This window comes from Psychrobacter sp. PL15 (genome assembly GCF_035984995.1).
GTDB lineage: Bacteria > Pseudomonadota > Gammaproteobacteria > Pseudomonadales > Moraxellaceae > Psychrobacter.
The window spans coordinates 115,343-173,013 of the sequence record NZ_JAXCIB010000007.1; the positions used below are offsets into that span (position 1 = coordinate 115,343).

Below are 57,671 nucleotides of genomic sequence, written 5' to 3' on the forward strand. Positions count from 1 at the left end.
ACCTGTTTAGTATACTGACTATAGACCTAAATGAAACAAATACACTAAAAAGCTATGTAAAAAATAAACTTACACGAAGAGCTTTATGACCCAACCTATTATTCTACTCATATTAAAAGCGCTAGAAGGCCGCGGCGCTGAACGCATGGTCACTACGTTGGCGCGCGCTTACTTAGCAATGGATTATCGTGTTCATGTGCTGTGTCTGGAAGATACGCAGGATATGTCGTTAGATCCCCGCGTGCAGCATCACGTAGTGGCATATAGTCAGCCGCATAATAATGACAGCTCAGAATTTGAGCAAGAGTCTGGACAAGCAGTAGCCTATAGAAGGCTTGCTAAGCAGATAGATGATTATGTACTTGCAAATATAGGCGTGCCAGATTTGATACTGGTTAATATTTACAAACTCAATTGGATCATGGCTTACAGTCAACTGCCAAATATCGTCAACGTATTACATACTGCGTTGTCCAGACAATTCCAAGACCAACTGGCAACCATGCCTACGCAGACTATTGCTCATTTACAAAGGGTTTATGGTGCTCATCCTTGTAGTTGCGTCAGTGAAGGCGCTCGTCAGGATTTGCTAGCACTTATAGGTAACCATGAACATAGAGCCAATAATGAGGCTAACAATGAAGTTAACCTTCATAAAACCACCACCATTTATAACCCATGTGATGTCTATGAGATCAAAAGAGCAGCAGTATTGCCGCCGACTATCGATCAATTTGGTTTAACCGTCAAAGGCTATCTGATTCATGTGGCATCGTTTGATATTATGAAAGGTCATCGAGACTTATTGCAAGCCTATGCCCAAGCTAAACCAAAGCTACCTCTGGTATTGGTGGGTAAAGGCAAGCTTGAAGATGAGATTAAACAGTTGGCTGTGGAACTGGGTATTGCTGATAGCGTTAAGTTTTTGGGGTTTCAGGCCAATCCTTATCCATTAATTGCTGGCGCAGCATTACTAGTACTGACCTCCAAATTTGAAGGGTTTGGGTATGTGATTGTCGAGGCCCAAGCATTAGATGTTTCAGTGATTAGTACGGATTGTCCATTTGGCCCAAGAGAGTTGTTACCTAAACAGAACTTAGTACCAGTAGGGGACATCGACGCATTAGCACAGCTAATAAGTCAGGCAGTAGAGAATATAACGCACTATAAAGTACCCTTCAATCAGCAGCTATTACCCAAGCATGTCGCTCGGCAATATTTAGAGTTTGGTGAGGTGTTAGAGAGAAAGAAATGACAGGATTAATCCAAACCGTCGAATAAGAATTTAGAAACAGGCGAGTGATTAATCACTGATACGCCGTGCTTTTTGTAGGCCTTACCCAATAAATTAAACGACGGCACAATACGCTCGCTGATGACTTGGTTGAGCTTAGTTGGCGCGGTATTATCTTCGTTCTCGTAAAACCGCGGCTTATTGCTATTAAGCAAGTCTATGCCATACAGATGAATGGTCGAAGCATGGCGTGAGAATGCTAATTGGGTGGCCACATAAGCAACAGTTCCCGCTTCTACAAAGCCATAAGTAACATTAAGGGAGACGCCAATAGCAGCAGACTTATGGATACCATTAATAATAAAGTTTGGATGATCTGTAAAGTAGGACAACGGCTTTTTTTTATTAAGTAGTTTTTTTCTAAATACTAATTTACTAAATAACAGCCGATTTGACTTGACGCCCCAAGGTCGATCGACAGGGTATAACACCCGCATAGAATCGTGATAGGCGCGCATGATCTCAGGATGGGTTACTGCCATTGCCTCTAAGACAGCCAAGGTTGTATACAAAGGCTGGCCGGTATAATGTTTTCGTAAGATTTCAGGCTGATGGTGAATAAAGCGCGCATCACTAATCACATAACCAACGACTTCGGTGAACTTATACTGATCAATGAGGCTAATACTACCGTTGACAAAAATAGTAGGGTCATCTAGCATTTCTGAGAACGCTAAGCTGGCAACAGAAGGGCCAGAGGCGATAATATTGACTGCTTGTTTATGCAGGCTTTGTTGTGCGTCATTGGCATCAAAAGCACGGATGGTAATCAGTTGGTTGTCAATATTAAATCTAGCGGTAGAAGGCAGTAGCTTCCAAGTTGACACCCTATTATTTTCCACTCGTCGCTCTCGACCATGTTGTGCAATTGTCTGTTTTCATAGCTAGCATGCTCATCAATTAGAATTTGTTCAAAGTGGATAAAAGATAATAAGCGATCAAACTTAGCTTATTGCCAGTATGCTTTTAGCCACGGACTGGGCTTGACATGACGATACCATTTACCACCGCCGCCACTAATAGCGTCTGGTGGGTTGATCTCACCATGGAAGACAACGATTTTTGCGCCCTCAGGTAGGTTTGGTGCGCGTAATAAGTTAAAAGGGATCGGTGCAACACATTGATACTTAAAGCTGACACACCAGGTTTTATCCCAATACTCTAGATGGTGGTGCTCACGCAAGTAGTTAGAGAGATAAGCTTGTTCATGGCGAACTTGCAGACGAATAGTCTCAAAATTACGCTCAAAGCTATCGAGTAGGTCAGGGTAGGTGTTCATGCCCACATTAAAACGATAGACAGAGCTGTTACCAATCATTCGCCATGGCTTTTTCCAGTCACGAATGATGACCACGCTATCCTCATACTCAGCTTTGTGGGTAAAGAAGCCGTCTATATTATCAACGATCACAATATCAATATCTAAAAACAGGGCGGTACCTTTAAGATCATACAGATCGTGCTTAAAGGTAGTTAGTTTTTTCCAACCGCGTTCAGGACCTGGCGGTAAATTAAGCTCAGGTATCGGATAGCATTGTATAGCAGGATCAATGCCAGTACTGTCGTCGGTCAAGCAGACCATCTGAAAGTCTAGCGTTAGATGTCGATTGACCATATTATATAGGCGGTTGACGTACTCAGGTCCATACTTGTCACCCCATTTCATACAGATAATATAGCGCTGCTCAGGCGCACTCGCATCAGCATTTGTTGGCGCTGCCGAAACATCTTTGCTTGACTCTATAACCATGAATTACTCGTAGTGATCGGATTAAAAGCTAAAAAATATCTGTTGGTATGTATGCGTTAGCTTACAGTTATAAAGGATAAAGAGTTAGGATTCTTACTCTCGATACTGGTATTGGCTTTATTATTAATTGGCTTTATTACTATAGTTGGTTTTATTATTAATTGGCTTTATTATTAAAGGTATCGTTATTAACCTGAATAAAATCTGCCAACTCACCTTCAGTGGCATTGTAAGGATTATTTAAGCCAGGTATATGCTTAAAACGCCGATAACCCCACATATAATGACTGAGTCTGTCCTCGATCATCTGCTCCATGGCTTGATTTAAGGCATGGGTAGAAGTCGCCGCGTCACGATCATACAGCGCAGGGTTATCGAGTTTATAGCAAAATATATCGAAACCACAGCCATCATTACGGCGAATACAAGACACACCGACTAAGGCGCATTTAGTTTTGCTAGCCAGTTTCGAGGCCAAGGTACTGGTCAAGGTTTCAACCCCAAAGAAGGGCACGATCACGCCGCCTGAAGGGTCAGGGACATGGTCAGGTAGGACAATGCTAAAGCCGCCTTGCTTAAGAGTCTTAAAAATAGCTTTGACGCCGCTACCGTCGGTCGGTACTAAGGTTGCGTTAAGTCGCGCTCGGCCCTGTAGTATAAAGTCGTTGATGACCTTACCTTTAACGGGCTTATACATGATGGTAGGTGAGCCAAACTGATTGAGCCACGCATTCATCATCTCCCAGGTACCTAGGTGCGGCACGATGGCGAGCATGCCATTGGGATTGGCCAATCCTTCTAGCAAAATGTCTTTATTATGCACCTCACGAATTTGTGCGATGCTCCATTTAGGCGGCATGGCCCAGCTTTTCATGGACTCGACGCTACTCAGACACTGATGCCTGACGATGTCTTTCATTATGGTTTGTTTTTGGGCAGCAGATAAGGCGGGGGTGATTAGCGCTAAATTAATATCAATAGTACGCACGATACTGAGATTGGGTAGTAACACCATTATCCAAGCAACAAAACGTGCCAATATCTGTAACACAGACAGTGGCACGACTTTAAAAATATGAAACGGATTCATGGCTGCTCACATGACAATGAGTCATATGGTGATAGGACACAGTGCCGTTCTTTATATTGCAAAAATCTGCAATACAAAGAACTTTGGTTTAAGGTGTTCCATTGTAGATTTTGATTACACCATAACAAATATCTGTGCATAACTAGACCATTTATTGGGCAGGTTTGTTAGTGTCAGCCTGCACTTTTTCACGTACACGGATACCAAGCTCACGTAGCTGTCTGCTGTCAACTTCAGCCGGTGCTTGGGTTAATGGACACTCTGCTGTCTTGGTTTTTGGAAATGCTATCACATCACGAATGGAGCTGGCATCGACCATAAGCATAATCAAGCGATCCAAACCAAACGCCAAACCACCATGCGGCGGCGCACCAAATTTCAAGGCGTCCAACAAGAAGCCGAATTTGTCTTCGGCCTCGACCGCACCGATACCCAGGGCTTCAAATACTGCTTTCTGCATCTCAAGCGTATTGATACGCAAGCTACCGCCACCGACTTCAGTACCGTTTAGTACCATATCATAGGCAACAGAAAGTGCTGTTGCTGGATTGTCTTTTAATTCTTCAACTGAGCCTTTAGGCTTGGTAAAGGGATGATGCATCGCGGTCCAATTGCCATCGTCAGTTTCTTCAAACATCGGAAAGTCAGTCACCCACAGTGGTGCCCACTGACAAGTGGTCATCTCAAGATCAAGACCGATTTTTTGACGAAGCGCACCCATTGCATCATTCACAACCTTGGCTTTATCCGCACCAAAGAAGATAATATCGCCATCTTCAGCGCCAGTGCGTTCAATGAGGCTAGCAAGCACGTCATCAGTCATATTTTTGATAATTGGTGATTGTAAGCCCGACTCTTTATCCACGCCATTGTTGATGTTACTGGCATCGTTGACTTTAATATAAGCCAAACCACGTGCGCCATAGATACCAACAAACTTAGTATATTCATCAATTTGCTTACGGCTAATGGAACTACCATTCGGAATACGTAGCGCTGCCACACGGCCTTTAGGATCGTTAGCAGGGCCGGCAAATACTTTAAAGTCAACGCTTTGCATAAGATCTGCGACATCGACCAACTTCAATGGAATACGTAAGTCAGGTTTGTCTGACGCATAGTCACGCATGGCCTCGAAGTAAGTCATACGTGGGAACTGCTCAAATTCAACGTCCAACATGGTCTTAAATACGTGTTTAATGAGACCTTCGTTGATATTCATGATCTCTTCTTCGTTAAGAAAAGAAGTCTCAATATCCACTTGGGTAAATTCAGGCTGACGATCGGCACGCAAGTCTTCATCGCGGAAGCACTTGGCAATCTGATAATAACGATCAAAACCTGCCACCATCAATAGTTGCTTAAATAACTGGGGCGACTGCGGCAAAGCAAAGAAGCTACCCGGACGCGTACGTGAAGGTACGAGATAATCTCGAGCGCCCTCAGGAGTGGCCTTGGTCAGAATAGGGGTCTCAACATCCAAGAAGCCGTGATCGTCTAAATAACGGCGAATCGATGAAGTGGCTTTGGCACGAAAGACCATGCGATCTTGCATTTGCGGGCGGCGCATATCAAGATAACGATACTTCAGGCGTAGTTCTTCTGAAACCGTGGTGTTCTCATCATTTAGCGGGAACGGCGGGGTTTCAGATTTAGCCAGGACTTCAATTTCTTTGCCTAATAGCTCAACTTGACCACTGGTCATATTGGCGTTTTCGGTACCCTCGTAACGGCGACGAACGCGGCCCGTAATTTTAAGTACATATTCAGGACGCACAACATCAGCAATAGCAAAGGCTTCTGGGGTATCGGGATCCACAACTACCTGTAAGATACCAGCGCGATCACGCATGTCTAAGAAAATTACCCCACCGTGATCACGGCGACGATGTACCCAGCCGACGATACTAATGGTTTGCTCTAACAAGCTTTCGGTTACAGCCCCGCAATATTCGTCCCGGTATTCGCTGTGCATCATCATTTCGCTTTGCGTCATAATATAATTTTCCAGTTATCAGCCCAATTCAAAGTACAATAATGCTGCCATCGTTATCTGTTTTCAACCAAAACTATCTGCTTTCGGCCAATTTAGCGACAGTCGGCAGGGCCTATGAGCACCAAAAATTTCAGCGCTCATTCAGTACTCATTCAGTGTTAATTCAGTACTAAAAAATAAGGCCCGCTTGGTTAATAGTGCAATCTCATTGGCTATGGGCGTTGCTACTTTAAGGAGTACTAGCATTCATTAATATCCTTAATCAATGCCCTCAAAAAATAGCATATACAACGCATTCAAGACAAACAGTCATCACGTTGGCGGCATAAAAATAGATGTAAACGCATATTATGCCTAAACTGCCTTTGTTATACAACTATACCAATAGATTCAAAACCTAGAAATACGATGTCAGCAAGCTATCTTTCAGCAAAGTTAGTCACTGATTAAATATTATCTCCATGCTTGAAAACCCGCGTTACTGCGCGCATATCAAGATGACGTCTATAACATTATTTACAAAAACCATTGATAAAAGACGGCCATCATTTTAATTATTAAAGGAATTATTTTTATGCTATTTCATCCTCCTAAAAATCCTGTTGAACTCAAAGTTATGCATCTTAACAAGACCCAAGCGCAACGCCGCCAAGATGTAATGGAAGCCACGCAAGGTAAAGCGGCACTGAAACAGCTCAAAAAAAGTATGGCCAAACAAGCCAAGCAAGCGTCAAAAAATAAAGCCAAAGGCAAACACGACAACCAGCAAGTCTTTGTACTCGACTTTGATGGTGATATTAAAGCGACAGCGGTCAAGCACCTACGCGAAGAGATTAGTACGCTAATCAGTACCGCTAATAAAGGCGATGAAGTGGTCGTTCGCCTCGAATCAGGCGGTGGTTTGGTACATGGTTATGGACTAGCAGCAGCGCAGTTGGCTCGCCTAAAAGAGGCGGGTTTCAAACTGACAGTATGTGTCGATAAAGTCGCTGCCAGTGGTGGCTATATGATGGCTTGTGTGGCGGACAATATCGTTGCCGCGCCATTTGCAATTATTGGTTCTATCGGTGTGGTGTCGCAATTACCCAATTTTCATAAATGGCTCAAAAATCACGATGTTGATTATGAAATGTTTACCGCAGGCGATTATAAGCGCACCGTGACCGTGTTCGGTGAAAATGATGATGAAGACCGTGCCAAGTACCAAGAAGAGCTGGAACAGACCCATCAATTATTTAAGCATTTCGTGAATACTTATCGTCCAACTCTTGATATAGATAAAGTCGCTACCGGTGAGCATTGGTATGGTGAAGATGCATTGGCTCTTAACTTGATCGATAGCCTGCAAACGTCTGACAGCTACATTTTAAATTTGATGGACAATAATGAAGTCTATGCGTTACATTCACGCCAAAAGCCAACCTTGGCAGAGAAGTTAGGGCTGTCGCAAGCGGCTGAAGCCACACTCAGTATGGCAATCGATAAATTACCTGATGCTTTAATGCGTTTTGACTTCAATAGTCGCTTAAACATCTTAAAGTAATAAGTTTAAGCATTAAGCATTAAGCATTAAGCATTAAGCATTAAGCGCTATTCTCGTGGTTAAGATGTGATTATAAATATTGATTTATGTCATTATCTTCAGTAAGTTAATCAGAACTCTTAAAGGCGTGGCCTAGCCGGTCGCGCCTTTTTGCTGCTTCATAATAGTGAGTATGCTATAAATAGACAGCTTTGAAGCGATTAGACCCGTATTAAGAAGACAGGATGTCGGCGTTATGTATGATAAAAATTGGCGGCAGACCAAAAGGACGGCTGATTGAACGACATAATATGTCTTTTGGCGTCGGGGAGTAGGCTGCTATTAAGCAGGCAAAAAAGTCTGGTTTTTATCAGCAATATAGCTTTAATAATTAAGATATCTCATTTAAAAATCAGCAACTAAAAATATCCAACAAGGAAGAGGAAGTTCACTATGTCTACAGCATCCACCCTAATGTTTACCGCCACCCCACATGGTCAAGCCATGCATGCACAAGTCAAAGACTTTATTGCCACTTATATTGAGCCGATTGAAGCCCAATTTTGGCAAGACTGCCATGAACAAAATCCTGATGGCAATTGGCGCAATTGGCAGTGGCCAGAAAAATATGAGGCACTGCGTACGCAAGCGCGCGAGGCGGGGCTTTGGAATTTATTCTTGCCAGACGATGAGCTAGGTGCTGGGCTATCAGTGACGGATTACGCGCCCATTGCAGAGCTGACAGGACGCAGCTTATTGGCGCCGTATGTCTTTAACTGTAATGCACCGGACAGTGGCAATATGGAACTGTTGTGGCGCTATGGCACTCAACAGCAGCAAGATCAGTGGTTAACACCGTTATTGGCTGGTAAGACTCGCTCGGTATTTTGTATGACTGAGCCTGATGTGGCGTCCAGTGATGCCACCAATATGCAGGCAACTGCTGTGGTTGCAGGTGATGAAATCGTTATCAACGGTAGTAAATGGTGGTCCTCTGGTCTTGGTGATCCGGCGGTTAATCTACTGATTGTGATGGCTTATACGCCTGATGACAGTAAAGACCGCCATCATCAACACTCCATGGTATTAGTACCTGCTAACACTGCTGGGGTTAAGATTGAACGCATGCTAAAAGTATTTGGTGATTATGATGCCCCGCATGGTCATGGCGAGGTCAGCTTTACCGATGTGCGTGTGCCGGTTACCCGTTTTATTGGTGGGGCGGGGATGGGCTTTGAGATTGCCCAAGGCCGTTTAGGGCCAGGCCGGATTCATCATTGTATGCGCTGTGTTGGCGCGGCCGAAAAGTCATTAGAGCTTGCCATTCATCGGGGCATGAGTCGTACTGCCTTTGGCAAACCTCTACTACAACTAGGGGGCAATCTAGAACGCATTGCTGAAGCCCGTATTAAGATTGACCAAGCCCGTCTACTAACACTATATGCGGCGCAAAAAATGGACAGCCAGGGGACTAAAGCGGCATTGACTGAAATATCAGCGATTAAAGTAGTGGCACCTACCGTATTACAAGAAGTGGTCGATATGGCAATTCAAATCTATGGCGGTATGGGTGTCTGCCAAGATACCATGCTACCGAGCTTTTTTGCGCAGGCAAGGGCGCTACGCTTAGCGGATGGCCCTGATGAAGTGCATAAAACCATGATTGCCAAACTAGAGCTAAAGCGTCAAGGCTTCAGTCGTCCTTCTAAGCCTAAAGCGTAATGAACCAGCAATTAAAATAGCCTAAGTAAAAAATAATATGCTAAATGATAAATATGCTAAATGATAAGGAATATCACATGGCAAATGATAGTGACACTAAAAACAATGCTATCAACGATAGTGACAATGGCAACAGCAATAACGACACTGATATTAATACTGATATTAATACTGATAAAAAAGTCACAGTAGGTGACCAAGTACAAGGTGACCAGGTACAAGATCAGCAAGCACCAAACAAGTCCTTGAATGAGTTATTAGATAAAGGGGGCGCTATTCGTGATGGCGAAGAACTCGATGCCCAAGCTGTCAGCCATTGGCTGCGTGGCCAAGGTGTTGAGGTAGTTGACGAACCTACCGTTACCCAGTTCTCAGGTGGCGCATCAAATTGGACATATCGTTTACAGTATGACAGTCAACATGAGGGCCAAGACCTAATATTGCGTCGCCCACCCAAGGGTACCAAGGCCAAATCTGCTCATGATATGGTGCGCGAATATACCGTCCAAAAAGCACTTGCCGATGCCTATCCTTATGTACCAAAAATGCTTGCACTGTGTACTGATGAAGCGATTATTGGCGCTGATTTTTATGTTATGGAACGTATGGCCGGTATTATTCCACGTGCTAATTTGCCTAAAGGTATTAATTTTGACCCCGCACAAACCCGCGAATTATGTACTAATGTTATCGATGCCTTAGTTGAGCTACATCAGGTCGATTACCGAGATCATCCCGATTTAGTAGCGCTAGGTCGTGGTGATGGTTACTGCGAGCGGCAAGTAAGTGGCTGGGATAAACGCTATGTCAAAGCAAAAACCCCTAATGTACCAAGCTTTGCACTGGTACGCCAATGGCTCACTAAGCATACGCCTGCTGATAGTAGTACCTGCGTTATTCATAATGACTGGCGCTTTGACAATGTAATTTTGGATGCTGATAACCCGACTAAGGTGATTGGGGTGTTAGATTGGGAAATGGCAACCATTGGCGATCCTTTAATGGATTTAGGCAGTGCCTTGGCTTATTGGATTGAAGCGGATGATAATAGCATTATGCAGCAATCTCGTCGTCAGCCGACCCATCTAGAAGGGATGATGACCCGCGATGAAGTGGTCGACTATTACCTTGAGAAGACTGGCTTACAGATTGATAACTGGACCTTTTATGAAGTGTTTGGCTTGTTCCGTTTAGCCGGTATTGTGCAGCAAATCTACTATCGCTACTATCATAAGCAAACCACTAATCCGGCCTTTAAAAACTTTTGGATTATCGTTCACGTCTTACACGCCAAATGTTTGAAGCTGATTGCCAAGTATGAAGGGGATGCGTTGTTTACCAGTCATGTGCAGCCCCACTTGCAAGATATGGGTGTTGATGCGGCGACTATTGAAAAGTTACCAAGCCCGGTACAGTCAGTCATTAAAGGTATTTTGCCAAAAAGCTATTTTGATGCGACACCTAAATAGTGTCAGCATTTTACGGGATAATTTACGAGGCAATACTCTTGCGCTTAAGGTCTTAGACTATAAGCATTATGACAGTAGCTAGCATTCTAGCTACCAATAGACGTTTTACAAATAAGTAAATCAAGAATAGCTAACCTAAAACTAGGCAGTATCACTATGACAACCATACTTTTAGCCCGCCATGGTCAAGCATCATTTGGACAAGAAAATTACGATCAACTTTCAGAGTTGGGTGGAACACAAGCGCGTCTGCTCGGTCAGCATTACGCGACTACCCAGCGCCGAATCGATGCTATTTTTACCGGTAGCTTGGTACGGCAACAGGATTCCGCCCGCTGTTTTTGGGAGGCTTATCAGCCATCAGTAGCTGGTGGTGCTGAGTCATCGATCATAAATATTGAAGCGCCTGACAGCTATGTGTTGCCGGTTTTTGATGAGTTTAATCATAAAGATGTGTTTATCAAGTCTGACCCCGCCTTTATCAGTCGGGCTGCGGTTGCAGCTGAGCTGGCCAAAGCTGATGCCCCAAACACCCGCCTAGCTGAGCTGTTTGATCGTGCTATGCAGCGCTGGCATGCAGGTGACAATGATACGGACTATGTGGAAAGCTGGCCGCAGTTCAACGTCCGTGCGCAGCAAGCGCTGGAGCAGGTGCGCTCACAAATAACAAAGCTGAGCCACTTAGAGCGAGATAGCACGGTGCTGGTCTTCACTTCAGGGGGTGTTATAGCCGCTATTACATCGCAGTTATTGCAACAAGGCAGTCAAGTCGCTTATCAGCTTAATAAAAGTTTGGTCAATACTGGCGTTACTGCGATCACTCTAAAAGATCAGTCTGCGCGCTTATTATCAGTAAATGAATATAGCCATCTATTCGCCGATGGCAAGCGGTTTGTGACTTGGCGATAAGCTGACCGACGATAGTAAGAATAAAAAGTTGGGATTTAATACGTAACCGTACTTATGTATAAAAACATAAACCTTATAATGGGTTGTTTTTAGCAAGATGTTTTTAAACAGCAAAATGCTTTCAAGACGCTATAAACTGGGTTTGTAGCGTCTTATTCTTTTTTAATTTTGATATACAAGGGACTGCCATGCAAAATAAATTAATGAGCCTAATGACCCAAACAGCCAGACAAGGTAAAGAACAAGCATTTAGTGCCATTCAGCCTGCACGCTACTTAAAAGGCCTGGGCAAACAGCAAGTGGGCCGCGGCAAAACGGTTTTGATTACTGGTGCTAGCTCAGGACTAGGCGAAGGCATGGCCCGGATATTCGCAAAGTTAGGCTATAATTTGGCAATCTGTGCACGCCGTGCCGAACGCTTAGAGCAACTTAAAGCGGAGCTCATGGATCGCTATCCTGAGGTTCGTATTGAACACCGCGTTTTAGATGTTAGTGACTATGATGCTATATTTGAAGTATTTGATGCGTTCAAAGCGGACTTTGGTCATATTGACCGGATCGTAGTGAACGCCGGCGTTGGTGACAGTCGCCGCATTGGCAAAGGGCGTTTTGAGATTAATCGCCACACGGCTGAGATTAACTTTATTTCAGCCTTAGCGCAGTGTGAAGCGGCAATGCAAATATTCCGGGAACAAAACAGTGGTCATCTAGTGGTGATATCGAGTATATCAGCGATGCGGGGTCTGCCCGGTCACATAACCACTTATGGGGCCAGTAAGGCGGGCTTGGCGTATTTAGCAGAAGGTATCCGCGCTGATATGCTGCTTACCAAATTGCCTATTAAAGTCTCTACTATCTATCCGGGTTATATTCGTACTGAGATTAATGAAAAAGCCCAAAAACTGCCGTTTGAAGTCGATGCGGCTACTGGTACTACCGCTATGGTGGCAGCGATTGAGTCCGGTGTTGAAGAAGCTTCTGTACCAAGCCTGCCATGGTCAATCGTGGGTCAAGCTATGAAGCGTTTACCATTAAGTATGGTTAATAAGATCAGCTAAGCGGATTGAACATCGACTCACTGATATCGCTAGACTTATCTTACTGTGCAAATATTACTGTGCCAATATTAATGTGCAAATGCTACTGAAATTAAGACCATAAAAAGCCCTCTATATTGTGATGTGGAGGGCTTTTTTGATGATTTATTATCGATAAAACACGACAGTTGAATAAACGGTCTTAACCATGATCTGCTAGATGCTGTTCACGCAACTTTTGACGTAGCATTTTGCCGGTATTGTTCTTTGGCAGTTCAGTAACGAACTCGATATACCGGGGACATTTATAGCCCGTTAGATTATCCAGCGCAAATTCTTTAACCGTCTCTTTGGTGACCTCGTTATCTGTGCGAACGATATAGATTTTGACCGCTTCACCTTGGCGCTCATCAGGAATACCGATTAATGCACAGTCAACAATGCCATCGCAGTCCAGCATCACCAATTCAACTTCATTCGGGTAAACATTAAATCCCGAGACCAAAACCATATCTTTTTTGCGATCTAGTAAGGTAATGTAGCCCCTTTCATCCATACTGACGATATCGCCGGTACGAAAGTAACCGTCTTTGGTAAAGCTATCACTGTTATCACGATTGAAATAGCCAGAAGTCACGTTAGGGCCTTTAATACACATTTCGCCCGACTGATGAGCACCAACGCGCTCGTTATCTTCATCAATCACAATGACATCAACGCTAGGACCTGGAATGCCTATCGTGGCGTTAAACTTACGGTCAGTGACCACGTTTGCTGTTCCTACGGCCAACCCTTCAGTCATTCCCCAACCTTCAATCATAGGGCAGCCAGTAACCTCGAGCCAGCGCGCTGCCGTCTGTTCAGTTGCTGCCATCCCACCCGCTTGAGAAATACGCAGTGACGTGAAGTTCAGCTGTTTAAATTGTGGCTGATCAAGCAACTCTTTAAACATAGTGTTAACGCCAGGGAATATATGAAAAGGTTGCTTGGATAAAGTTTTGATAAATCCTGGCATATCGCGCGGGTTAGGTACCAATATAAAGGTATACCCTGAACGCATGCTTAACAGGCTAAGCATAAAGGCGTAAGTATGATACAGCGGTAACGCCATAATCATATTGATATAGACTTCATTAATATTTGAAGTAACAGGACGGTACCATGCTTCGGATTGTAGGCCAGCGGCCACGATATTGCGTTGGGTTAAAATCACCCCTTTGGGTAGGCCGGTCGTACCACCGGTATATTGCAATATGGCTGTTTGCTCTAAGGCCATTGTTGGTTGTTGAAACGTTAAGTCTTTACCCATTTTAAGCACGTCAGGGAACTTGGTCACTTCATGCTTAGGATCATTGAGCTTATATTTAGGCACTAAGCGTTTGACTTGACGAACAATGGTGTTAACCAAAATTCCCTTTAAGCCCATCATATCGCCCATTTTTGACAGGACAATACGCTTAATAGGAGTCTCATCAACCACTTGCTCAAGTGCTTGGGCAAAATTATCAATGATAAATATAATTTTAGCGCCGGAGTCATTCAGTTGATGGCGCAATTCACGGCCCGTACATAACGGATTGATAGGGGTACAGACGTAGCCTGCGCGCAGGATGCCAATCATAGTTGGCAAGTACTGGGGTACGTTTGGCATCATTAGCGCTACGATACTACCCTTGGGAATACCTTGTGCCTGTAACCATGCCGCTACCGCAAGCGATGCTTCATCAACCTCGTTATAACTATGAGTAACATCCATACAAATACTCATAGGCTGCCAACGGAAGCGATCAAAACACTCCTCGTATAGCTCCATCAAGCTACCATACTTATCAGGGTCAATTGTTTTAGGTACAGTGGTAGGATAATAAGCCAGCCAAGGTTTATTCACTATCATTGTCCGCGTCCTCAAAATTTAATAATTAATACTGGGTAAGGTGTTATAAAGAAGCAGTCCTGCCTATGCTAATAATACGAATCAGCGCTGACGTGCTGAGTGCGATACCATTTTTATTCATTGACGGACTGCTAGGGTCTGGCTATGTTATATCATTATTGCTCATTTATTAAACAACTTTAACAATTCAACATACAGTTATGCTTACATACTGCTGATCGAACATTATTAACTGAAGTTTTATTAATTGAAGTTTTTATCAAAAAGCGCCGTAAAACCACGTCACTTCTAGGGCGTGGATATCAGGCGTCACCTGTTGTCATCTAAACTTGAAACCATCTTGCGAATCCAAGTCATTGAGATCATAATCACCCTATGAAAACGCTCAAATTACGCATCAAAGACAAACACGCTAATCAGCTAAATATCTTGGCTGGGTCGGTTAACTTTGTCTGGAATTACGTCAATGAGTTGAGTTTCAAGCACTTACAACGCACTTGTAAATTCTTCTCAGCCTATGACTTGGCAGCTTACACCAAAGGCAGTGGCGAGTATTTAAACCTACATAGCCAAACATTGCAAGCTGTCGCTGAAACCCATGCTAAAGCTCGTAAACAGTTCAAAAAAGCCAAGCTAAAATGGCGTACCAATAACCCTAAATCAAAGCGTAAAAATCTTGGTTGGATTCCCTTTAAGAAAACGGCCATCAAGCACCTAGCCACCCGTCAATCGGGTAAAAAGAGTTTAAAAACCACCCTGCAATTCAGTCTGGCTAAGGGTAAAAAACTCATCATTGATTTGTGGAACAGCTATAATTTAGCCCTCTACACCATCAACACCTGTGAATTGGTACAAGATTCTCGCGGCAGATGGTACGCCTGTATCACCGTTAAAGAGTTTCCAAAAACGGTGTGCGGTGATGGTAAAGTTGGTATTGATTTGGGCTGTAAAGATTCAGCAGTCACCAGCAGTGATGGCGATGTACTGACCACTAAGCTGACCCATAAATATGCTGAAAAATTAGCCATTGCGGGGCGCGCTAAGAATAAAAATAGGGTTAAGGCGATTCATGCCAAAATAAAAAACACTCGCCAAGACCTCATTCATAAATTCACCAATAAACTGGTCAAAGCTAACAATCTAATCGTTGTTGGAAAAATAAAATCTAAATCATTTACTTCAACAAATCTAGCCAAATCCGTCTATGACGCTGGTTGGTTTGAAATTAAGCGGCATGAGCGAGGATAAAGCAAAGCACTGCTTTGCCCGAGTGCAAGGCGTAGGGCTATGCCCCAGTTGATTACAAATGCGCGAACGCAGGTTGCCACTATATTGAAGTTAATGAAGCGTACACCACCCAAACCTGCTCGTGTTGCGGCTCTCGCCAAGACAGTCCGAAAGGTAGAGCTGGACTTGGTATAAGAGTGTGGTTCTGTAGTTCTTGTAAAACTACCCATAGCAGAGATGTTAATGGAGCAAAGAACATACTCGCGGTCGGGCTTGACCGTCTTTAGTAGGAATCCCCTTCGCTTTTAGGGAGGGGAGGAAGTCAACAGCCGCGGTCATTGCTCACTAGCATGATGCGTGATGGCTTGCTGAATGCTATCATGTAGGTCTTGTGGTACTCGAATCAGTCGTATTGGTGCAGCGCTAGCAACTACCGTAGGCGCCACTGAATCCTGATTGGATGGCTGTACTGATGGAGTAGGATTTATCTGATTTTGCACACAAGCAATAACGATTTTAGTGCTGCTTAATAAAGTGTTAGTAGACTTAGATTTATCTACTGGCTCATTTTCTGCTAATATACGATGAATGCTTTGATAAAATACAATACTAGCAGGTTTTAGTTCAACCTTATCAATACGCACCGAGATCACTTCATCTAAAAATATAGCCTGACAGTAGTGTAGCTGCGCTTGACTGACTACAAAATGTTGAATCTGACCATCATCAGTCTGTAAAAAATAACTATTTAATCCAATCTTGCTAAACCAATCTCGGCGGCAGTTTTCAAAAAATACTAAATGATTGGCATGATAGACTATGCCACCAGCGTCAGTATGGTTGATGTAAACATGATAGTTGGTAGCAAATAGTGGCGTGGTCATAGTTTTAGTTGCCGATGCTGCATTTGCAGGCGAGTTTGTCGTTGTTGTCATTTTAGGGGTTTTCATAAAATTACTCGATAAAAAACAGTGCAGGTTGTTGTGATAGTAATAAATTATCATTCTACTGTAGCCTAACCGTCAAAAGCACGCAACAAATAGACCGTTTTAGGTCCATAATCATTTGTATATCTTGTAGCCATTCATATGTTCGAATTAGCACCGTATTCAAATCACCTAGTATAGGATAATGTATGACCCGTTTTGTCTGTTTTAATATCAATGGTATTCGTGCTCGCCAGCATCAGCTTGAGGCGGTACGTGACATAATCGATCCTGATGTGATGGGTCTACAAGAGACCAAAGTCCATGATGAGCAATTTCCTCTCGAAAATATTGAAAGTTTAGGCTACCACGTCGAATACTTTGGCCAAAAAGCGCACTATGGGGTAGCACTGGTCTCGAAAGTTGCGCCTATTTTTGTACAAAAAGGTTTTCCTGGTGAAGATGAAGAGGCACAAAAGCGCTTTATTCATGCGCGGTATGTGCTACAAGGGCGCGAGATTGATGTGCTCAATGGCTATTTCCCGCAAGGGGAGAGCCAAGACCATCCGACCAAATTCCCGATGAAACGCGCTTACTATGCGGATTTGACGGCGTATATCGATACCTTAAAAGCTGAAGGCCGCTCGCTGATTATCATGGGTGATATGAATGTCGCCCCAGAAGATATTGATATCGGCGTTGGCGAGGTTAATGCCAAGCGCTGGCTAAAGAATAGAAAAACCTCGTTCTTACCCGAGGAGCGTGAGTGGTATGACACCCTTATGTCGCGTGAGCTGACAGACACCTATCGTCTGCATTATCCAGAGAGTACCGAGCTATATAGTTGGTTTGACTACCGCAGTCGTGGTTTCGATGACGATCCTAAGCGCGGCTTACGGATTGACCATATTTTATGCACCCCTGATCTAAAAGACCAGTGTATCGATGCCGGTATCAGCTATGAGCTGCGCGCGATGGAAAAACCGTCTGACCATGCACCGATCTGGTCAGAATTTGACTTGAGTTAACAACTTAAACCAATACCTTAAGCTGAGCATGCTATTAACGATTTTATTGCTAATGAAGCATTGCTAATAATCTAATAAATAATGCTAAAAATTAATTAACAAGGATCTTGCTATGGCTGTTGGAAATGTCGCGGTACCCAGTATAATTTATGCCATCGACGGTATTAAGCTTAGTGCCACTGCAGCGGGCGTGCGCTATAAAGACCGTGATGATTTGGTCGTGATAGAAATTAATGATAGCGCTACTACGGCTGTGGTCACTACTAAAAATGCTTTTTGTGCGGCCCCTGTGCGAGTATTGCGCGAGCATTTTGCGCTGGCCAGTCCGCGCTATTTGGTGACCAACACTGGTAATGCGAATGCGGGTACGGGCGCGGATGGCAAACGCCGAGCCGCAAATATCTGCGCGGCACTGGCTAATAAAGCGGGGGTGGATACTCATACCGTGCTGCCGTTTTCTACCGGAGTCATTGGCGAGCCGCTAAATAGCGACGCGGTAATTGCCGGATTAGATGTGGCACTGGCCAACTTAGCGGCAGACAACTGGCTAGCCGCGGCAAATGGTATTCGTACTACTGATACTATACCCAAGCTTGCCAGCCAGCAGTTACAGATTGACGGTACTGACTACCATATCACGGGTATCTCTAAAGGCTCAGGAATGATTCGCCCTAATATGGCAACCATGCTTGGTTATGTCGCCACCGATGCCAATATCGCCGCCGATTTATTGCAAGAAATGCTCAGTGCTATCAACGAGCAATCTTTTAATCGCATTACGGTTGACGGTGACACCTCTACCAATGATTGCTGCGTGCTGATAGCGACGGGCACTGCCAATACGCAAACAATCGATAGCACGGATCATCCGCATTATCAGCCATTATTTACAGCCTTGACCGAGGTTTTTGTACGCTTGGCCCAATTGATTGTCCGTGATGGTGAAGGGGCAACGAAGTTTATTACCGTTAATGTTACCGGCGGTAAGACCACTCAAGAATGCTGCGATGTGGCTTATGCTGTCGCTCATTCACCCTTGGTCAAAACCGCATTTTTCGCTAGTGATGCCAATTGGGGCCGCATATTGGCAGCCGTTGGTTATGCTGGTGTTGAAGACCTCGATACCGAGCAGATCGATGTCTCATTAGATGACGTGCTGATTTGTCAAAATGGTGGGGTTGCTACTGATTATACTGAAGCTGCAGGCAAGTCGGTCATGAGCCGTCCTGAGATTACTATTCGTATTGATTTAGCGCGTGGTACCGCAAGCGACACCGTCTATACCTGCGATCTGTCCTACGATTATGTCAAGATTAATGCAGATTATCGCAGCTGATCCATATATTTCGCTATACAGACGCTTAAGTTCAGTTGCAAAACCTGACGTTAAGTTACAAAGCAGTCACAGAGGCTAAGGTTTCAAGCATCTTATACTGGTGGTAGTACAATATTAAACAGTAGTGGCGATACTTGGCCAATCTTTGGCTAGGGTTCAATACTGCTGTCATGACTGCCTGATTTGCTCTGAGCACGAATAAGTGACTTTAATAAATCGCTCATATCTAATAAAGCGTGTAAATAAAGTACCTATAAGTAATTTAAGCAATTTAAGTAATTTTAATCAGTGCAGACCGGCAGTAGTGATTTAATGGTAATTAACTGAGGATAGATGAATGAAAAAATTAGCAATTGCAGCAATGGCCACCACTTTTGCATTAGCGGGCTGTTCTACCATGGCCTTGGATGATGAGCGAGACATGGTCGTTGAAGGCCAAGCCGTTAGTGTTAAAGTCGTTAGTATTCCAAGTTTTGAAGTAGAAATTGCACCACGCAAAGCTATCTGTGAAATGATGGACACCGGTGGCAATAAGATTGAAGCCGAATGCCTACAATACCGTCAGACCTATCAGAAAAACTACAATACCTTGACAGGTAATATCCAAGGCTTCACTTATGAGCCAAATTATCGTTATGTACTAGATGTGCGTCAAGAAGCGGTTGCTGATACTGACTCTGGTATGGTGAAGCCAGTATGGTTACTAAACGAAATTGTTTCAAAAACTGCTGAGTAATTTTTGATTCACGTGGTTTATAGTATCTAGTTTATTGAGCTTTGCAAAAAGCCAGTAGCAAAAAGGCCTCTAATTCGTTAGAGGCCTTTTTTATGGTAATAAAGTAGTGCGCCTGTATTAGATTAGCACTGACTATACTTCACGCTAACGCCTTGGCTTGCAGTGGGTATACGGTTATCTGCATAGACTGCAAGACCGCCCCGGGAGGTTTCTTTATAGCTGTCTAACATATCAGCGCCCGTTTGTTTCATGGTCTCAACGACTTTATCAAAAGACACAAAGTGTTGTCCGTTACCACGGCAGGCAAGCCGTGCCGCATTAACCGCTTTTACAGCGCCCATCGCATTGCGCTCTATACAAGGCACTTGTACCAAACCGCCAACCGGATCGCAGGTGAGACCTAGGTTATGCTCGATGCCTATTTCAGCAGCATTAAGACACTTGGCAGGATCGCCACCTAAAATTTCAGCCAACGCCGAGGCAGCCATCGCACAGGCGGAGCCTACTTCTCCTTGACAGCCTACTTCAGCACCAGAAATAGAGGCGTTTTGTTTGATTAAGCTACCAATAGCGGTGGCATTCAACAAAAATTTGCGGGCACCATCTTGGCTGTAGCTCGATAAGAAATCGCGATAATAGTGCATAACCGCAGGAATAATGCCAGCAGCACCATTGGTTGGTGCGGTCACTACGTTACCACCATTGGCATTTTCTTCGTTGACCGCCAAGGCATACAAGTCTATCCAATCCATCGCGGCGAGCTTGTCAGTTTTTGTGATGGGTTGATTCTTCTCAGCGCACAGCTGTAAATGTAATGCTTGGGCGCGGCGTTTGACATCCAAACCGCCGGGTAATATGCCACTGTTTTGACAGCCTCGGATCACGCAATCTTGCATTGCATCCCAAATGGAATCCAAGTAGGCAAAGATGTCTTTTTTATCGCGATAATGGCATTCGTTAGCCAATACCAAGTCACTAATGCTTAAACGGTGCTGACGACACTGTTCAAGAAGTTCTGCGGCACTATCAAAGGGATAAGGAATGACATTTATAGTCGGCGTGCCATGATCTTCATCTGGATTGTCAGCATCTTCATCATTGATGACAAAACCGCCACCCACTGAGTAATAGGTTTGTTGATAGTTTTTGTCATTTGCTAACAGTGCTCGGATAGTCATCGCATTAGGATGGTACGGTAGGACGGTATCACCATACCAGTGGATATCGCGCTCAGTATCAAAGACAATAGTATGACTGCCTGCTATGTGCAATTGTTTATCAGAAAAAATGGGAGCAAGATATTGGCTGGTTAAACGCGTATCAATAGTGCTTGGCGCGTAGCCTAGTAAGCCCAATAGTATGGCAGTGTCGGTAGCGTGACCTTTACCGGTTTCGGCTAAAGAGCCATATAGTTCAATTTCAATACCCTTTATATCGGTCAGCTCGGCTTGCTTAAGAAAAGAGGCTAAAAATAAATTAGCTGCCACCATTGGGCCGACAGTATGCGAGCTTGATGGGCCTATCCCGATTTTGAATAAGTCAAATACACTAATCATAATAAATTACCAAAAAGAAGTAAAAGTGAGTAAGCGCTATCACACAGCCTAGACTAGGCACCTGTAGCACAAATGTGAAAGGCAGCAATAGGTAACAGGCACCGCTAATGGGTGAATCTGGAGCATCGTTTATGGAAATATTTAAACGTGGTAATACAGATGACGGGTGAATAATAGCTGTTGTTTATTATTAAATTCCGTTATGATGCTCGGCATCAACGCTTATGTAACATCCTGTAAGTAGTCGTCGCTGTAGAATACCGTAAGGCGCGAGCAACTAAAGCGGTACGTTCAGTAAAACATATCTAATCAGATACGGCCAGTAAAACATAATATTTTTATAAAAATCTTTCTGCTGGATTTTTTTGTTAGATAAATGAGCTAATATAACGCGATATGTCAAATAGGGTAGTATTGGTTCGCACTATTTTTCATTGGCCTGTTATTATTAATGTAAGCTACATAGGACAAGTGTGTATGGCAACTCCATCAGATAAACAGTCCCAAGCAGAACCTCGCTCTCCAACAGCCCTAGATGCCGCGGATATTGATTCGGCTACCATGAGCTTGCCGCACAATCCAGATTTTGAAAATGGTCGCTGGTTCCCGACTTGGCGTCCCTATGGTGGTGATTTAGATCGTGATCCTGTTGGCATCAATGAGTATTTACCGCCATCAAAAAGTATTTTATTGGGCGTGCAACACACTTTTGCGATGTTTGGGTCTACGGTACTTGCACCCTTGTTGATGGGCTTTGATCCCAATATGGCTATTTTAATGTCCGGTATTTGTACCGTGATGTTTTTTATAATCACTGGTGGGCGCATGCCCAGTTATTTAGGGTCAAGCTTTGCCTTTATTGGTCCGGTCATTGCGGTGACCGCTTATGCTGGGGTCGGATTTAATAGTAACCTGAATGTCGCTTTGGGCGGCATTATGGTATGCGGTATTATCTATGCTTTGGTGGGTTTGTTAGTAATAAAGACCGGAACCGGTTGGATTGAACGTTTGATGCCGCCTATTGTGACCGGCGCGATTGTGATGATTATCGGGCTTAATTTAGCACCGGTGACTATCCAAGGGGTGTCGGCCAACCAGTTTGATGCTTGGATGGCGGCCTTGACCGTATTGCTTATCAGTGGGGTGGCGGTATTTACTCGCGGTATGCTGCGGCGCTTATTATTACTGGTGGGCTTGATATTATCGTATGTTGCTTACTACGTAATGACTAATGTTATGGGTTTTGGGGTGCCGATTGACTTTAGTGCCATCCAAGCGGCATCATGGTTTGGGTTGCCGAGTATTCATGCACCGCGTTTTGAGATGAGTGCGATTATCTTAATTGCGCCAGTCGCCTTTATTTTGATTGCCGAAAATTTAGGACATTTTAAAGCGGTCGAAGGTATGACCAAAGCTCGGGTGACCCCTTATATGGGTCGAGCGTTCTTTGCTGATGGCTTGGCCACGACTTTTTCAGCGGGTTTTGGTGGTACTGGTGTGACTACTTATGCTGAGAATATTGGCGTAATGGCAGTGACCAAGGTTTATAGCACGACCATATTTGTGATTGCAGGGGTGGTCGCTATATTATTGGGATTGTCGCCGAAATTTGGCGCGATTATTCAGACTATTCCACCGGCACTATTAGGCGGGGCATCTATCGTGGTGTTTGGTTTAATTGCCATTGCTGGGGCAAAAATATGGATAGACAGTCATATTGATTTTAGCAAAAACAGTAATTTAATTATTGCTGCAGTCACTGTGATTATGGGCACTGGTAACTTCAGCTTGCATTTAGGCGGCTTTGACTTAGGGGGTATTGGCACCGCTACTCTCACTGCGATTGTGCTTAATGCCTTGTTTAATCGTCAAAAGGACTAAGCCATTAGCGTTTTGAACAGAAGGCTTAAGGAAAGTATAGCCAGAGCAATTGAAGATAAAAATATAAATTTCATAACGATTTAGTAAGGTTTTTAGCAAACAGACCATAGCAAACAGATAATAGCAAAAAAGCGCTTAGTAAATAGCCAAAATAGTTAAAATAGTTAAAATACCTTTAAACGTTATAGTACTGCTGGTATAAGCTTTTTGCAGCCTCTGTCTGCGTAGGCACAGCAAGCAAGAAAAACGTATGCCAGCAGTACGTTATGTATCGATATCACTTTTCATTGACTCCAGCAAAAAGCCAGTGACTTTGAAACTCTTAAAGTCACTGGCTTTTCTTTGTCAAAATCCTACTGAGAATCGTATTCATAATAATTTTTTCAATCTGGTCTCACGATATTGAGTGAATACTGTATGAATGGACAGCCTTCGTTTTATCGTTAGTGCTATTTGTATTTTCGCTTATAAAACCGTGCAAAAAATCGATAGCGTCTTAGGGCGCGTGGCTTGGGTTTGAGAGAGCCTGAGTAGATAGCAAACATGGTCAATAGTGCGCCGCTCCACTGTAAGGTATTGATGGGTTTATCCAACCAGCTATAGTCAATGAACAAGGCAGCAATAGGCTCAGTCAATAGCAGCAAACCGGTCAGTGTCAAAGACAGCTTAGGAATAGAGTAAGCAATCAGTCCCCAAGCCAAACATTGCATTACCGCGCCATAGATAAGCACCCAACCAAACTCAGACCAGGTATTGGGCAATATATGGCCCATATCAAAGACAAACATCGGCACAATCATCGCCAATACCCCACCAATACTGATTAGCTGCATCAACACAAATATTGGTGTCGGCTCAGTGTCGTGGGTTTTACGAATAAAAGTCATGGACGCCGCTAGCATGGCACCGGAAACGATGCCAGTAACGAAGCCCCAAGTGGCGGCAGTATTTTGAGCAAATTCAGGGCTACCAATCATCGCCACTCCCAGCATGGCCAGACACAAGCTGACCAGCTGCAAAATAGATTGACGTTCATTAAAGTATAAAAACCCAATAGCGGCTAAAAAGAAAATTTGTAAGCTATTAAGTAAGGTCGAGATGCCAGGACCGACGGCATAGATGCTTTCGTGCCACAAGGCTAAGTCTAGCCCTAAAAACACCCCTGATAATAAACCATAAACGATAGCGCGCCTTGAACGGGGCAGGCGCTGGCCAGTTAGTTTGGCCAACACTGCAAATATCATCCCTGAAATAGCAAGTCGCCAAAACGACATCGCCCAACCACCAATATCGACATGCGCGACAATCAGGCTGCCTAAGCCGAAAATAATACAGCCAATAAGTAAGCCGGTAGACGCAGAGTGTGATGAGGAGACAGCCATAAGCTACCCTTGTAGTTGAGTAATGAACCACTTAAAAAAGCCGACATTGTAGATTCTTTGACCCAAAATCTAAATGCTCTCGGGAAAATATAGGGTTCATAATAAGGTGTTTTTGAATGGGATTGGCACTATCAGAATTAAAGTATAGTGAGCATCACGTTATGGTTTGGACTCATTGCTAACACTGGCTATATAACGCTGTTATATTCTTACAGGATTAATATTGGCGTCGCCCTCACTATTTGTTAGTCTAGCAGGTTGTAACGGCGACCAATAATAAATAATACTGTCTACTTTAAGTTTGCGATTACCTCGTTTGTTAGACTTTTTCATCTGTAATATTTAATGTACAACATATGCTATTGTTTTTTAAATCCTTCTAGCTTAGGGTTATTTATGCCACAACGCTCTATATTAACATCACAATCACCGTCGATATCTCATTTACATCTGAAGAAAACATCGAGGTTAGGTTTGACGCTTGGCACTCTATTAGCGGCCATGGTTGTACTACCGACGGCCCACGCAGCCAGCTGTAAACCACCTAAAAGTTATTATAAAAATGTTTCCTGTACGGCCAGCAGCAGCTATTTTTTAGCCGTAAAAGACTTTGGTGCACCTGTGGCACTAATTGATAACAGCGGCAAAAAGAGTGTTGATTTAACACGCTACCAAAGAGTCGACGCCAACAAAATAGCCAATGGCCTATTACCAGTCCAACGTAACAGTCGTGTTGGTTATGTCAATATGCAAGGTCGCGAGGTTATTCCTACTATCTATGACATGCTAAACGAGGCTGGCGGCAAAAGCTGGGCTCGTCCGGTCTCTGACGGGCGCATTATAGTAAAAAAAGGCGGCAACTACGGGATTATTAGTACCTCTAATGAGACTATTCTGCCATTCTCAGCGGCAATTAGTGACATTGATAACTATCGTAGCGGTACCGCTCGCGTTCGTAAGAATAAAGCGACCAGCTGGGTGGATAAAAATGGAAAAGTAATCGACAACCCGAACGGTAGTGATCGGCTATCAGCCTCTGATAGCAAGCCATCTTCTAACCGACAATCTTCTACCCAGCAATCTTCTAACAATGCGGCGGCCACTACTTTATCACCGCCAGCACAGGCAGGATTACCAGCATCCGATCGCTTTACCACCTTACTACCGTATCAGCAAGATGGTAGATGGGGCTTTGTTGACGATAATGACGTTACTATGATTACCTATTCATTTAATGAAGTGCGATCTTTTTCTGAAGGCTTAGCCGGGGTACGCGTTAATAATAGTTGGGGTTTTGTCAATTTAGGGGGTGAGCTGGTGATTCCTTTCCGTTTCGATAACAGTCCTTTGATAACCAATGGTAACTACAACGGCGTGCCTTCTTTTGTGTTTAAAGACAATAAAGCATGGATTGGCAGTCTAGAGAATGGCAGTAAAATGTGCATTGATACAGCAGGCACGAGCGTTGGTTGTGACTAACGAGGCTGTTACTATAGTTAAAATACCTTAAAAACGCGACGGTACTGCTGGTATAAGCTTTTTGCAGCCTCTGTCTGCATAGGCACAGCAAGCAAGAAAACTTATGCCAGCAGTAGGTTATGTATCGATATTACTTTTCATTAACTTTACAAGTTAATAATTCTAAAGCGCTAGTGCAAAAAAAGAGAGTAAAGGGTATGCATAATTCATACCGTTCACGCTCTTTTTTATTGTCTGGTGTTAGAATAATAAGCGTTTAAATACTTGTTAATCTAACAAATGATTGCGGATCAAATCAACCAAATAAGGCTGATAATAGGCTGGAATATCATGCGCCATGCCCTCTATAAGATGAAACTTTGCGTTCGGAATAGTTTTAGCGACCACACGCCCTTGTGAGGAGGGCAGCAGTCCATCAACACTACCGTGAATGACAATGGTCGGCGCTTTGACTTGCTTACTAAAGCGACTAATAGAGCCTGACGATAAAATAGCATTGAGCTGCTGTACTGAACCTAGAGGGTGGAAGTTACGTTGATAACGTAATTTAGCAATCTCACGAACCGTTCGTACGTTCACATGCCCGGGCGTACCCACTGTCTTCATAAACCACACACTATGACGCACGATATCACGCTCAGAATGGCTTTCAGGGCGATTGATCAAGGTATACAGCTGCTTGGCTCTAGGGGGTTTTAAAAACGCGCGATTGGTGGTGGTAAACATCAAGGCCATGCGCTTCACTAGACTAGGATATCGCGCCGCGACAATCTGGGCGATCATACCACCCATCGATGCGCCCAGTAGATGAGTACTACTGATATTCAATGCTTTAATCAGCCGTACCGTGTCCTCAGCCATGTCAGTCAAATTATAAGCGACCTGCTGGCCTTTATTAGACAGACCCGTCTGCAGGCGCAGCATCATTTTTAGCTGGCTGACGCGCGGCAGGCCTTCAATCTGTACTTTAGAGGACAGACCGATATCACGGTTATCAAAACGAATCACAAAAAATCCAGCACTAATCAAACGTTTAATAAAATCGTCTGGCCAAAAGATCATCTGTGAGCCCAAGCCCATAACCATTAGCAATGGCGGGTTGTTAGGATTACCACCCGCTTCGATACACAGCTCAATGCCGTCACCGATATCGATCATTGCCTGATGAAGGTGCTCGCTCAGATCTGAGGCGCGCCAGAAATGCTCGCCAAATCGTTGCCATTCGTGAGTAGGGTAATTACCCATCTGCCCAGGCAAGTTAGCACTATCGGGATAATTGGGGTTGGTCATGAGATCTCCTATTTAGAGTGCCAGCTATTTCTTATAGCTCCATCATCTCAAAGTCTATCTTGCCAACACCGCATTCTGGGCAAGTCCAGTCATCAGGGATATCATCCCATTTGGTGCCAGGAGCGATACCTTCTTCGGGGCAGCCAAGCGCTTCATCATAGATCCAACCGCAAACAATACATTCATAACGTTTCATACATAGTCCTATCGTTGTTACCAATTTTACAGCCTATTACCGCTGTTATAACTTGAGCTAATATTCATTAGTAGAGGTTATAAAAGCGAGCGTAGTGTAGCATATAACCACACTTTACACATTTAAGTTTACACTTGTATATTGAGATAAATAACCCTTTATCAAGCTGTTGTTCATCTCACGGGTCATGGTTTGTGCTATTTAAAAAGTAGTATTTATGCCTGCCTACTGCAACGATAAAGTCAGTTATGCTATGATGGCCGGCGCCAATTTTACTGTTTATACGTTATTTGTCGCTGTTATATTATTATTCAAGCCAGCTAAGTTAAGGGTTATTATGAGCGCTACCGCCGTGAATGCACCAGTTGATATCGTACTTGAAGCGTCTAATACGCTCAATAACGATCATCCGTTTTGGCAGATTATCCGCACAGTACCAGATTTTCCTAAAGTCGGTATTGATTTTTATGATATTACGCCATTACTGCGCAGTCATATTAATGACGTCATTGATGCGATGCTAGCGGCATTGCCTGATGGCTTAATGGATGACGTGGACTGCTTAGGTGCGGTTGAAGCCCGCGGATTTGTATTTGCAAGTTTGCTAGCGGGTCGATTGGGCAAGGGTATGATTTTGCTGCGTAAACCGGGTAAGCTGCCACCACCTGTGGCTAACAAAGCCTATTCACTAGAATATGGTAAAGATATGCTGGAGATGCAAAGTAACTTGCCACCTGAGCGTGTGCTTTTGGTCGATGATATTTTGGCCACTGGTGGTACGCTGACCACTGCCTACGAGCTGTGTAAATCAGCATCACATACGGTAGTAGGTGCATTAGTGTTGTTAGATTTAGTGGCTTTACATGGCGAGTTCCCAGTACCCATCTATACCGTGCTAAGAGCTTAAACACTTACCTATTAAGAATTTGGCTATCAATAATTTACCCATTAGCAATTTGGCTATGTAATTTGGTTATGTATAGTTAAAGTACCTTAAAAACGCGACGGTACTGCTGGTATAAGCTTTTTGCAGTCTCTGTCTGCGTAGGCACAGCAAGCAAGAAAAACGTATGCCAGCAGTAGGTTATGTATCGATATTACTTTTCATTGACTATAGTATAAAAAAGCGCATCGAATAAACATCTTAAGTTCTCTCTAATGCCAATTTTCTAATACTAATTGCGTATAGCTGCCAAGGTGTGACCAAGCTCATCACGAGCGTTGATAAAGCCGTCAATGCCTTTGGGCAATAAGTCTTGAGTGACTTTATCTTGTTGGTAGGCTTGACTAAACTCTTCCTGCGTTAAGCTCACGCGCTTCATGCTGTCCAACTCCATTGACATACTCGAAGACAGCTGGCGAGTCACGGTGATATCCATTGCCGCTAGCTCATCAATTAAGTTCGGAGCAATAGTCAATAAATCGCAGCCTGCCAGTGCCAATATCTGCTCAGTTGAACGAAAGCTTGCACCCATCACCTGCGTCTTATAGCCGTGCTGCTTATAATATTGATAAATCAGCTTTACTGATTGTACGCCCATATCATCAGATGCTGGTACGTTTTGACGGTTTTGCTGGCGTTTTTGCCAATCTAAAATACGGCCAACGAATGGTGAGATCAGGGTTACACCGGCATCTGCACAGGCGACTGCCTGATGCTGGCCAAATAGCAGTGTCAAATTACAGTGAATATTTTGAGTCTCAAGATAGCGTGCTGCTTCAATACCTTGCCAGGTAGCTGCCATTTTAATCAATACACGTTCAGGGTCAACGCCCGCTTTTTGGTAGGCTGCCATAAACTCTAACGCTTTATCAATGGTCGCTTGGGTGTCATAAGACAATCGAGCATCGACCTCGGTTGAGACTCGACCCTCAATTAACTCTAAAATATCGCAGCCCACCTGAATAGTGAGTGCGTCAATGGTGGCATCTACATCACCTTGATGCTGACTCATGGTGTCGGCAAGCATGGCTTGATTGTCAGGATGGAGGAGCGCCTTGGTAATTAGGCTGGGGTTGGTGGTCGCATCAATAGGTTTTAGGCGCGCAATAGTGGCAAGATCGCCCGTATCAGCGACAATAGTGGTCATAGTGCGAAGCTGTTGTAATGCGCTCATCGTATATCCTTATAGGTTCAATTAACGGTATTATTTGCTTATTAATGGTTCTAATAGTCAACAGCTTGGAACTTTAACATAGTTTTGCGACTGGGTTTGTCGATAGTTTTATAGCGTTCAGCGGTCATATTCAGTAACTGCGCTAAGATTTATACCGTTTTGCGTGTTTATAGTTGTTTATGGCTATTTACACCTATTTACACATGGGCACCCTGTCTCGTTTTTGCTATAGTATAGGCGGCAACCTTTAGAGTTACCCAGTAGGGACTTAGCAGGCTGATAAAGACCAACAATAATTAGCTATGATTAGCTATTGGTATGACGTATCTGGTAGCAAATGACTTCCTAGATATACTAATAATCGGCTAAATATATTGGCATTTAACGGTATCGCAGTGATATCTAACAGATCTAAAAAAGGATAAACGGTAATGAGTGAGCAGTCATCAGAGCAAAACATGGACAATCTGAACCAAACTACCCCAGACGTCAGCGACACCTCAACCGATCAAGCGTTTTTAAATCGCCTACGTCAAAATATTGATACGGTAGACTGCGAAATTCAGGCATTAATTAATAATCGTGCCCAGTTAGCGCAACAAGTCGCTGTTGTGAAGAAGGAACATGCGGCCAATAGTGATGCCGATATTACGGCGCGCAACCCCATATTTTATCGTCCTGAACGTGAGGCGCAAGTATTAAAAGCGGTGATGGCTCGTAATACGGGACCTATCGCTGATGAAAAAATGGCGCGCCTATTTCGCGAGATTATGTCGGTCTGCCTAGATTTAGAAGCCCCGCAACGTATCGCCTTTTTGGGTCCTTTGGGGACCTTCACTCATGCCGCTGCACTAAAGCATTTTGGTAAAGCAGCCGACACTCTGCCACTGACTACCATTACCGATGTGTTCCGTGAAGTAGAGGCGGGTACTGCCATGTATGGCGTAGTACCAGTAGAAAACTCGTCTGAAGGCGTAGTGAATCACACGCTAGATGGATTTTTATCCTCAACATTGAAGATTATTGGCGAGGTTGAGCTGCCCATTCATCAGAACTTTTTAGTGGCTGAACACACCAAGCTTGATGGTCTAAGCCGTATTTACTCGCATCAGCAATCACTTGCTCAGTGTCGTCATTGGCTCGATGTCAACTTTCCTAACATAGAGCGCGTTGCGGTCTCTAGTAATGGCGAAGCGGCGCGTCGTCTTAAAAATGAGTGGCATTCAGCGGCTATCGCTGGCGATGTAGCCGCTGCAGAATATGACCTACATAAGCTCTATTCAAATATCGAAGACAATCCAAGTAATACCACCCGCTTTCTCATTATCGGTCACGAAGCGATTGCGCCATCAGGGCAAGATAAAACCTCGATTATGGTCTCCGCTAATGATAAAGCTGGCGCGTTGATTGAAATTCTAAAACCCTTATCGTATCACGGCGTATCAATGACCAGTATTGAAACTCGTCCAGAGCGTCCAAACAAATGGGCTTATGTATTCTTTATTGATATGGACGGCCATATTCAAGACCCCAATGTCAGCGCTGCGATTGCTGATATCCGCCCATTGGTTAAAGATTTACGTATATTAGGCTCTTATCCAAAAGCTGTTTTATAGTTAGAGCACCTCACTGTTAATACCCATAAATACCCATAGTAGATGAGTACTCACATCTAAGGATAACCCATGCAGTCCACTGAATCGACAGACGTAAACTCAGTACAGCCAACAGTTGCTTATGATAGTATTCTAGAGCTGGTGCCTTACCAAACGGGTAAGCCAGTTGAAGAGCTGACCCGTGAGTATGGGGTCTCTGACGTGGTGAAGCTGGCGAGTAATGAAAATTCGATGGGCTGCTCACCTTATGTGACTTTAGCGATTACCGAACAGCTGGGGCAGTTGGCACGTTATCCTGATGGTAACGGTTATTATCTTAAGCAAGCCCTTGCTGACTTTACTGATGTAAAATTAGAGTGCATTACTTTAGGCAATGGCTCTAATGATTTACTCGATATCTTAGCACACACGTTTGTGGGTACTGATGATGCGATAGTCTATAGTCAGTATGCCTTTGTGGTCTATTCAATGTTAGCGAAGATGCAAGGCGCAACAGGTATTGAAGTGCCGGCGCAGCGTTTTGGTCATGACCTCGACGCGATGCGTCAGGCCGTTGAAGATAATGCCAATACTAAAATGGTATTTATTGCCAACCCTAACAATCCAACCGGTACCCAGCTTGAGCATGCAGAATTGTATACATTTGTCGCCAGTCTGCCAAGTTCGGTATTGGTAGTATTAGATGAGGCTTATATTGAATACAGCCCGGAAAGTAATAATCGAGCGCTATTAGATGAGTTTGATAATGTAGTGATTGTACGCACTTTTTCTAAAGCGTATGGACTAGCAGGACTGCGTGTTGGTTATGCCCTCAGCTCCGCGCCGATAGCAGGCTTGTTGAATCGCATTCGTCAACCCTTTAACGTTAGCCGTATCGGCTTGGCCGCTGCCGCTGCCGCTCTAGCTGACCAAGACTTTATCGACAGTGTCCGTCTGACCAATCAAGAACAAATGCGCTGGTTAGAAAAGCAATTTGACGCGCTTGGACTTGGGTTTATCAAGTCACATGCTAATTTCATCATGGTTGAAATAGACGATGAAGATACAGCTGCTATTAATCAAGCGCTACTTGAGCAAGGCGTTATCGTTCGTCCGCTTGTCAATTATGGCCTACCTGACTGGTTGCGAATTACCGTTGGGGTAGCTGAAGACAATATGCGCCTGATTGATACCTTGCGCTCTATATTGACGGATGATTGAGCCGAAACTTGTTATATTAAATGATAATTAAGATACTATGCAAAAAGTAAGTCAAGCTATGATAAGCCAAGCGCCATCTGATCCGATATTGCCAACCAAACCACTGTTTAAGCAAGTATGTGTCATTGGTTTAGGCCTGATCGGTGCCAGCTTAGCGCAAGCGATTAAAGACCATGGTTTAAGTACGCGGTTGGTGGCAGTAGATAACGACGCGCCAAGTCTAGCGGAAGCTACTAAGCAAGGGTTGCTAAGTGCAGGAAGCTCTGTGCTCAGTGATGTGGTACTTGGCAGTGATTTAATTGTCATTGCTGTGCCCGTACAAGCTGTACAAGCCGTATTTATGGATATTAAAATAGCCATGGATAATGGCCAGCTGGCCACTAACTGTATTATTACTGATGTCTGTAGTACCAAGGTTAATGTTATTGACGCGGCCAAAACGGTGTTCACGTCCTTGCCTGTAGGTCTGGTGCCTGCGCATCCAATTGCGGGTGCTGAAGATTCAGGGTATCAGGCTCGCCGCGCCGAATTGTTTGTCAATCACAGCGTCATTATTTGTGAGCTACCAACCACTAATGCGACTGCAATTACCAAGCTGCGACAGTTATGGGAAGCAGTAGGCGCGACGGTGATGGCAATGGCTGCTGATCATCATGATTCTATACTAGCGCATACCAGTCATTTGCCACATCTGCTGGCCTTCAATTTGGTTGAGCAACTGGCAAGTCATGACGATAATTTAGATATGTTTCGCTATGCTGCCGGTGGCTTTCGAGACTTTACCCGTATCGCTGCCAGTGATCCTAAAATGTGGCATGATATATTTTTTGCCAACCAAAGCGCAGTTGTGAGCGCCCTTGACGAGTACAGCGACTATCTACAGACGATAAGACAGCTTATCATTGATCAAGATTCCACCGCCCTGATGGGACTTTTGGGCCGCGCGCAAGCCGCACGGCGACATTTTGGCCATATGTTAGCCAGCACCCCTTATACGGATACCCCTGCCATGTCAGCTTCTTATATTATTTCGCCTAGCAATACTGTTGTTGGCACTATCGCTATTCCTGGTGACAAGTCAATCTCTCACCGTAGCATTATGCTCGGTAGCCTTGCAGAGGGTGTAACACACGTCACAGGGTTTTTAGAAGGTGAAGATGCGCTAGCCACTCTGCAAGCATTTCGTGATATGGGTGTGACGATCGAAGGGCCTGATAAAGGCCAGCTGATCATTCATGGCGTGGGTATGAATGGTCTAAAACCGAGTAAAACACCGCTATATATGGGCAACTCTGGTACCAGCATGCGCCTGCTCTCAGGTATCTTAGCCGCGCAAGCTTTTGATAGCGTATTGGTTGGTGATACCAGTTTGAATAAGCGTCCGATGGAACGGGTTGCTGCACCACTTCGCGCTATGGGCGCCGTTATTCAAAGCACGGGTCACAGTGGCACGTCGCCGCTTAGCATCACGGGTCGTGATAATGTCGGTAAGCCGCTACATGGTATAGAATATGCTATGCCGGTGGCGTCAGCACAGATCAAATCTTGCCTACTATTAGCAGGACTGTGGGCAGAGGGTACCACCACAGTTACTCAGCCAGAAGTGAGCCGCGACCATACCGAGCGTATGCTATCGGCATTTGGCTATAAGGTAAAAGTAGAGGGCAATCGTATTAGCGTTGAAGGCGGTGGTAAGCTAACTGGTGGCGATATCGCGATACCTGCTGATATTTCATCCGCGGCGTTTTTTATGGTGGCGGCAGCTATCAGCCAAGATAGTGAGTTAACGCTGACTCAAGTGGGGATCAATCCGACGCGCACTGGCATCATTGATATTTTAAAATTAATGCAAGCGGATATCACCTTAAGTAATGAGACTCATGTTGGCGGTGAGCCAGTAGCAGATATTACTATTCGTGGTTCCAACTTGATTGGTATTGAAATACCAGAGGCACTAGTACCCTTAGCGATTGATGAGTTCCCAGTGTTATTTATTGCCGCCAGCTGTGCAAAAGGCCGTACGGTCTTAACCGGTGCTAAAGAGTTACGGGTCAAGGAGTCTGACCGTATTGCAGTGATGGCAGAAGGTTTGCAAACGCTTGGAGTCGAGTGTACCGTGACTGAAGATGGTCTTATCATTGAAGGTAAGGGAATTGAAGGTCAAAGCAGCAATAGTGCAGGCAGCCAAGTAAACAATAGCCTGCCAGTATTCGGTGGTGGTCATATTATTTCGCATCATGATCATCGTATCGCGATGAGTTTTGCCGTTGCGAGTTTACGCGCCTCGAAGCAGATTACTATTGAAGGCGTTGAGACTGTCAATACTAGCTTTCCAGGATTCGCTGAGCTTGCCAATCAAATCGGTCTGTCTATTCAAGTTAATAGCGGCGCTTAGTATTTACCAGCAAATATAAGTACGATGTTGTTTATAATACTGTTTATATTGTTCGCCAATATAGCAACAGTGAGATCATTGAGATCGATTATTATCACTTACCAGTATTAAAAATAGTAAAATTCATATGGTTAACACCATTAATAAATTACCATAAAAAATTATTTTAAAACTGTTGTTATCGTTAGCAATGCGCTAGTGCCACTATGGGTACCAGCGCATTGCTTTTTACCTTCTATTCTATATGTAGTGAACCTAGCGTCCTTGCCCCTATATTCTTATCAATGATAAAAAATCGGTGAGGGCCCGCTTTGCTCTAAAACAGTTGTATTGTCCCATGACCACCCAGAATGTCACCAAAAAATCAGTAACCCCTATCAAAACCACCAGACGTGGTATTATCACCGCGCTCATCGCTTTTTCTATTTGGGGCGCATTCCCACTATATTTCAAACAGTTAGCTGCCTATGATGCTACCGAAATTATCGGTCATCGTATTATATGGACGTTTTTGTGTTTGCTGGTGGTGCTGGTAGTCACCAAGCGTTGGCATTGGATAGATACCCTAAAGAAAAACCCAAGATGGATATTGTTTAGTTTTTTATCAGGCTTACTGATCGCCGCTAATTGGTTGACCTACGTTTGGGCCGTTAACCATGATCGTATTCTTGAGGCCAGTTTAGGATACTTTATTGGGCCATTGGTTGGCGTGGCATTATCGATGATCCTGTTCAAAGAGCGCCTGCGTACGCTACAATGGGTTGCTATTGGATTTGCTTTATTATCTGTCGTTATTCAGGTAGTTATGATTGGTAGCCTGCCATGGATATCGCTGATTCTAGCATTTAGCTTTAGTACTTATGGCACGATTCAGCGGCAAACGCCCCTCACTGCTGTCGATGCGATGTTTGTTGAAACGGCTATGTTAGTGCCTATTTGTTTATGGTGGTTCTGGCAATCTGATGTGGTCAGTAGTCAATTGAGCTTTTGGTTCACACCCTCTATCTGGCTACTAATGATAGCGGGCCCGATTACTTTGATACCTTTACTGCTGTTTAATAAGTCCACCAAATTGGTTGCCTTTAGTATCCTAAGCTTTATGAACTATCTGACCCCGACCTTTATTTTCTTCTTAGCAGTATTTTATTATAACGAGCCTTTTGATTTACATCGTCTGGCGGTATTTGGTTTGATTTGGTTGGGTTTGCTCTTATTTAGTATTGATTTATGGCGTCATCGTCCAAGCAAACAGCTAAAAGCGGCGCGTCTGCGTGATTAAGCCCTATGATTAAGCCTTATGGAAAGCTCATAAGAGTAAACTAAACGTTCACATTTAAAAGTACAATCAATAAGGATGAGAACATGTTGCACACTGAATCTGATGTGGTATTTGTAAAAGCCCTAAAAGTCGAGGCAGTGATTGGCGTTTACGATTGGGAGCGTGCGATTACTCAGCCATTGCTGATTGATATTGTACTTGAGACTGATATTAGTAAGGCTGCGGCGTCGGATGATGTTAATTACGCCCTTAATTATAAAGCGGTCTGTGATGACGTTAGTGCTTGGTGCCAGGAGCTTAAAGCAAAACTTCTTGAGCATTTAGCCGAGCACATTGCACACAAACTATTGGCGAATTATGCGTGTCATAAAGTGACTTTAAGTGTGGCTAAACCTACTGCTATTAAATCAGCAGATGCGGTCGGGGTGCAAATTACCCGATATGCTCAAACCACTGAAAATAAAAGCGCTGAAATAGAGCCTGCTGTCAGCAAGTCTAATGACACATAAAATGAGGCAAGCGTTGCCATTAGGTTTAGATGTTACCAAACTAAAAAAATGCGCGCCTGAACCGCTGCAATCGCAATTTGTGACGGCGTTAGTGTTAGCATTAGGCAGTAATCATCACGCTGAGCATTACTTAGCACGCGTTCGTGAAGACTTAGCTGTACTTGGCGAGACCAACTATTCTATTGCCTTTCAAAACCCTGACTTTACTGCCACGCTAGAACAGCCAAAACCTGACTATACCAATCAATGTGTTTATTTAGCGCTAACGTCACCAACAAGCTTGCAGCAATTACAACAGATCTTTAAACAGTTTGAGGGTGATTGTGGTAGGCTGCGTCCCTTATCGAGGCTCACCCACACTAAAAACAAGTATTTGCCTGAAGCTGAGTCTGGGCCAATACGGCAAGTGACAATGGATATCGACATTTTATTGGTAAAATTGAGTGGACAGAGTGATCAAGATAATAATGAGTGGATAATAATGGCAGATCGTTATCCGTTTAAGGCGCATGAGAATACTGGAATAGTTGAGCTTACGATATGAAAACTAGAATATAGACCTTTCTAGTTTTCACTAAGGTTATTATAACTATTTGAAAAGTTCATAGATGCTACTTATTTTCACTTGCTAGGTAGTGATGCGGCAGCGTAAATATTTTGTCAAAAATCAGCGTAAAGATAAAAGTATAAATAAAGAAAAATAGTAGTAATGCTACTTCCATAGTAAAAGCGACCCACAGTCCAACCCCATACCACAGCATATAAAGGGGTAAGCAAATCAAAACTAGCCCACTCTCAAACCCTAATGCATGCACAATGCGTACGATTAGCGTACGCTCTTTTATCTGCCAGTGGTGTTCTAAGCGCTCAAAAATAGAGTTGTATATAAAGTTCCAAATTACCGCCGCGCTAGAGATGATGACAGCAACCGGTAAGGACTGCATAGCGTCGCCACCACTAAGCAACATAAGAATAAAAGTGGACAGTAGAATGGCCAGTATCTCAAAAACAGTAACGTAGACAATACGGCGTTTAACAGGGGTGAGTGTAATCAACCGAAACTCCAATGAGCCTTTTGGCTTTTATAATCAATAAAAAGCCGGTCCGTCCCGGTTGAAAAAGTAAAATCTCATAACAGCAGTACCACGGTTTCCGTCTGCAATATATTATACTCAGCTTTAAGGGTTTACTTAAACTGAGTACCTAGCAATAATGACAAAGTTATAAAATAGTAAATTTATTTTACGCCTCCTTCTGCCTCATTCATATCATCTTTACCAATCACATCCAAATCTTTTAAGCACAGTTTGTCATATTCTTTTTTACAAAAATCAGCATCAATTTTGCACATCGCTGCTTGTAACTGATCAAGACGATTTTCTGACTGCTGAATATGCTCGAGCATCTTGGCAAAAGCCTCAGCAACGGGATCGTTAGAGGAGGGGTCAATGCCATAAGCCTGAAATGCTGTTTTACGTGCTGAGCTGTGATTGTTATTTTGGTTGTCTAAAGATTCATTGTTAGTATCTGTGATGATTGCTTTCGCAGCTTTTTCTTGTTGTTTGGCATCGCTAACCTTGGTCGCGATTGGATTGCCTTTTTCGTCATGATAGTCTGAAATCATGCGTGCTGCACCGCCGACCATAGTGGCACCTGCTGGAACGGGCTTGACCACCACCGCGTTTGAGCCTATTTTAGCATTTTTACCAACGGTAAATGGCCCTAAGACTTTTGCACCAGCACCAACAGTCACGCCATCTTCTAAGGTGGGGTGACGCTTACCGTTATTCTGTGAGACGCCGCCAAGGGTGACGCCATGGTATAAAGTAACGTCATTGCCAATTTCAGCGGTCTCGCCAATCACCACCCCAACGCCATGATCAATAAAGAAGCGTCTACCAATTTTGGCGGCAGGATGGATTTCAATACCGGTGATGATGCGTGAGCCATAAGAGATCGAGCGCGCGGCAAGTTTCTGGTCGTGTTGCCATAAATAATGCGCCCCGCGGTGTAAAATAAGCGCATGGATACCAGGATAAGTCAGCAAGACTTCCACACTATTGCGCGCCGCAGGATCGCGAGTGAAGACGGCCTCGATATCTTCTTTTAAGTCTTTTTTGAGGTTGCAAAGCGATTTGAACCAGGCGGTTGGCAATGACATAAAGCATCCTATTGAGTCGTCAGTATGATTAGGATATCACTATCCATAGTCTATAAGCATATCTTACTTACGTTCTTTTTAAGTTATAGCAGCTTTGCATCATAAAATATAGCTGTGAGTGACAAAGAAAACCATATTGTAAGTTAACTTTAGTTTTTTAGCTAAAGGCGGTCGTTTCTGTTCGCAATACCGCCACATGGCTATATAAGTTGTGCTTTCACTGCAACGCCTAGCTATCACTGGTAATGTATTTTAGCAGCTCGACAACCTGCTCAGGCGTCTGCGCCCACGCCATTGCCGCCGCATCAACCTCTTTTAGCGGATGAATAATATCATCAGCATGCAGGGTGATATAAGGCTTACCTAAGGCAGAGCAATAGCCGGCGTCGAATGCCGCGTTCCACTGCTTGTATTTATCACCAAAACGGATGATGGCAATATCGCATTTTTGTATCATATTTTTAGTACGAATTGCATTGACCTTCGACGACTTATGGTCGCGCCAGAACGCATTTTCGTCTTTACCTAGCACATCAGCGGCCGCGTCGCTGGCTTCGTGTTCAGTCACTGCTGATGTGAACTCAATAGCAAGGCCATGTTCTTTAGCGCCTTGCATAATTTTCTGCCGCCAGTTGGTGTGAATTTCTCCAGATAAATAAACTGTCCAATTCATAATTAACTCCATTTTATTATTAAAGGGTGTGCAACTGCTAGCTAGCAGTTGCTGATATTAATCGCTTGATAAGAAAATCGGTTGATAAGAAATAATAGTTATTAAATGATGCCTGTAAGCTTTAGCCTTTTAACAGTTTGGCAATCAAAGCGCTTAATAGCTGGTATTCTTTTTGGTCGAGCTGAACCCGAGAGCCGAGTCGAGATAACCGGGACGGTAGCGATTTTAAATGATCAGCATCAGCGATGCCGCGCTGCACCATAAGCTCGGTGGTACGATTAGTTAATTGCTGTAACTGCTGCTGAGTAATGGCAGGCTCATCCCATTGTTGACGGGTATGCAACGCTAACAGTGGTTGTGCCGTGTTCGGATTATCGTTATTATTATTACTAGCATTAATAGCGTCATTAATACTATCAATATGGGTCCGAGCATAGGCAAAAATAAAGCTGGCTATGACTTGCACCGCTGAGGCGACATTAAGCACCGGATAAGCAGGATTGGCGTCGATTTGGATATGATAATCGGCACAAGCCAACTCTTCATTGGTCAGACCACGATCCTCTCGGCCAAATAAAATAGCAATATTAGGTTGGGTGCTGCTATGACTTGTATGCTTATTACTAATAGTACTGTCTTGGTGCTGGCTTGTCGAATTGTTATTGGGATTTTGATCGACAGTGGCGTTATTAATAGTCATCTGACTATCAATGAAATCCAGCATAATTTTTGCTGCTTGGGTTGGGGTAACCACAGGGCGAGGTAAATGACGGCTACGGCTACTGGCGGCAAAGACCAGCTGACAATCGCTAATGGCCGTTTCTAACGTGGGGGTAATCTGAGCATCTGCTAGCACGACGCTACCGCCTGCTGCATGAGACCTACTGGTGTCATCAATAGGATGTTTGGGGTTGACCACACTTAGCCGAGACAAGCCCATAGTGTGCATAGCACGTGCCGCTGAACCAATATTAGCGGGCAAAGTGGTATTAACCATGACCACTTGTAAACAAGCCAGATAATCATCAACAGTAGGCTTTGATAATTCGGGTACTATAGATTCTTTCTTCATTACTGGCTCAACCGTCGATTTATTTCTTGTTCTACCTGCTGCAATGCGCTGGCTGTTTGTTCAATAAGCTCCGCTTGCTGACCGATAGTGTGCTCGCGGCAGAGTTGTTGTAACTGTCCACTAAGTGTTACCACTTGCGTGGCTCCTAAGTTAGCGCTAGCGCCTTTTAGAGCATGAGCCGCTTCGAAGCCATTAGCGTTGTCATCCGCTGCTTGGGCGGTCTTTAACAGTGCAATACGTTGTTTGCTATCAGTAATATAAGTGTGTACCAAATCGGCAAAATCTTCTTCGAGTAAGTCGCGCATATCATCAAACTGTTGGTCATTGATGATTTCGTGATCCGTATTACTATTAGGGTGGTTCATACTGTCGTTATTACCATGAACGTCGACCATGATTAAATATCCAATAAGGTAAAAGATGTCGTTTTAATCAAGCAGCTGTAAGAAAAATACTCACTGTGATGGCAACGCTAGCTGTAATGGAAGTGTAAGTTTTCTTCGTTAATCAGGTTCTTTAACTGTTGTAGGTTATCATCATTAGGGTAGACGCGCCAATGCTCAGACAGTCCTACATTGGCAATGCCATAATCCTCATAAATGCTCAGTCCTAGTGGCGTACAGTTGTCATTAATTGAGGCGTCGGTATTACTAAGAGGCTGATTGGCATCGCCTTGGCTCATGCCTCTATCTTGCGCCAATAAGTCATTACCATCTTCGTCATATAGACTGCCACCGCCGTTACTCATAGCAGTGTCATCATAATAATCATGAGATGGGCCATTACTTTGCTCGTCCTCATCAGTGTCGTGGGACAGACGCGGCGCCGGTATTAAGTCAGCTTGAGCTGATTTGAGCAGCGGTTGCAAGCGGGTTAGTAGAGTGATATCGCTACCATGAACCTTAATACTAATTTTCTTTAACCAACGCAAACGGGCATCAACCATGGTCAGGACATTATCAAGACGTGCAAAAAGACGGCCATCACGCTCACGGATACTGCCTTTAATGACCACCACTTCATCAACTTTTAATTGGTCTTTGACCCGGTTAAAACGCTCAGCGTAGCAGCTGACCTCTAATCTTGAGGTACCGTCATCTAAGGTAATCACGTTACGATTGCCAAAGTTAGCCATATCGATGATTAGCCCAGCAAAGTAGCAGCTGCCGTTATAGCCCGTGTCAGTTAGCTTATCGAGACGTGCGCCTGAAGTGTAGCGTTTGAGTTCTTCACGGTATTCATCAATAGGATGACCGGTTAAGTACAGTCCTAAGGTATTCTTTTCTGCTTTTAGGCGATGCTTATCACCCCAAATCAGCTCTGGAGTCATGACTAATGGTGGTGCAGCCACAGCGCCATCCATTTCTCCAAATAAATCCATCATGCCAAATTCTTTATTCTGGCGATCTTGTTCAGCCGCTTGGACGGCGCTCGGTAGCTGACTCATCAAGGCCCCACGGATCTCGTAGGCTTCGTCGTTTGGCAAGTCAGGTCGTAAGGTGGCAGCAAAGTCATCAAAACAGCCCGCGCTCACTAACGCTACTAGGGTACGCTTATTGATTTTTTTGAGATCAACTCGGCGACAAAAGTCATACAAATCTAGGAAATAACCATCGCGGCGGCGGGCTTCAACGATAGATTCAACCGCACTTTCACCAACCCCTTTAATTGCGCCCAAGCCATAAATAATATTGGTTGGGGTATCGGCAACAAAGTGCCACTCACTGCGGTTCACAGAAGGATTGACTACGGTCAGGTCAAAGTTTTCACGGCAATCATTGATAAAGAACACCACGTTATCGGTATTGTTCATATCAGAAGTCAGTACTGCTGCCATAAATTCAGCAGGGTAGTATTGTTTTAAGTAAGCTGTTTGATAGGCCAGTACCCCATAAGCGGCAGAATGCGATCTGTTAAAACCGTAACCGGCGAACTTTTCCATCAAATCAAACACGCCGCCTGAGGTCACCTCATCAATACCTTGCGCGGTAGCGCCAGTGATGAAAATATCGCGCTGCTTGGCCATTTCTTCTGGTTTTTTCTTACCCATTGCACGGCGCAACATATCCGCACCGCCCAAACTATAGCCTGCCATAACCTGTGAGATTTTCATCACCTGCTCTTGGTAGACGATAACGCCATTGGTGTTTTCTAAAATAGGCTCAAGGTTAGGGTGATCGTAAATAACTTCTTCGCGGCCGTGCTTGCGGTCAATATACATCTCTACCATGCCAGCATCAAGCGGGCCGGGTCGATACAGGGCGCACATGGCAATAACATCTTCAATATTGGTGGGTTGCAACTTGGCCAAGTATTTTTTCATACCCATACTTTCAAGCTGAAATACGGCAGTAGTCTTGGCATCCTGAAGCAGGCGATAGGCCTTACTGTCATCTAATGGTAAATCCTCTAACACTAACTCGGCCACACCTTCCTTAGTTCGGCGTAGATTGATATTTTTAACCGCTGCACTAATCACGGTCAAGTTACGCAGACCCAAAAAGTCAAACTTTACCAGGCCAACCGCTTCAACGTCATCCTTATCAAACTGGCTCACGCGGTGACCGTCGTCATCACAGTAAATGGCGCTAAAGTCAGTGATTTTATGCGGTGCAATCAGCACACCACCCGCATGTTTACCCACGTTCCGGCAAATCCCTTCCAGCTTAATGGCCATCTCCCAAATCTCAAGGGCATCGTCATAATCCATATTATCAGGGTTAGAGATCAAGTCTTTCAGCTGTGGTTCTTGCTCAAGCGCCTGGCTCAGTGTTATCCCTGGTGTTTTGGGTATAAGTTTCGACATTTTGCTAGCTAAGAAGTACGATTTACTTTGCGCGCGCGCGACGTCACGTACCACGGCTTTTGCAGCCATAGTACCAAAGGTAATGATTTGTGAGACCGCTTCTCGTCCATAGGTTTGGGCGACATAATCGATAACTTTATCGCGACCTTCAATACAAAAGTCAATATCAAAGTCGGGCATCGATACCCGCTCAGGATTCAAGAAGCGCTCAAATAATAAATCGTAATGTATGGGATCAAGGTCAGTAATATTTAGCGCATAGGCCACGAGTGAGCCGGCACCTGAACCACGACCCGGACCAACCGGGACACCATTGGCTTTTGCCCAGCGGATAAAGTCCATCACGATTAAGAAATAACCAGGAAATCCCATTGATAGAATAATACCCAGCTCATACTCTAAACGATCATCATATTTCTGCCTAATATCGTTCCAATTATCACTACGCGCCTCGATAGGAAACAGCTTCTTTAGACGTTGATCAAGACCGCGCTGAGACTCTGCGCGAAAAAAGGATTCTGTGGTTTCGCCCTCAGGTACTGGGAACTCTGGCAGTACGTTAATACCTAGGGTCAAGGTCACGTTACAGCGAGTGGCCAGTCGTAAGGTATTATCGATTACTTGCGGGATATCAGCAAATAACTGCTGCATCTGCGCTTGGGTCTTTAAATACTGTTCATCTGAATAGGTTTGCGGACGATTGAGATCCGCCAATACATATGAGCCGGCAATACAGACGCGCGCTTCATGAGCATCAAAGTCATCTTGTTCTAAAAAGCGCACATCATTATGGGCAATAATAGGAATGTTGTGTTTAGCGCCGGCATGAATAGCGGTTTTGATAAAGGCGTCTTCACCAGCGCGATTGGTGCGCTTGATCGCAAAATATAAGCGATCTTTAAACTGCGCTTGCCACTCTGTAATCAGTTCATCTGCTTTTTCTGGCATCGAGCTTACCAAAGCTTGACCGACATCCGACTTTTCGGTGAATAATATAATCACGCCTGCCGCATGTTCCAGAATATGGCTGCGCTTAACGATAGGCGTGCCATGATTGGCAGGATCAGCGCGTCCTTCGGTGAAGCCAAGCGATACGATACGGGTAATGTTCTGATACCCTTCATTATCCATCGCTAATAGCATCAAGCGCGAGTCTTCATTTTCCATGATAACTTCACTACCGATGATCGGCTTGATACCGGCACCTAAGCAAGCGCGATAAAACTTTACTGTGGCGTAAAGGTTAGATAAATCAGTCAATGCTAACGCGCGCTGATTGTCTGCCGCGGCCGCCTTAACCAGCGGCTTAATACGCACGATAGAATCGGTAATTGAATATTCGCTGTGCATGCCAAGGTGTACGAATGCCATAAAGGACTCTTACTGATACAATCAAAAAGGGAAGTGTGCTGACTAGGAGTAGAAATAAAGCGTAGTTATTTTTCTAAAAATTATTAGTTATCAATGCTTTATGATGCTACTCAAACAAAAATAAGGCGTTAATAGCCTTGTTTGGTATTCTTAATCTTAGTTGCTAATAATAGCATTATTTGTCGGTGACAGCCACTTATTCAATAGGAAGGCTTTAATTAAGGGCTGCTAAAAGTACACGTTCATTACGTTTCCCAGATCTACACAATGCAGTTTCAATTAACAAGGTTATTCTTTAGAGAGTGACTTTTTAAGCAAATTATTTTAACGCATGGCAAAAATAACAATAACCATCCACACCATACTGATGGCTCGGCTGACTGTCGAATAGCCTTGTCTAAGGGTGAACCACGCAAAAATAATCGGTATTAGTAAGATACCTAACCCTAGCAGGATACTGACTTTTCTTTGTGTTGGATCGGCATTAACATCAACATCAACATCAACACCAACACCAGTATCGTGTATTGGCGGCGGCGGGCGAGCAGAGGTATTATTATCTGGTGCAAGTGGTGGTTGACGTTTAGAGTCACCGTGCGATTGATAAGAAGAGTACGACAGTCCGCTACCGGGAATACCAACCGTACCGCGCGTGCCTTTTTTACCCAAGTTTACAGTCGCACCGCGTTTGCCTACTGAGAGGCTTGAAACGCCTTTTTTAGTCAGATTAATACGCACACCAGGTGCGATTCTAATGCTTTTTCTAAATCGAAAGCCCATAGTTATTGGTCGCTTGTTCGAGGGTGTTAGTACAACATGATACTCATTGAATTGTATTATGGCTACTACAGCTTTACTGAGCCCGTTTAAAATATAGCAAACTAGGTCAGTGTGAGTACAGGGCCTAATATGAATTTATAAACGGCAAAACTTATTAAAAAGCCTTCGCTACCTGGATAGCAACGAGGGTCTAGCTAGATCTCTAGATATTATAACTTCACTTCAAGTACTGGGTGTCACTCACTATCGATCCATCCCGCTGCTGAGCAGTACACATCTACAATTACACATCCACAATTCACATTACTGCGGGTCTAACAATTCAATCCAGTGCTTCACTGGTATTGATGATTTAGTGCTTAAGTGCAGCTGGCAACCAATGTTGGCGGTCACTATTTGTTCTGGATTACCAATCGTTAAATCCGCTAACTTATTGGTCAGTAACTGCTGGCTCATTTCTGGTTGAAGTATTGAATAGGTTCCCGCAGAACCGCAGCATAAATGTCCGTCCTTGGTACGGGTCAGCTCGATACCGGCTTGCTGTAAAATTTGTTCAACTTGGCCACCCAACTGCTGGGCATGTTGCAAGGAGCAAGGGCAGTGTACGGCTGTCTTGCGACCGATCCCTTGTAACTCTAATTGACTCAAATCTTCTTTAAACAATACTTCGCTAAGATCTTTAGCCAGTTCGCTAACTCGTAGTGCTTTAGCTGCATAAGCTGGATCTTGACTCAGTTTCTCGCCATAGTCTTTGACCATAGTGCCGCAGCCAGAGGCACTAATAACAATAGCTTCTACTCCTGCCTCAATATGAGGCCACCAAGCATCAATATTACCGCGCATAAATGCCAGCCCTTCTTCATGAGCAGAAAGATGATAGTTCACCGCCCCGCAGCATCCGGCTTTAGGCGCAGTGAACAGGCCAATGCCTAGCTTATCGAGCACGCGCGCTGCTACAATATTAGTGTTGGGGGTCGCTGCAGGTTGAGCACATCCTGCAAGTACCAACATCTGGCGCGTATGTTGTTGCGTTGGCAAAGAGCGCTTAATCTGTCTGGCGGGTACTTTAGCTTTCAGACTACTGGGCAATAATGGTCGCCCTAACTGTCCCAAACGTAACAAAGTTCCAAAGCGACGTGAATAGGGCAAAACCCTACGTATCAGCCAGCGCAATAGCTTCTGCTGCAAGGGTCGTTCTAGTTGAGTTTCCATGATGCCACGGCCTATTTCGGCCAAGCGTCCATACTTGACACCAGAAGGGCAGGTGGTCTCACAACTACGACAGGTCAAACAACGGTCTAAGTGAGTTTGCGATTTTTCGCTGATATCACCGGTTTCTAGCAGCTGCTTAATCAAATAAATACGTCCGCGTGGACCATCCCGTTCATCGCCCAGCTCTTGATAAGTGGGACAAGTCGCATTACAAAACCCACAGTGCACGCAGCTGCGCAAAATAGAGTCGGCTTCTTCAATTTCTGGGTGATTCAGATACTTCACATTAATTTGGGTACGCATGATGTCCTCTTATTATTACTTTTAGCTATTCCATTCAGCTATTAAGTCTGGCTATTAAATCTAGCCATTACATCCAGCTATAGAGACGACCAGGGTTAAAGATTCCGTTCGGATCGAAGGCGTGTTTAAGTCGTTGGTGGAGTTGACGCAGCGCCTCGGGCTGAGTATGAAAAACGTCTTGTAGTCGATCGCCACCACGATAAAGGCTCACTTGGCCACCAGCACTCTCAGCCAACGCTTCTAATTCATCAACCGCAAAATCACCGCGTAGCCAACGCTGGCTCCCACCCCAATCAAGCAGCCAATCTGCCTCTGGCAAAAAATGTTGGGCATTACTATTGACTGAAAACCGCCATAACGGGGCGTCTTGTCTAGCAAAATAATCCAAGTCCTGCTCACGTAATTGTGTCCATAGATTATCGCCATCTTCTAGCACTGTGCCTTGCCACTGGGTAACAGTACTGTCTACCGCACTACGAGCGCCTTCCAAACGCAAGTAAAGATGATTATCAAACCAACACGCCGCGGTTAGGGGTTTGGATTGTCCCGCCAAACGATTCATCTCTGCAATGGCTTGTACCGCATTCATTTCTTGCTTGAGGGTCATGGTAGCGGCAGGCTTGGGCATTACTTTTAGACTGACCTCGCTGATGACTCCTAAAGTCCCCATCGCGCCAGCCTGCATACGTGAGACATCATATCCCGCCACGTTTTTCATCACTTGCCCGCCAAAGCGCAGTTCTTCTGCACGCCCGTTGATTAAGCGAACACCTAGAACATGGTCTCTTATTGAGCCATTCCATGGTCGGCCTGGTCCCGATAAATGACAAGCCAAAGTACCGCCTAGGGTCGCTCGTCCGTCAAATAATGGCGGCTCAAACGCCAGTCTTTGATTGTGCTCCGCCAAAGCTGCACTGATTTCAAGCAAAGGTGTACCTGCTCGAGCGGTAAGCACCAGTTCAATCGGCTCATAACTGACAATACCGCTATGCTCAGCAAGACTGATGGGCTGACCTTCATGGTACCGACCCATGAAATGCTTACTACCACCACCAATTATTTTTAACGGTGTGCCATCAGTGCTGGCTTGTTTAACCTGTTCGATCAGCTCATGACTGAGGTCTTTATCACTCATGCGGGCTCTCCTTGCTGCATTGGCTCACTTTTACCTATATCGCCTCTGCCTACATCTAGTGCACGATATTCCTGACAATTTTTTAGCACAGGAATGCCTTTACCCGGATTGAGAGTGCCAGCAGGATCAAAGGCGTCTTTAATAGCGTGAAACTGGCGTAACTCCTGCTCGTTAAACTGTACATTCATTTGTCGGATTTTTTCTATGCCTACGCCATGTTCACCGGTAATACAACCACCCACTTCCACGCATAGCTCTAATATGCGACCGCCGAACTCTTCAGTTTTTTCAAAATCGCCGGGCACGTTGGCATCAAATAAGATTAGGGGGTGCAAATTGCCATCGCCGGCATGAAATACGTTGGCCACTCGCAAACCGTAGTGTTCTGAGAGTTTTTCCATTTCAGTCAATACATGAGCAAGTTGGCTGCGGGGAATGGTGCCATCCATGCAATAGTAATCCGCTGATATCCGGCCCACGGCTGGAAACGCAGACTTACGACCTTTCCATAATAAAGCGCGTTCTGCCTCACTTTGAGATACTCGAGTTGAGGTGGCACCCAGCTGAATAAAAAGCTGCTCAACTTCTGCGATTTGTTCTTTAACTTCAGCTTCGCTACCATCTAGTTCACATAACAGCAACGCCTTAGCATCGGTAGGATAACCGGCATGAACGAAGGCCTCGGCAGCTATAATCGCTAGGCTGTCCATCATTTCGAGGCCAGCTGGAATAATCCCTTTGGCAATCACGTCACCTACCGCGTCACCTGCGGTCTGTACATTATCGAAAGCTGCCATAATTACCTGTGCCTTTTCAGGACTCGGTAATAGCTTGACCGTTACTTCAGTCACTATGCCAAGCAACCCTTCAGAACCGGTAATTAAGGCCATTAGATCGAAGCCGTTACTGTCCAATCCTTCGCTACCTATGCTGATCAGATCGCCTTCTACAGTAACCATTTCTACTTTTAATAAGTTATGTACGGTCAGTCCATATTTAAGACAATGGACACCGCCAGAGTTTTGCGCAACATTACCGCCTATCGTACAAGCAATCTGTGAGGAGGGGTCCGGACCATAATACAAGCCATGTATGCTTGCCGCTTCACTAATGGCTAAGTTACGGACGCCTGGTTGTAAGCGCGCGCTACGCGCTAGGGGATCAATCCCAAGAATATGTTTAAAACGAGATAATACCAGCAATACGCCATCAGGATTGGGCATGGCACCTGCACAAAGACCAGTGCCAGCACCACGAGCCACTACAGGAATTTGATAGCGATGGCAGAGTCGCATTATCTCCTGTACCTGCTCGACCGTATCTGGCAACACCACTATTAATGGCATATCACAATATACAGATAAGCCATCACACTCGTAAGGCTTCTGAGTTTCTTCATCACTGATCACGTGCTCAGGCTCAATAAATGCCCGAAACATCTGTACTAATGCGGCCTTATTAGGTCTTTCAATCTGGTTCATACTTTGCTCTCCCTAGCTAACTGGATTGACGATGATTTTCTTACTGTTGTCCAGCTAACAACGCTCACATTCATCGTTAATAAAAAACGTTTTTATTAATACCAACTGAAGATCAACTAAAAATATATCATTTTTAGCCGATGGTTCAAAAATGTCATAGGAATACCATCATCCCAATTTCGATAAGCTCAGCTGTTAGTAATAGGCTACACTAACAGCCTACCAGCTTAGTATCCCACTACGGCTGCATCCACGATACGCGGATCTGAAGATCCATATATACCTGTTGGAGTAATCATAATGGATTGTGTTGAGCCCATTGCTGCTTGCGGACTGACAGTATGACCCATCGATTCTAACTTTTTGATAGTATCGACATTCAGCGCTTTTTCGATACGAATCTCATCTGGTAGCCATTGATCATGAATACGCGGGGCATGAGTGGCTTCAGCGATATTCATATCATGATCGATAACGTTAGAGATAACTTGGGTGACGGTAGTAATAATACGACTACCACCTGGGCTGCCGGTGACGATATAAGGTTTGCTGTCTTTAAATACCAGCGTTGGACTCATAGAAGACAAAGGACGCTTGTCTGCTTCGACGGCATTGGCTTCACCGCCAAGTAGGCCATAACCGTTAGGGACACCAGGCTTGGCTGAAAAGTCATCCATTTCATTATTTAATAAAATGCCGGTACCTTCAGCGACCATGCCCGTGCCATAAGAGAAGTTTAAGGTATAGGTGTTCGCTACCGCATTGCCATCTTTATCAACGATAGAGAAATGGGTGGTTTGATCACTCTCGTACGGTAGTGGGTTATTGGCTTTGACCGTAGCGGCAGGCGTGGCTTTATTGGGATCAATCAAGGCACGCAGCTTATCTGCATAAGGACGCGCCGTTAGCCCATTGACTGGTACGTCGACGAAGTCCGCATCACCTAAGTACTCAGCACGATCAGCATAGGCCAATTGCATTGCTTCGGCCATTAAGTGGATAGTCTGGGCACTATTTTGTCCATACTTATTTATCGGATAGCCTTCTAGAATATTTAGAATTTGGACGATATGAATACCACCAGAGGAGGGTGGCGGCATAGAGACAATCTCATAACCACGATAAGTACCTTTGACTGGCGCGCGGGCGATGGCTTGATAATTGGCTAAATCTTGCAAGCTCATACTACCGCCAGCCTCATTCACTGCCTTGACTATTTTACGAGCAGTTTCGCCTTTATAAAATCCATCTGTACCTTGAGCCGCAATCAGCTTTAGCGATTGTGCAAGTTCTGGTTGTTTTAAGCGCTCACCAGGTTGATAAGCGCTGCCATCAGATTTGAAAAATATTTTTTTGGTACTTGGCCATTTTTGCATACGCTCACTTAAGGCTTCTAAGGACTCGGTCAAGCCAGCGGTAACTTCTATACCCTTCTCTGCTAATGAAATCGCCGGTGCCATCACCTGCCCGCGACTCATAGTGCCATGGTCTTCTAGTGCTTTGAGTAGTCCTGCCACTGTGCCTGGCACACCGATAGCCAAGCCGTGATAACGTGATAAGTCACTGACTGCATTGCCATCTTCATCAAGGTACATATCACGTGAGGCACTGCTCGGTGCTTTTTCGCGATAATCGAGTGCGACTGTCTTGTCTTTATCCGCATCATAAATCATCATAAAGCCACCACCACCTATATTACCAGCGCGTGGAAGGGTCACTGCCAGTGCAAAGCCAACCGCAACACTAGCATCGACGGCATTACCGCCTTGCTTCAGAATCTGTAATCCAACATCAGAGGCAATCGCTTCTTGAGTGGCCACCATGCCATTCCTGGCCCATAGCGGATGCTGGATAGCATCGTTTGAGTAGATGGCTTGGTCGGCTTTAGCGGTAGTTAGAGCCGTGGTCGTGCTAGGTGCTTTTTTTAGACTGTTAGGCGTCGCAACCGTAATACGCTGGGTCTCAGACAGTACGGTCGGCGCGCTAGTCATAATAGCTAGATTTATCGCGCTAGTATTAATGTCAGTGGTATTGGTTACTTTACTGTTGGCGGGCTCAAGAGCATGAGCAGATATGGATACTAGGAAGCTGCTACTAATAAGTAAAATGGCAGCTCTAATGGCTGTTTTGCTTTGAGAATTAAGACGGTGAGACTCTTGCTGAGTTTTTGATAGTGAGCGTTGCATCGCAAAATCCTTTTTACTCGGGAGAGATAAGTTGAGTTGTATTGTGACAGTTATTGGCAAAAGAGACGAATGGTAAATGATTCAAATTAAGTATTAAAAGGGGGCTGGCTATTTAAGCAAGCTGGCTAAGTGACAGGCTTGTTGAATGAATAGTAACAATAGTACCGGCCAGTACAATTGCAATGCCACTTGAACCTCATTAATCTTACCAAGCATACTATAATTTATGCTTAACTGCCTTGGATTTTTTCTGTATAAATTATCTATAAAGTAATGGATTTAAACTGAGCGCTACTGCCAATACACACATGATATAAGATGTTTTTTAGGGTAATTATCACTGAGTTTAAGGGCTGCCCACCTGCACCTCATCGCTTTATATTTTAAGTTTTACACTGGCCTATATTTTACACTTGCCTATACAGACGAGTTCAATCCTCTATTTTTGCGGGCAAATGCTTGTATTGTCCGGTCTAAAGTCAATAAGCTATCAATCAGCACCACAAAAAAGCGCATCAGGATTAACTGATGCGCTTTTTTATGATATTTACAATAGTTGCTATTTTATATATTTCCGATCTGTATAGTCGTGTGGCAGCACCAGTAACTAAGACTAAATAGTATATCAAAATGTAAGAAACATCATTTTTTACTAATGCATTTATGCCTGAGTAATGAAGGATTTTTTAACTTTGATATCGGTAAGTTGATAAAAATTAGTAATATATTTGCGGTTTACAGTACAAATATGTCTAATATATTCATTTTTTAGCATATATTCCGACGAACGGTAGTAAATATGGCTAAAAAGTATTGTTACACTCTCTATATATCCGGTAATATGAATATATAGAGAGTGGTCATAGACTTACAAGACTGAACGTTCTTGTTTCTCAAACGCTAGTAACTGTTACATTTTAGCAAAAAACTTTCAGTCATATAAACTTATAGCCTGTTTTATTTTGTTATTTCGACTCTCTGTTACATGGATTTTATTTTCTATATCTCATAAATTTGTAAGGGAGTACACGTTATGAACCGCAATTATAAAGTTATATGGAATGCCTCTTTGAACTGCTTTATGGCAGTTGCAGAATATGCCAAGAGTCGGGGCAAGTCCTCAGGTGGCGCAGTGAGTTCTAGCTCTAGCGCCTCAGCAGCGGTATCGACAGGCGCACGATTATTGCGCGTAAGTGCTATATGTGCAGGACTGGCTGCATCTGGTCTGAGTATGCAGGCGACAGCAGCTAACGAATATGAGGGTGATATTGGTGGTAACGTTTTTACTGGTTTATACGGTGATCTAAACGTTAAAGGTGGCGAGAGTACTCTTGCCAATCTGACGAATAACAATATTGGCGTGGTCGGAACGGATACTGGCTTCACCAACACTCTAACCATCAAATTGGCTAAAGATCTAACGGGTCTTACTAGTGCTAATTTTGGTGCAGCTCCTCCAGCTAATGGAAATGCTGCAATTTCTGGAGTTACGATTTCAGGTGCAGGTATTAATAACGACGGCAAGCAGATTACTGAATTAGCAAGCGCGGGTAACGTTAAATTGTTGACCAACGCTAAGAATGCAGTCAACGTAACTGACTTGAATAACGCAATTGACGCTAACAAGACACATTTCTACAGTGTCAACAGTACAGATGCAACTGCAGGTAACTACAACAACGACGGTGCGACTGGCGTTGATGCAATGGCAGCTGGTATTGGTGCGACTGCTACGGCTAATCGCGCGGTTGCTATGGGTACCGATGCGTCTGCTATAGGTCCTGAGTCAACTGCTCTGGGTTCAGCAGCACAAGCGTTTGCTGGTTCAGCTACTGCGGTTGGCTTTGGTGCACGAGCGGATCAGTACGGTACAACTGCGATGGGTGTGAACTCTCGCGCTCAAGGCGAGTACAGCACTGCTGTTGGTCAGACAGCCAAGGCTACAGGTGCGAACTCCGTTGCTTTAGGTAAAGGTTCTGAAGCTACAGATGATTCGTCAACTGCTCTGGGTTCAGCAGCACAAGCGTTTGCTGGTTCAGCTACTGCGGTTGGTTTTGGTGCAAGAGCGGATCAGTACGGTGCAACTGCGATGGGTGTGAACTCTCGCGCTCAAGGCGAGTACAGCACTGCTGTTGGTCAGACAGCCAAGGCTACGGGTGCTAGCTCTGTGGCCATCGGCGACGGATCCGAGGCAACCAAGGATAGCAACATTGCATTAGGCAACAGAGCACAGGCGACCGGAAACCAATCGATTGCGCAGGGCAGTAATGCGAAGGCACTCGGAAGCCAGTCAATTGCGCAAGGCACTTACGCCAAGGCAACAGGTAACTTCAGCTCGGCGCAAGGCTATTTCTCTGAGGCGACCCAGTCCGGTTCGATCGCACAGGGTCGGAGTGCAAAAGCATTCGGCGTGAACTCGATTGCGATGGGCACAGGCTCAAAAGCATTTGGTACTTCTAGTATCGCTATTGGAACTGGAAACGTAGTCTCTGGTGACAACTCAGGTGCGTTTGGTGATCCTAACTCAGTTAGCGGTACCGGTAGTTATGCCATTGGTAACAACAATACTATTGATAACGATAACACCTTTGTTTTAGGTAATGATGTCGTTACAAGCCAAGATAACAGTGTAGTGCTGGGCAACGGTTCTAGCGATCGCGCTTTCACAATTGAAACCGGTGCCGGCCAAGCAGTTGGTGTAGTCAGCGTTGGTTCTGATGGCGGCGAGCGTCAGGTTATTAATGTGGCAGCAGGTGCTCTAAACGCAGCATCAACTGATGCAGTTAATGGTAGCCAATTATTTACCACTAACAGTAACGTGACAGAAAATAGAGTTATTTCTCAAGGCAATATGGCCGCGCTTGGTGGTAGCTATGACTCTGTTAATGGTAGTTATACTGCTCCTGTTTATAATGTAATAGTTAATACTGCTACCGGAGCAACATCAGCAGTTGATACTGTCGCTGGTGCTGTGAACGCTCTTAATACTGCAGTACAGACTCCCCTCACTTTTGCTGGTGATAACGGTAGTCCAGTTACTCGTAAGCTTGGTCAAACGCTCAAAGTCAAAGGTGGTAGAACAGTTGCGTCTAACTCAGCAACTACAAACATCAGCGTAACTGCTGATGGTACGGATACCTTATCCGTCAAACTGGCTGAAGACATTGATCTTGGCACTAATGGTAGCGTGAGAATGGGTAGAAATGGGCTACTAAGTGTCAATACTACCGTTAGCGATACTGGCGTTTCCATAGTAAGACAAATAGGGTTTACTCCATTAAGTCGTTCTAGTGCGACTTTAAATAGTAACAGTCTTACTTTTGCTAGCGGTCCATTCGGTAGCCTTACCGGTACTGGCGCTGCTACTTTAAATAGTGACGGTCTGACCATTCTCGGTGGTCCACAGTTCACCAAAAACAGTATCAATGCTGGTGGTAATCAGATTAAGGACGTGACTGCTGGTACTTTGCCAACAGATGCTGTTAACGTCAGTCAGTTAGGTACGGCGGCGGCGGCTTCTAAAACAGAAGTGGTTAAAGGTACTAATGTTACTGTTACCAACACTCCTGGCACTAATGGTCAGAATGTTTACACGGTGAACGCTGATGGCACTACCGTTTCAAGTGCTAATGCTAATGCTTTGACCGTCACTCCTGGTACTAAAGACACAACTACTAACCTAACTGACTACTCAATTGGTCTAGGCACTGATACTGTAGCCAGCTTACTCAAAGCCGATAACTCAGTACAGTATGATAACCCAGCTCAAACCAGCGTAACGCTAGGTGGAGTGGGATCAGTTACACCAGTTGCTTTGACCAACGTTGCTAGTGGCGGTGTCCGTACAGTTGCAGCCAATGCTAATAACGCTGCAAACATTGGTGACTTGAATACAGCAGTTACTGATGTAACTACAGCAGGCTTTGCTATCCAAGCTGCAGATGGTAATACCGTACAAAAGAACCTTGGCCAAGCGGTTGAAGTTGTCGGTTCTAATAGCAACATCACGACTAAAGTTGCTGGTGGTAAAATTGCTATTGCTCTGAATAATGATCTAGATCTAGGCGCTAATGGTAGCGTGACAATGGGTTCAAGTTTTCCAATTGGTCTAGGCCCTGTGACTACCGTTGACCGTTTGGGTGTTAGAACGGGTAATGCACTGGTTAATACTATAGTTAGTGGTGTAGGTGTTACTGTAAGTACCATAAACCCATTTAACCCCCTAAATCCTTCCAGTGCTACTCTCAGCAGCAACGGTCTCAACATTCTTAATGGACCAAGTGTTACTAAATCTGGTATCGATGCGGGTAACAGAAGAATCACACGGGTCTCTAACGGTGTTGACCCAACTGACGCCGTTAACCTAAGCCAGCTTACCGGTTCTGCTGCTGCTGCAAGAACAGAAGTGGTTGCAGGTACTAACGTCGCTGATGTTGAGAAGTCTACGGGCCTTAACGGTCAAGACATCTATACCGTCAATGCCAATGGCTCTAAAACCTCGGCAGGCTCTCTTGCATTAGAAGTAACCTCTACTACTGATGCCAACAACTTGACTGACTATGCGGTTGATCTAAGTCAAGGCACTAAAGACAGCTTAGGTAAAGCTGACAGCGCTATGCAGAATGTCATTACTCAAATTGATGGTGTTACTGTTAAAACCCTTGATAAGGATGACAATACTGCTAACTTTATCACAGGTGATAATATTGCTTTGACAGCTGACAGTTCTGGTATCAAAGTTGCTCTAAAAAACCAAATCGATCTAAGCAGCGCTGGTAGCCTCAAAATAGGTGATGCTTCGCTAACCAATAGTGACGGTAGAGGCTTTAGTGTTAACGGTTCTAAAATCGTTGATGTAGCAGACGGTAATGTCGGTGAATTTAGCAAACAAGCTATTAATGGTAGCCAGCTGTTTGAGACTAACCAAGTTATCGATCAAGGCTTAAAATTCAGAGGTGACAACGGTTCTACTATCACTCGTAAGTTAGGTCAACGCCTAGATATCACTGGTGGTGCGATAGGTAATCTGACTACAGGCAATATCGCAGTAAGCAATGACGGTAGTAATGGTCTGATTGTAGAGCTTGCGGAGAACGTTGACTTAGGCGCAACTGGTAGTATCGAAACTGGCGCAACCACTGTAAATAACGCTGGCATTAGTGTACTTGGTGGCACTCAAGGTAACGGCAATCCTGTTAGATTGACTGAAGACGGTCTATTCAACGGCGGCAATACCATCAAAGGTGTCGCTGATGGCCGTGTTGATGAAACCAGTCAGCAAGCTATTAATGGTAGTCAGTTAAATACAACTAACGATCTGATTGCTGACTTAACCAATGGTGTAACTGGTATCGTTCGCGAAGATAGTGGCAACGGCGCGCTTAGTGTCGGTTCTACGGCAGATGCAACGGGTGATAACTCCATTGCAATGGGTAGAAACGCAATAGCCTCTGGTAAATCTAGTATCAGTATCGGTACTGGTAATGAGGTCTCTGGCAATAACTCTGGTGCTATCGGTGATCCGACTGTTATCACAGGTAATAACAGCTATTCATTAGGCAACGATAATAATATCGGTGGCAATAGATCCTTTACCATAGGCAATGACAATACAATCAGTGGTAATAAATCCTCTACATTAGGCAACGACAACAT

General features: G+C 44.4%; 41 protein-coding genes and 1 pseudogene (1 of these 42 cut by a window edge). 20 read left to right on the forward strand and 22 right to left on the reverse strand.

The window, feature by feature from the left end; translation table 11 throughout:
- The first annotated feature begins 85 nt into the window (after positions 1-85).
- Entirely contained in the window at positions 86-1,255 is a 1,170-nt protein-coding gene (locus RCH20_RS07920) for a glycosyltransferase (protein WP_327193199.1), read from the forward strand.
- 5 nt (positions 1,256-1,260) lie between these two features.
- Here the strand turns inward: RCH20_RS07920 and RCH20_RS07925 are convergent, their stop codons facing one another.
- From RCH20_RS07925 to aspS, 4 genes are all read right to left on the reverse strand, one after another.
- Positions 1,261-2,121 (reverse strand): hypothetical protein, encoded by an 861-nt coding sequence (locus RCH20_RS07925; protein WP_327193200.1) that lies wholly within the window; start codon positions 2,119-2,121, stop codon positions 1,261-1,263.
- A gap of 122 nt (positions 2,122-2,243) precedes the next feature.
- Positions 2,244-2,960, reverse strand: coding sequence for a glycosyltransferase (locus tag RCH20_RS07930; protein ID WP_327193237.1), 717 nt, complete (start codon positions 2,958-2,960; stop codon positions 2,244-2,246).
- 241 nt (positions 2,961-3,201) lie between these two features.
- On the reverse strand, positions 3,202-4,134 hold the full coding sequence (locus RCH20_RS07935) for a lysophospholipid acyltransferase family protein (protein WP_327193201.1): 933 nt from the start codon (positions 4,132-4,134) through the stop codon (positions 3,202-3,204).
- Between the two features lie 151 nt (positions 4,135-4,285).
- Positions 4,286-6,112: an aspartate--tRNA ligase gene (gene aspS, locus RCH20_RS07940; RefSeq protein ID WP_327193238.1), complete on the reverse strand. Its 1,827-nt coding sequence runs from the start codon at positions 6,110-6,112 to the stop codon at positions 4,286-4,288.
- A gap of 571 nt (positions 6,113-6,683) precedes the next feature.
- Here aspS and sohB point away from each other — a divergent pair.
- From sohB to RCH20_RS07965, 5 genes are all read left to right on the forward strand, one after another.
- Complete coding sequence (gene sohB, locus RCH20_RS07945; RefSeq protein ID WP_327193239.1) at positions 6,684-7,673, forward strand: protease SohB; 990 nt, start codon at positions 6,684-6,686, stop codon at positions 7,671-7,673.
- A gap of 453 nt (positions 7,674-8,126) precedes the next feature.
- Positions 8,127-9,374, forward strand: a complete 1,248-nt coding sequence (locus tag RCH20_RS07950) for an acyl-CoA dehydrogenase family protein (protein ID WP_209959134.1) — start codon at positions 8,127-8,129, stop codon at positions 9,372-9,374.
- 77 nt (positions 9,375-9,451) lie between these two features.
- Positions 9,452-10,843: a phosphotransferase family protein gene (locus RCH20_RS07955; protein WP_327193204.1), complete on the forward strand. Its 1,392-nt coding sequence runs from the start codon at positions 9,452-9,454 to the stop codon at positions 10,841-10,843.
- A 156-nt stretch (positions 10,844-10,999) separates the two neighbouring features.
- The gene (locus tag RCH20_RS07960) at positions 11,000-11,752 is read left to right on the forward strand and encodes a histidine phosphatase family protein (protein WP_327193205.1); all 753 of its coding nucleotides are present in this window, start codon (positions 11,000-11,002) and stop codon (positions 11,750-11,752) included.
- 188 nt (positions 11,753-11,940) lie between these two features.
- Positions 11,941-12,810 (forward strand): SDR family oxidoreductase, encoded by an 870-nt coding sequence (locus tag RCH20_RS07965; protein WP_209957591.1) that lies wholly within the window; start codon positions 11,941-11,943, stop codon positions 12,808-12,810.
- A 181-nt stretch (positions 12,811-12,991) separates the two neighbouring features.
- Here RCH20_RS07965 and RCH20_RS07970 read toward each other — a convergent pair whose 3' ends face one another.
- Positions 12,992-14,683, reverse strand: coding sequence for an AMP-binding protein (locus RCH20_RS07970; protein ID WP_327193206.1), 1,692 nt, complete (start codon positions 14,681-14,683; stop codon positions 12,992-12,994).
- A 375-nt stretch (positions 14,684-15,058) separates the two neighbouring features.
- On the opposite strand from RCH20_RS07970, the pseudogene RCH20_RS07975 reads away from it, so the two are divergent.
- Positions 15,059-16,259 (forward strand): annotated as a pseudogene (locus RCH20_RS07975) (RNA-guided endonuclease InsQ/TnpB family protein).
- On the opposite strand, the gene RCH20_RS07980 reads toward RCH20_RS07975, so the two are convergent.
- The gene (locus RCH20_RS07980; RefSeq protein ID WP_327193207.1) at positions 16,246-16,860 is read right to left on the reverse strand and encodes a hotdog domain-containing protein; all 615 of its coding nucleotides are present in this window, start codon (positions 16,858-16,860) and stop codon (positions 16,246-16,248) included. The pseudogene RCH20_RS07975 and the gene RCH20_RS07980 sit on opposite strands and share 14 nt — an antisense overlap.
- A 185-nt stretch (positions 16,861-17,045) precedes the next feature.
- On the opposite strand from RCH20_RS07980, the gene xthA reads away from it, so the two are divergent.
- The 3 genes from xthA (at position 17,046) to RCH20_RS07995 (ending at position 19,936) form a co-directional block, all read left to right on the forward strand.
- A complete protein-coding gene (gene xthA, locus RCH20_RS07985; protein WP_327193208.1) occupies positions 17,046-17,864 on the forward strand; it encodes an exodeoxyribonuclease III in 819 nt (272 codons plus the stop codon).
- 112 nt (positions 17,865-17,976) lie between these two features.
- Positions 17,977-19,200 (forward strand): bifunctional glutamate N-acetyltransferase/amino-acid acetyltransferase ArgJ, encoded by a 1,224-nt coding sequence (argJ, locus tag RCH20_RS07990; protein WP_209957584.1) that lies wholly within the window; start codon positions 17,977-17,979, stop codon positions 19,198-19,200.
- Positions 19,201-19,537: 337 nt separating this feature from the next.
- Complete coding sequence (locus tag RCH20_RS07995) at positions 19,538-19,936, forward strand: DUF4377 domain-containing protein (protein WP_209957582.1); 399 nt, start codon at positions 19,538-19,540, stop codon at positions 19,934-19,936.
- 122 nt (positions 19,937-20,058) lie between these two features.
- Here the strand turns inward: RCH20_RS07995 and RCH20_RS08000 are convergent, their stop codons facing one another.
- A complete protein-coding gene (locus RCH20_RS08000) occupies positions 20,059-21,492 on the reverse strand; it encodes an L-serine ammonia-lyase (RefSeq protein WP_327193209.1) in 1,434 nt (477 codons plus the stop codon).
- 477 nt (positions 21,493-21,969) lie between these two features.
- On the opposite strand from RCH20_RS08000, the gene RCH20_RS08005 reads away from it, so the two are divergent.
- Positions 21,970-23,373, forward strand: a complete 1,404-nt coding sequence (locus RCH20_RS08005; protein WP_327193210.1) for a solute carrier family 23 protein — start codon at positions 21,970-21,972, stop codon at positions 23,371-23,373.
- A 449-nt stretch (positions 23,374-23,822) separates the two neighbouring features.
- On the opposite strand, the gene RCH20_RS08010 is transcribed toward RCH20_RS08005, so the two are convergent.
- Positions 23,823-24,755 carry a DMT family transporter gene (locus RCH20_RS08010; protein ID WP_327193211.1) on the reverse strand — a complete coding sequence of 311 codons (933 nt, stop codon included), beginning with the start codon at positions 24,753-24,755 and terminating at the stop codon, positions 23,823-23,825.
- A gap of 396 nt (positions 24,756-25,151) precedes the next feature.
- Between RCH20_RS08010 and RCH20_RS08015 the strand changes: the two genes are divergently transcribed.
- Positions 25,152-26,234 carry a WG repeat-containing protein gene (locus tag RCH20_RS08015; protein ID WP_327193212.1) on the forward strand — a complete coding sequence of 361 codons (1,083 nt, stop codon included), beginning with the start codon at positions 25,152-25,154 and terminating at the stop codon, positions 26,232-26,234.
- A 267-nt stretch (positions 26,235-26,501) separates the two neighbouring features.
- Here the strand turns inward: RCH20_RS08015 and RCH20_RS08020 are convergent, their stop codons facing one another.
- Complete coding sequence (locus RCH20_RS08020) at positions 26,502-27,524, reverse strand: alpha/beta fold hydrolase (protein ID WP_327193213.1); 1,023 nt, start codon at positions 27,522-27,524, stop codon at positions 26,502-26,504.
- 31 nt (positions 27,525-27,555) lie between these two features.
- Positions 27,556-27,720: a rubredoxin gene (locus tag RCH20_RS08025; protein ID WP_209957569.1), complete on the reverse strand. Its 165-nt coding sequence runs from the start codon at positions 27,718-27,720 to the stop codon at positions 27,556-27,558.
- Between the two features lie 337 nt (positions 27,721-28,057).
- Here RCH20_RS08025 and RCH20_RS08030 point away from each other — a divergent pair, with 337 nt between their 5' ends.
- Positions 28,058-28,627, forward strand: coding sequence for an adenine phosphoribosyltransferase (locus RCH20_RS08030; RefSeq protein WP_209959126.1), 570 nt, complete (start codon positions 28,058-28,060; stop codon positions 28,625-28,627).
- Positions 28,628-28,895: 268 nt separating this feature from the next.
- Here RCH20_RS08030 and RCH20_RS08035 read toward each other — a convergent pair whose 3' ends face one another.
- On the reverse strand, positions 28,896-29,837 hold the full coding sequence (locus tag RCH20_RS08035) for a transaldolase (RefSeq protein ID WP_327193214.1): 942 nt from the start codon (positions 29,835-29,837) through the stop codon (positions 28,896-28,898).
- A gap of 431 nt (positions 29,838-30,268) precedes the next feature.
- Between RCH20_RS08035 and pheA the strand changes: the two genes are divergently transcribed.
- The 6 genes from pheA to RCH20_RS08065 all read left to right on the forward strand — a co-directional run bounded on the left by pheA (position 30,269) and on the right by RCH20_RS08065 (position 37,380).
- Positions 30,269-31,453, forward strand: a complete 1,185-nt coding sequence (gene pheA, locus RCH20_RS08040; protein ID WP_327193215.1) for a prephenate dehydratase — start codon at positions 30,269-30,271, stop codon at positions 31,451-31,453.
- A gap of 69 nt (positions 31,454-31,522) precedes the next feature.
- Positions 31,523-32,653: a histidinol-phosphate transaminase gene (hisC, locus tag RCH20_RS08045; RefSeq protein WP_327193216.1), complete on the forward strand. Its 1,131-nt coding sequence runs from the start codon at positions 31,523-31,525 to the stop codon at positions 32,651-32,653.
- A 58-nt stretch (positions 32,654-32,711) separates the two neighbouring features.
- Positions 32,712-35,048, forward strand: a complete 2,337-nt coding sequence (locus RCH20_RS08050) for a bifunctional prephenate dehydrogenase/3-phosphoshikimate 1-carboxyvinyltransferase (RefSeq protein ID WP_442793118.1) — start codon at positions 32,712-32,714, stop codon at positions 35,046-35,048.
- A 337-nt stretch (positions 35,049-35,385) separates the two neighbouring features.
- Complete coding sequence (gene rarD / locus RCH20_RS08055) at positions 35,386-36,327, forward strand: EamA family transporter RarD (RefSeq protein WP_209957557.1); 942 nt, start codon at positions 35,386-35,388, stop codon at positions 36,325-36,327.
- Between the two features lie 83 nt (positions 36,328-36,410).
- Positions 36,411-36,836: a dihydroneopterin aldolase gene (gene folB, locus RCH20_RS08060; RefSeq protein WP_327193218.1), complete on the forward strand. Its 426-nt coding sequence runs from the start codon at positions 36,411-36,413 to the stop codon at positions 36,834-36,836.
- Positions 36,826-37,380 (forward strand): hypothetical protein, encoded by a 555-nt coding sequence (locus RCH20_RS08065; RefSeq protein ID WP_327193219.1) that lies wholly within the window; start codon positions 36,826-36,828, stop codon positions 37,378-37,380. Before folB ends, RCH20_RS08065 begins: the two co-directional genes overlap by 11 nt.
- A 67-nt stretch (positions 37,381-37,447) precedes the next feature.
- On the opposite strand, the gene RCH20_RS08070 is transcribed toward RCH20_RS08065, so the two are convergent.
- The 11 genes from RCH20_RS08070 to ggt all read right to left on the reverse strand — a co-directional run bounded on the left by RCH20_RS08070 (position 37,448) and on the right by ggt (position 52,016).
- The gene (locus tag RCH20_RS08070) at positions 37,448-37,891 is read right to left on the reverse strand and encodes a PACE efflux transporter (RefSeq protein WP_327193220.1); all 444 of its coding nucleotides are present in this window, start codon (positions 37,889-37,891) and stop codon (positions 37,448-37,450) included.
- Between the two features lie 182 nt (positions 37,892-38,073).
- Entirely contained in the window at positions 38,074-38,997 is a 924-nt protein-coding gene (gene cysE, locus RCH20_RS08075; protein ID WP_209957548.1) for a serine O-acetyltransferase, read from the reverse strand.
- 229 nt (positions 38,998-39,226) lie between these two features.
- Complete coding sequence (locus RCH20_RS08080) at positions 39,227-39,670, reverse strand: YtoQ family protein (RefSeq protein WP_327193221.1); 444 nt, start codon at positions 39,668-39,670, stop codon at positions 39,227-39,229.
- A gap of 121 nt (positions 39,671-39,791) precedes the next feature.
- A complete protein-coding gene (locus tag RCH20_RS08085; RefSeq protein WP_327193222.1) occupies positions 39,792-40,742 on the reverse strand; it encodes an RNA methyltransferase in 951 nt (316 codons plus the stop codon).
- Positions 40,742-41,137 (reverse strand): Hpt domain-containing protein, encoded by a 396-nt coding sequence (locus tag RCH20_RS08090; RefSeq protein ID WP_327193223.1) that lies wholly within the window; start codon positions 41,135-41,137, stop codon positions 40,742-40,744. The genes RCH20_RS08085 and RCH20_RS08090 overlap by 1 nt, the downstream gene beginning before the upstream one ends.
- Positions 41,138-41,214: 77 nt before the next feature.
- The gene (gene dnaE, locus RCH20_RS08095; RefSeq protein WP_327193224.1) at positions 41,215-44,919 is read right to left on the reverse strand and encodes a DNA polymerase III subunit alpha; all 3,705 of its coding nucleotides are present in this window, start codon (positions 44,917-44,919) and stop codon (positions 41,215-41,217) included.
- 324 nt (positions 44,920-45,243) lie between these two features.
- Positions 45,244-45,699 carry a DUF4236 domain-containing protein gene (locus RCH20_RS08100; RefSeq protein WP_327193225.1) on the reverse strand — a complete coding sequence of 152 codons (456 nt, stop codon included), beginning with the start codon at positions 45,697-45,699 and terminating at the stop codon, positions 45,244-45,246.
- 303 nt (positions 45,700-46,002) lie between these two features.
- Positions 46,003-47,214 carry a glycolate oxidase subunit GlcF gene (gene glcF / locus RCH20_RS08105; protein ID WP_327193226.1) on the reverse strand — a complete coding sequence of 404 codons (1,212 nt, stop codon included), beginning with the start codon at positions 47,212-47,214 and terminating at the stop codon, positions 46,003-46,005.
- 67 nt (positions 47,215-47,281) lie between these two features.
- Positions 47,282-48,349 (reverse strand): glycolate oxidase subunit GlcE, encoded by a 1,068-nt coding sequence (glcE, locus tag RCH20_RS08110; RefSeq protein WP_327193227.1) that lies wholly within the window; start codon positions 48,347-48,349, stop codon positions 47,282-47,284.
- On the reverse strand, positions 48,346-49,830 hold the full coding sequence (locus tag RCH20_RS08115; RefSeq protein ID WP_327193228.1) for an FAD-linked oxidase C-terminal domain-containing protein: 1,485 nt from the start codon (positions 49,828-49,830) through the stop codon (positions 48,346-48,348). Before RCH20_RS08115 ends, glcE begins: the two co-directional genes overlap by 4 nt.
- 227 nt (positions 49,831-50,057) lie before the next feature.
- On the reverse strand, positions 50,058-52,016 hold the full coding sequence (gene ggt / locus RCH20_RS08120; protein ID WP_327193229.1) for a gamma-glutamyltransferase: 1,959 nt from the start codon (positions 52,014-52,016) through the stop codon (positions 50,058-50,060).
- A gap of 1,033 nt (positions 52,017-53,049) precedes the next feature.
- On the opposite strand from ggt, the gene RCH20_RS08125 reads away from it, so the two are divergent.
- Positions 53,050-57,671 carry the 5' portion of a YadA-like family protein gene (locus RCH20_RS08125; RefSeq protein WP_327193230.1) on the forward strand. It continues 3,100 nt past the right edge of the window, so the window shows 4,622 of its 7,722 coding nt (coding positions 1-4,622); its start codon is at positions 53,050-53,052; its stop codon lies beyond the right edge, outside the window.

Coding starts and splice junctions, on each gene's coding strand:
- RCH20_RS08115 (WP_327193228.1), bottom strand. CDS start 49,830: ATGAACCAGATTGAAAGACCTAATAAGGCCGCATTAGTACAGATGTTT.
- RCH20_RS08025 (WP_209957569.1), bottom strand. CDS start 27,720: ATGAAACGTTATGAATGTATTGTTTGCGGTTGGATCTATGATGAAGCG.
- RCH20_RS08035 (WP_327193214.1), bottom strand. CDS start 29,837: ATGAGCGCATTACAACAGCTTCGCACTATGACCACTATTGTCGCTGAT.
- RCH20_RS07935 (WP_327193201.1), bottom strand. CDS start 4,134: ATGAATCCGTTTCATATTTTTAAAGTCGTGCCACTGTCTGTGTTACAG.
- RCH20_RS08050 (WP_442793118.1), top strand. CDS start 32,712: ATGATAAGCCAAGCGCCATCTGATCCGATATTGCCAACCAAACCACTG.
- pheA (WP_327193215.1), top strand. CDS start 30,269: ATGAGTGAGCAGTCATCAGAGCAAAACATGGACAATCTGAACCAAACT.
- argJ (WP_209957584.1), top strand. CDS start 17,977: ATGGCTGTTGGAAATGTCGCGGTACCCAGTATAATTTATGCCATCGAC.
- RCH20_RS07965 (WP_209957591.1), top strand. CDS start 11,941: ATGCAAAATAAATTAATGAGCCTAATGACCCAAACAGCCAGACAAGGT.
- RCH20_RS08020 (WP_327193213.1), bottom strand. CDS start 27,524: ATGACCAACCCCAATTATCCCGATAGTGCTAACTTGCCTGGGCAGATG.
- RCH20_RS08085 (WP_327193222.1), bottom strand. CDS start 40,742: ATGAAGAAAGAATCTATAGTACCCGAATTATCAAAGCCTACTGTTGAT.
- ggt (WP_327193229.1), bottom strand. CDS start 52,016: ATGCAACGCTCACTATCAAAAACTCAGCAAGAGTCTCACCGTCTTAAT.
- glcF (WP_327193226.1), bottom strand. CDS start 47,214: ATGCGTACCCAAATTAATGTGAAGTATCTGAATCACCCAGAAATTGAA.
- RCH20_RS08080 (WP_327193221.1), bottom strand. CDS start 39,670: ATGAATTGGACAGTTTATTTATCTGGAGAAATTCACACCAACTGGCGG.
- RCH20_RS07960 (WP_327193205.1), top strand. CDS start 11,000: ATGACAACCATACTTTTAGCCCGCCATGGTCAAGCATCATTTGGACAA.
- RCH20_RS07920 (WP_327193199.1), top strand. CDS start 86: ATGACCCAACCTATTATTCTACTCATATTAAAAGCGCTAGAAGGCCGC.
- RCH20_RS08030 (WP_209959126.1), top strand. CDS start 28,058: ATGAGCGCTACCGCCGTGAATGCACCAGTTGATATCGTACTTGAAGCG.
- aspS (WP_327193238.1), bottom strand. CDS start 6,112: ATGATGCACAGCGAATACCGGGACGAATATTGCGGGGCTGTAACCGAA.
- RCH20_RS08065 (WP_327193219.1), top strand. CDS start 36,826: ATGACACATAAAATGAGGCAAGCGTTGCCATTAGGTTTAGATGTTACC.
- rarD (WP_209957557.1), top strand. CDS start 35,386: ATGACCACCCAGAATGTCACCAAAAAATCAGTAACCCCTATCAAAACC.
- RCH20_RS07970 (WP_327193206.1), bottom strand. CDS start 14,683: ATGATAGTGAATAAACCTTGGCTGGCTTATTATCCTACCACTGTACCT.
- RCH20_RS08000 (WP_327193209.1), bottom strand. CDS start 21,492: ATGATTAGTGTATTTGACTTATTCAAAATCGGGATAGGCCCATCAAGC.
- folB (WP_327193218.1), top strand. CDS start 36,411: ATGTTGCACACTGAATCTGATGTGGTATTTGTAAAAGCCCTAAAAGTC.
- hisC (WP_327193216.1), top strand. CDS start 31,523: ATGCAGTCCACTGAATCGACAGACGTAAACTCAGTACAGCCAACAGTT.
- glcE (WP_327193227.1), bottom strand. CDS start 48,349: ATGAGTGATAAAGACCTCAGTCATGAGCTGATCGAACAGGTTAAACAA.
- cysE (WP_209957548.1), bottom strand. CDS start 38,997: ATGTCATTGCCAACCGCCTGGTTCAAATCGCTTTGCAACCTCAAAAAA.
- RCH20_RS07995 (WP_209957582.1), top strand. CDS start 19,538: ATGAAAAAATTAGCAATTGCAGCAATGGCCACCACTTTTGCATTAGCG.
- RCH20_RS08100 (WP_327193225.1), bottom strand. CDS start 45,699: ATGGGCTTTCGATTTAGAAAAAGCATTAGAATCGCACCTGGTGTGCGT.
- RCH20_RS07950 (WP_209959134.1), top strand. CDS start 8,127: ATGTTTACCGCCACCCCACATGGTCAAGCCATGCATGCACAAGTCAAA.
- RCH20_RS07930 (WP_327193237.1), bottom strand. CDS start 2,960: ATGAAATGGGGTGACAAGTATGGACCTGAGTACGTCAACCGCCTATAT.
- xthA (WP_327193208.1), top strand. CDS start 17,046: ATGACCCGTTTTGTCTGTTTTAATATCAATGGTATTCGTGCTCGCCAG.
- dnaE (WP_327193224.1), bottom strand. CDS start 44,919: ATGGCATTCGTACACCTTGGCATGCACAGCGAATATTCAATTACCGAT.
- RCH20_RS07955 (WP_327193204.1), top strand. CDS start 9,452: ATGGCAAATGATAGTGACACTAAAAACAATGCTATCAACGATAGTGAC.
- RCH20_RS07980 (WP_327193207.1), bottom strand. CDS start 16,860: ATGAAAACCCCTAAAATGACAACAACGACAAACTCGCCTGCAAATGCA.
- RCH20_RS08010 (WP_327193211.1), bottom strand. CDS start 24,755: ATGGCTGTCTCCTCATCACACTCTGCGTCTACCGGCTTACTTATTGGC.
- RCH20_RS08015 (WP_327193212.1), top strand. CDS start 25,152: ATGCCACAACGCTCTATATTAACATCACAATCACCGTCGATATCTCAT.
- RCH20_RS08090 (WP_327193223.1), bottom strand. CDS start 41,137: ATGGTCGACGTTCATGGTAATAACGACAGTATGAACCACCCTAATAGT.
- RCH20_RS08005 (WP_327193210.1), top strand. CDS start 21,970: ATGGCAACTCCATCAGATAAACAGTCCCAAGCAGAACCTCGCTCTCCA.